This is a genomic window from Microcoleus sp. Z1_A1, from assembly GCF_036700305.1.
Lineage (GTDB): Bacteria > Cyanobacteriota > Cyanobacteriia > Cyanobacteriales > Microcoleaceae > Microcoleus.
In genome coordinates this window covers 82,771-126,433 of sequence record NZ_JAUBOR010000009.1, presented here as the reverse complement: position 1 = coordinate 126,433, position 43,663 = coordinate 82,771, and the positions used below count along the sequence as shown (strand labels likewise).

Sequence of the window (43,663 nt, the reverse complement as noted above, 5' to 3'; positions counted from 1 at the left end):
CCGGGGCGGGTTTATTTTACCTGTTTGTTTGTCTCAAATATTGTTGGTGAACCCGCCCCTACAGGATTAATGGCAATATTATTGTCGATGATATCATGCAGTTTATTGTCTTTGCATTTGCCCAATCAAATCTAATGCTTTTTGAGCATCTGCATTCATTCCTTGAGTCCTAAATAAACGAGCCGCTTGCTGCAAATCTGCGATCGCCCCTTGTCTATCTCCCATTCTCACCAGCGTAATTCCTCGGTTAGCAAAAGCCTTTGCATAATTGGGATTGAGTTGAATTGCTTGAGTGTAATCAGCTAATGCAGAGCGATCATTATTGATGCGAAACAGCGCTAATCCTCTGTTAAAATAAGTGTTAGCGCGACCGGGATTGATTTGCAGGGCTTGATTGAAATCGTCGATCGCTCCTTTTTGATCGCCCAAGTCCGAAAGCGCTAATCCTCGGTTGTTGTAAGCCGCTGCAAAGTTTCGATCCAAGCGGATGACTTGAGTATAATCTGCGATCGCCCCCGGTTTATCTCCCATTGCTGACAAAACCAGCCCCCGATTGTAGTAAGCGTCAACATAACCGGCATTTAGGGCGATCGCCTTGCTATAATCAGCGATACTCTTGGGCATTTGTCTCAAATCGGAATAAGCGAGGGCTCGATAGAAATAAGCTTCCGCGTAATCAGATTGAGTTTGAATTGCTTGGTTAAAATCGGCAACAGCCCCTGACAAATCTCCCTTGTCAAACCGAGTTAAACCTCGAACATAATAAGTTTTAGCATCTTGCGGATTGTTCAGTTTCAGAGGTGCAGTAGCCGTTGGAGAGGTATTAATTAAAAGTGCCGATCGATTTAAACCTGCTTCGGATAATTGAGCTATAAAAGTGTTGATAGGAATCGCTGAATTAAATCCTGTTTTAATATCGGCTAAACCTGTAATAACTTTTCCGTCAATGACAGGATCGTAATCCCGATCGCCCTCTCCATGAACTCCAACTACCCGCCCTTCTCCATCAAATACAGGCCCTCCACTCATTCCCCCTTTCGTGACAGCATTGTAGCGCAAATTATACCCTTGGGGATGACTTGAAATTCTGCTTGTAACGAAGCCCGGCACAAACTCGAAATTGCGCTCTTTTTGGTGCTGGTTTCTGCTAGCCGGAATACCTGGATAGCCAAACACAAAAATTTGTGTAGCAACTGTCGCTTGTTCGGAATCGCCGAAAGTGACAACAGGATAAGAATCTGCACTGTTAAATGTTACCACTGCTAAATCGGGAGCATTCTGACCTTTCTGTAATAGTACACGACGGGTTACTGGATAGTTTTTTCCCGTATGACTGCGAATTGTATAGGTAAGTTTATCATCATCAACTACATGGTTAGCTGTCAGGAGAGTGTAGGTTGTACCTTGTTTTGCAATAATAAATCCCGTTCCACCACGCTTATCCGATCTGTTAATTTGAACGGTGACAGATTCAGCGAATTTGGCAATTTCTTGGGGAGTTTTTGCGAAAACAGGTGCTGCTGCAAAGACGACTATTCCTGCTACTGTTACTGTTCCTGCGAGGATGCTGGCGAGGGAATCAAACCGCGAATAATCCCTATTCATAGATATTTGCTGAAGAGTAAGATTTTTTATACTTATGACTTACGCATGGGAGTCCAGAAACCGGGTTTTTTGCCCCGAAGACCCGTTATTACCACAGATTCGGTAAAAAACCCGGTTTCTTTGGTCGAAATGCGTCAGCCCTAATACTCCGAATAGTATAGATTAAAATAAAATTTCTGAAAACCAGAAACCCTGGATGTTTTCAGATGATTGCGATTTTTATGACATTTCGTACATTTCGTATATTTCCGCCCTTGCCGGCCTTACTAGGCCATATTTTATTTGTATATCTTCTAGGTTAACCAGCTCGCACTGCATTCCGAAACACTTTCAAAGCTTCTTTTTCTTCGGACATTTGCAGGCATCTCCCCAGCAATTCTAGATCCAAATCCGGCAACAGCATACTCCCAGAAACGCGATCGTAACCTTCCGAGTTCAGTTGGTAAATCGAAAATACACCGTCTTCCCAAAACCAAACTTCGGCTACGTTAAATCTGCGGTAGAATTCCAGTTTATTAATAGTTCCGCTAGTAAAAACAACTTCGATCGCCAAATCGGGTGTTTCTCGCTGCCGCCGGTCTTCGCCAAAGTAGTAAGATAAATCTGGTTCCTTGCTGCTGCCTTTTGTTTCCCCTTGGAGTGTAGCACTGCCCGTCGGTCTAAAACTAATATCTTTTTCTAAAAAAAACTGACCTAGCAGCAATGCCAGCAGGCATTTAATGGTTTCATGTTCCGGCGAAAGTGTCATAATTTCCACATATCCGTCGAGGTAAGACAAGCGAACACTGCGAGTGTACTCTAGCAAGGAATCCAGAGCTTTGAACTGTTCCCAAGTCATTGATAGCGGCAAAATCAACCGCTGTTCCGGGAGTGCAGTTAATTTGGGGTGAGTGGCAATGGTCATATATACTTTCCCCGATTTTTAGTTTCTACTTTTAGATTAGCATAATAATATATAAAGGGAGAAATTGGGGACTTCGAGCGCTCTTGTTCCCCCCTTGTTAAGGGGGGTTATGGGGGATTTTGCCAGTCTAATTCCCTACAAATAACTAAGCCAAAAACTGGAATTGAGAACCGTTAACTGCCAAAGCAAACGGACTTGCCTGTTCAAATGCACCGATAAGTTCAAAGTTGTCCGTGTTTAAAACTATCCCCACAATCTGTCCGGTAAATATGTTTTCAATCACCATGTCGTTGATGATTCCGTCGTTATCGTAAGCAATCAAATTGTCGTTTTCAAAGAAAAGGTCTAGTTCTGTTAAACCGTCCGTCAAACCGATGCGATCGCCCTCGTCGAAGTTAAAATCGGTAATGACATCTGCTCCATCTATACCAAATGCTTCATCGTTGCTTCTGAGGACGAATATGTCACCACCGAGGCCTCCCGTGAGCACGTCAACTCCCCGATCGCCTGCTAAGAAATCGTCGCCCTCATTGCCCTCTAAATCGTCGTCTCCTTGCCCTCCCCGCAGGATATCGTTCCCGAACCCTCCGAAGATCAGGTCATTTCCGGCGTCGCCCCTAACTACGTCGTTGCCATCATTTCCATCCAGGCGATCGTCCTCTTTCCCGCCGTAAATTATGTCATTTCCGCCACCACCACCGATAATATCATTGCCGTTATTTCCTAACAGCCGTTCGTTAGAATCCGACGAACCTCCTATAGTATCGTTGCCATCGAGTCCCCAAACTCCCCAGGGAAAAGACGCCAAATTTCCATTCCCTACGTTAATCTCATCGGGTGTAGCGAATGCCAAAAGACGTGGCCCGCCCCCAGCAAATACAGGAAATCCCGTCACATCGCCAATAAGATTGTTAACCGTTAAAGCCATAACTATGTCCTTTCAAAAATCCTCTTAGCTGTATTATACATTTTAATTATTCTATTGCCAAATAGCAAGAATTTGGATTTGGGCTGCAATTTTTAGTTTCTCAATTAATGACAAGCAACCTGTTGAGCTATAGTCAATTACAATTATCAATACTTCGGTTACGCGATCGTATCAGTTACCAATTCCCAATTCCCAATTACCAGGGCTGTGCTTCATTCAACCCAAACCTGCTATATATCTCGCCTTTTAGTCAAATAGCATTAGTTGCTGACCACGAATTTCTTCATGTGGTACCCGCCACGTGATTTATCGGTGGAATCAATTCTTTAATCGAAAATCGAAAATCAGAAGAGCCCCCGCATTTATCCCTAGGGTCAATTCTTTAATCTAAAATAGAAAATCTAAAATCGATTGACACTATCCGCTACTGTCTACCGCTTATAATGGGTGTTACCCCCCAGGCAGTAAACACGTTAATATCACCTATAACGTCGAGACTGAGAGGTTGTTTGTGAATAAAAGTAAAAGTCCCTGGGCCCATCCTCCGAGAAAAAACCCAGTTTCCGATATCCATACACAAACTTTACAAACAGGATATAAGCTCTTTACAAAGCCATAATCGCCGATCGCTGACATTTTTTGGCAAAATCCACTGCTTTCAGGTGTTTTACTCATGTCTACTCCTAAATCGTCTTCCCATCAAAACAACAACTCCGTAAAATCACTGCCAGCGACAGATATCGTCCCAACAAAGCCAGACAGTAACAATCTGCCCAGCGAACCAAGTATAGAACAGCTACTCGAAGCTTTGGCGGGCCAAGTACCCAGTCAATCTTCAGAAATTGAACCCTTGAAAACGTGGAAACAAGATTTACAGCGATTGTTTCAATTTCTCGGCGATCGCCGCGTTTTAATCGCAGTAATGCAACCGGGAACTTTTGCCCTGCGTTACGCTAACGCGGCATTTTGTCGCTTGGCAGGTTGGGAGGAAACGTCCTTGGCAACTCAATCTACCAACGGTTTGTTTGCAGAAACCGACATCACTCTGCTGCAACTATTCGAGGATGGGGACGGCAAAACAGCAGAACAATTGTACCGCCGCCACCTTTTGCACTGGGTATTTAAGCAATATTATCAAATTGACATCGACGGTTTACGGGTGCTAGAAGAACCTGTCATGGCGAGTGTAAAAAATCCCAAACACAGAGAACCTAGATTTATAGAATTTTGGCTGGGTTCGGAACAGTTGAAAATTACTCGAATTGACTCAAAAATAGATGAATTTGCGGATATTTCTTTAAGATTAATGCCTGTAGCGGAACGGGAAGCTTGGCTGATGCAGCCGAATCAACTGGAGAATTTAGCCGATCGATTGCAGTTGGATAATTATCGCGTAGAAGGCTTGCTGTTGCTAGAAGGTTTTGATGTCACCGTGCAGGAGCAAATTCGGCGGCTGACTCAGTTATTGATCGATCAAGATTCGATGCTGCGGCCAGAGAAATTTGAGAGAATCGATCGGTGTTTGCGATCCCTCTTCCATGCTGACGGCACTTTGCTGCTGCGCCCCGACGGCGAACAGGTACAGCTATTAGTTGCAAAAGACGGCCAACATTTGCAGCCGATTCTTTATTCAATGCACTCCCTAGAAGCTTCTCACTTTTTGAAGGCCACAGCAGCAAATCAAGTTTGGAATGTGCCAGACTTGCGTAGGGAGTGCGAAACCGAGTGCGATCGAACTTTGCGGAGAATGGGAACTCGATCGATGCTGCTGGTGCCCCTCGTAGTCAAATCCGTCACCCGCGAGGGGTGCGGGCAGCGGATTTTGGGAGTTGTGGGGCTGTTGTGCGATCGGCCAAATCACTTCAACGGCATTGACGCTCAACACGCCCAAGAACTCATTCCCGCCTTCATTGCAGCCCTGCGGCAAGCCATACAGGAGCGGTTTACCCACATTCACAACATCCATCCCGCAGTCGAGTGGCGGTTCGCCCAAGAAGCAGAAAGGCGAAGTTGGGGACTACCTCCCGAAACAATCGTATTTGCTGATGTTCATCCGCTATACGGAATTTCGGACATTCGCGGTTCTAGCGACGAAAGAAACCGAGCCATTCAAACTGATTTGCTCGAACAATTTCGCTTAGGTTTAGTCATAGCTGATGCTGTTTGCGAAACACAAACTACCCACCTCGGCGAGCAACTGCGACTCGACTTGCTCGACTACATCCAGCATTTAAAACAAAAAGTAACAGTCGATATGGAGGTGCGAGCAGCCGAATATTTAAACGAGCGTTTAGAAGTATATTTTGACTATTTTGTGCAGTGCGGGCCCAAGGTTCAGGCAGCAGTTAAAGCTTACCAAGCAGCCTGTGAAAATGAGCACAACTGCGTTTACAGCGATCGCAACCGCTACGACCAAATGTTGAACCTAATCAGCACCAAACTTCAAGAAACCTGGGCTCGCTGGCAAGAAAAAATGCAGCAAATTTTGCCCCACTACTGCGATATCGAATGCACCGACGGCATCGATCACATGATTTATGCAGGAAAATCGATCGACCCCACATTCAGCCAGTTTCACCTACACAGTTTACGGTACGAACAACTGCGAGCTATTTGCGATTGCGGTCGCACAGTTTTTCGCCTGCAAGCCGAGTCTCAAATCAACATGGAACTCGCACATTTAGTCTTAGTGCAGAATACCACGATCGACATTTTTCACAACGAAAACACCGAAAAAATGTTTGATGTCAAAGGCACTCGCGACATCCGCTACGAACTTGTCAAAAAGCGGATCGAGAAAGCCGTTGACAAAGACGCACAAGAGCGAATTACTCAGCCAGGAATGTTAACGGTAGTTTATTCAACCGAAGACGAATGGGAAGAGTACCAACAATACTTGCGCTACTTGTCTCGCGAAGGTTGGGTCGAGCCAAAAGTTCAGACCGGCATGGTAGAATCACTGCAAGGAGTCAGCGGTTTAAAATTCGCCCGCGTGCGTATTTTACCTGAACCGGAATCTATTTCTACTATCTGTGAAGTTACGGTAGTCAGCGATTGATAACCCGTTCAATCGCCCGTTTGAGGCCTGCGTGCGATCGCTCCCATCTCCTCCTGTTTGAGGCCTGCGTGCGATCGCTCCCATCCCCCTGAAAAACGGTGCCGCGAAAACATCCGGGACTCACACACAAGACCAATATTACATTTAAGATGTTTGTTGACACCAACGACCAAGCCCACATTGTCACTTCTTGTATATTCCGTGTGATGGGAAATCGCCAAATACACGATCGGAATCACACCAAATCTAGATTAAGTAGTGTTAATCTAATCCCAATTATGTCCTGTAATTTATAACTTAAGTGATGTTAACCTTATCAGAATACCAAATAATTTCTACTCTGCACGAAGGCGTTGAAACAATAATCTATCGCGGACAAAAACCGACAGACTCGCCCCCAGTAATTCTGAAAGTCCTCAAAGCCGAATATCCCACCCTCGAAGCCATTACCAGGCTCAAACACGAATATCAAATCAGCCAAAATTTAGACAGCGAACAAATCGTCAAAGCCATCAGGATCGAAACATTTGACCACCGATTAGGAATCGTTTTAGAAGACTTTGGCGGCGAATCCCTCGCCCAACTGCTGGAAATAGAAACCTTGAGTCTGCAAGCAAAATTAAACATCGCCCTCCAAATAGTCAAAGCCTTACAATACCTGCATTTTCACCACATTATTCACAAAGACATCAAACCCAGCAACATCATAATTAACTCGCAAACAAAACAAGTAAAACTAACCGACTTCGGCATTGCTACACAACTCAACAAAGAAAACCCGCAATTTAACAACCCCAACTCAGTCGAAGGCACCTTAGCCTATATGTCACCCGAACAAACCGGGAGAATGAACCGCACCCTCGACTACCGCACAGACTTTTATTCCCTTGGTATCACATTCTATGAAATGCTGACTGGGAAATTGCCTTTCGGCAGCAACGACCCCTTAGAAATAGTTTACAGCCACATCGCCGTTCAACCAATATATCCCCATCAAATCAATTCACAAATACCTGTCGCCCTTTCAGAGATAGTGATGAAATTGATAGCCAAAAATGCCGAAGATAGATATCAAAGTGCGACCGGATTGTTAGCAGACTTAGAAATTTCTTTGCATCAGTTAGAAGCCACCGGACAAATTACCGAATTCATCCCCGGACGCTTAGATATTCTCAGCCAGTTGTTGATCCCCCAAAAATTGTACGGTAGAGAACAACAAGTCAACGAACTATTAGCAGCATTTGAACGTGTAGGGTCGGGATCACCCAAATCTTTGCCACCCAACCTAAATACAGAAAAACCCGCCCGCCCCAATGCAGAAACTCTTTCAGCCCCATCTTTTCCACCAAACCAAAATACAGAAAAATTCGCCCATTGCCAAAGCGAATTAATGCTAGTATCAGGATACTCAGGCATCGGTAAATCCGCCGTAGTCAACGAAATTAGCAAACCAATTACCAGGTCAAAAGGTTACTTCATCAGCGGCAAATTTGACCAATTAAAACGCAACATTCCTTATGCCTCATTAATCCAAGCATTTAACTCCTTGCTGCGGCAATTGCTAACCGAAAGTGCACTTTCATTAGAAATATGGCGCACTAAAATTTTAACAGCAGTGGGAACAGAGGGCCAAGTAATTGCCGACGTAATTCCCAAAGTTGAATTAATCATCGGCAAACAGCCAGAAGTCCCAGAACTCGCCCCTATAGAATCCCAAAATCGATTCAATCGGGTATTCAAAGAATTTATTCGCGTTTTCGCCCAAAAAGAACACCCCCTAGTTATCTTTTTAGACGATTTGCAGTGGGCAGATTCAGCAACATTAAAGTTGATGCAAATACTAATAACTGACCCTGACCAGGAATATTTGCTGCTAATCGGTGCCTATCGAGACAATGAAGTTAGTCCGACCCACCCCTTAATTCAGACCGTAGAAGAACTTGAAAAAACTGGTACAATAGTCAACAATATCGTGTTGCAACCGCTTGATTTAGCAAATGTGACGGAATTAGTCACTGAAACACTTAACACTTGCACAGAAAAAGTAACAAATATAGCCGATTTAATCTGGAATAAAACGGGTGGCAATCCTTTTTTCTTGACCCAATTACTCCAAGCACTTTATCAAGACTCTCTTTTAAGATTTGAATTTAATCAGATTACAAATGAGGGAAGTCAAACGGGCTGGTATTGGAGTATCGATGAAATCCAAGCCATTGGAATCACCGATAAAAGTGTAGTGGAACTGGTAGCTTCTCGCATTAAAAAGCTACCCGAACCCACGCAAGAAGTGTTGAAGCTAGCAGCTTGCGTGGGAGATAAATTTGCTCTAGATGTGCTGTCACTTGTTAGCGAAAAGTCAGCTAATACTACAGCAACTGAACTTTATTCAGCTTTACAATCCGGGTTAATTCTGCCATTGAGTGATGCCTATCGCATTCCTTTAGTTTTCGATCGAGCCGAATCAATCAACCTCAAGTTAGACACTTCGCGGGTTAGTTACAAATTTTTGCACGATCGCGTTCAGCAAGCCGCATATTCGCTCATTCCCGAAGACCAAAAGCAATTAACCCATTTAAAAATCGGTCAACTACTGTTACAGAATACTCCACCAGACAAGCTAGAAGAAAACATCTTTGATATTGTCAATCAATTGAATGTTGGAATTGACACGATTAGCCAACAATCAGAAAAAACTCAGTTGGCACAATTAAATTTAACTGCTGGACGCAAAGCCAAAGCGGCGGCTGCCTATGAAGCGGCTGTTAGGTATTTGCGGGTTGCTATGGAATTATTGCCGGCAGATTCTTGGCAATGTCACTATGACTTAACGTTAGAAATCTACGAGTCAACAGCCGAAGCTGAATACTTAAATGTCCACTATGAAGATTCAAAAAAGCTGGTTGATATTGTACTGCAAAAAGCTAAAATATTACTGGACAAAGTGAATGTTTATGAACTTCAAATCCAGTCTTATAACGCTCAAAATAGAGTGGTAGAAGCACTAAATACAGGACTGGAAGTGCTGAAACTATTAGGCATTTCTTTTCCTCAAAATCCCCACGCGCTACATATTATGGCGGGACTGAGTAATACCAAACTGAGCTTGGGATTGAAACGAATTGAGGATTTAGCTAACTTGCCAGAAATGATCGATCCCGAAAAACAAGCAGCCATGCGGATTTTATCAGGGATTCTCAGCAGTGCTATTCAGGCAAAACCCCCACTGATACCGCTGCTGGCATTTAGGATGGTCAAGCTGTGTATTAAATACGGTAATTCGCCTTATGCAAGTATTGCCTACGTTTATTATGGCGTAGTTATGTGCAAGCTAGGGGACATTAGTTTGGCATACCAATTCGGTCAACTAGCAATTAGGCTGTTAGACAAATTTCCCTCCCGTTCAATCAAAAGTAGAGTTTATGCAACATTTGGTTCTTTTATTCACCACTGGAAAGCCACTCTCAAGTCAGGATTAGGCGATCTAAAAGAAGGTTTTAAAAATGGGATGGAAACTGGAGATTTGGAATTTGCTGGTTATGCTATAGGTGCATATTGCTTAAACCAACTGTCGATAGGAGAGCCTCTTGATTTGGTGGAGCAGGAAACTGGTAAATATATGAAACTAATGCAGCAATCTCAACTTGAAATGGCTGTACAGTATATAAGTATAGGCAGGCAGACAGCGCTCAATTTGCGCGGTCAAGCTGTCGAGCCCTGTCATTTAGTCGGTGAGAGATTTAATGAAGTCAAAACGCTCCCCATTTTAATAGAATCTAAAAACTTTTTTTTAGTGGGTTTGGTTTATCATGCCAAAACTCAGCTTAATTTTATATTCAAAAACTACGCTCAAGCTTTAGAAAATTCAAGGTTATTTGAGAAACATGAGGAGTCTGTAGCCGGATTCGATGTGGTTGCTCTGAATAATTTTTACTCATCTCTCAGTATGATAGCTTTGTATCCAGCAACTGGCAAAGAGGAACAAAAGCAATATTTGGCAAAAGTGTTGCAAAACCAAAAGAAAATGAAAAAATGGGCAGTTCATGCTCCGATGAATTATCAACACAAATACGACTTGGTTGCAGCGGAAAAAGCGCGAGTGTTGGGGCAAAATACTGAAGCAATGGATTTGTACGATCGCGCAATTGAGGGAGCCGCAAAAAACGGTTACATTCAAGAGGAAGCATTAGCCTATGAATTAGCAGGAGAATTTTATCAATCTTTGGGTAAAGAGATAGTTTCTCAAGCATATCTGACTAAAGCCTATTATGGATATATCCATTGGGGAGCCATCGCTAAAGTTAAACACTTAGAATCAACACATCCTTTCTTAGCAGCACAGACGCGCACAATTCCAACCCCAACCCTCGATGTCACCCGCACTACCACGGGAAATACTACCAGTAGTAGTTTAGGCGATTTATTAGACTTAGCTACTTTTATTAAGTCGGCGCAAGCCATTAATGGTGAAATTGTTCTAGAAAAATTGTTGACCAAATTAATCAAAATTATTTTAGAAAATGCAGCGGCTCAAAAAGTAGTGCTGCTGCTGGTGAAAAACGAGAACCTCTGCATAGAAGCTACTGGAAGTTTCGCGGAGGATAAAGTGACACTCTTACCCTCTATTCCCGTAGAAAATAGTCAAGATGTTCCCCTGTCTGTGATTAATTACGTACACCGCAGTCAAAAGCATCTAGTTTTAGACAATGCGACTGTCGCGGAACCTTTTAACGTAGATGCCTACATTCAGAAATATCAACCCAAATCAATTCTCTGTTTGCCGATTATTTATCAATCTCAGCGGCGCGGAATCATTTATTTAGAAAATGCTTTGACAGTAGGAGCTTTTACAGCAGAGAGAGTTGAAGTATTCAAAGTGTTAATTTCTCAAGTTGCTATTGCTGTAGAAAATGCTGGTTTGTACGCGCGGGAGAAAGAAAAATCTCAACAGTTAGAAAAATCTTTCAATGAATTGCAACAGGCGCAACTGCAACTGATTCAAAGCGAAAAAATGTCTGCTCTAGGCAACTTAATTGCAGGGGTTGCTCACGAAATTAACAATCCGCTTGGTTTTATTGCGGGCAATCTTGATGCTGCTGCTGAGGCTAGCTTAGATTTGATTGATTGCTTACAACTTTACCAAGAAAAATTTCCTAATCCTGGAGATGAATTACAGGATAAAGCATCAGAGATTGATTTAGAATATTTGATTGAAGATTTGCCGAAAATGCTTTTATCTATGAAATCAGGTACAGAGCGCATCCGCAATATTAGCAAGTCTTTGCGGACTTTTTCTCGCGCTGACAGTGCGAATAAAGTGTCAGCAAATATTCATGAGGGGATCGACAGCACTTTGATGATTTTACAGTATCGTCTGAAAGCTAAAGATACTCGCCCCGCGATTAAAATTATCAAAGAATACGGAGATATCCCGTCAGTTAAATGTTATTTTGGGCAACTGAATCAGGTATTTATGAATTTGCTGGCAAATGCGATCGAGTGTTTTGACGAATTCAATCAGGGTCGCACTTACGCTGAAATTGAAGCTTTACCGAATACGATCGCCATTATCACTCATCTCTCGGAGGATAACAACAGCGTGGTGATTAAAATCAAAGATAACGGTAAAGGGATGTCATCGGAGATCAAGTCGAAAATATTTGACCATTTATTTACTACCAAAGGAGTAGGAAAAGGTACGGGTTTGGGGTTGTCTATCAGCAGGCAAATTGTCGAAGAAACCCACGGCGGTAAACTAACTTGCGAATCGGTGCTGGGAGAAGGTTCGGAATTTGCGATCGCCCTTCCTTTGAATTAAAATCATGGAACTATGGCGTGTTTTAAAACCCGGATATCCCCCCTAACCCCCCTTAATAAGGGGAGGATAAGAGCCTGCTCAAAGTCCCCTTTTTAAGGGGGATTTAGGGGGAGCGAGACTCGGCTAAAAACGGAATAACACATATATGAAAATTTGTCAATGCCTAATTATTTCTGAAAAAGTCCGCTGTTGGCAGTCTACATTCGGCAGTATGCAGTTACATTATTAGCTAAATGTAATAACTATATTTGATAGGAGTTTTTCGAGTGAACGCTGCCGAACAAGCCAAAAATATAGAAGTTGCCAGCAAAATTGCTGCGGTTGTTAATTTATTCAAGTCGGAATTCCCGGATGCAAAAGTTGATTTGAAACCTTGGATGAATGACGAGGATACCAGAGAACTTGTAGATCCAGATTCGATCGACATTGGCTTCCATTTTCCCGGTAGAAGTCGCTTGTTGCAAAGCCGCAGCATTTTGATTCAAATCCGATTTTACCAAGATCCGGTGGAAGGATATCGGCGGGCGATCGGAGTTGAGGCCGCCGGTTACGATCATAGCGGTCAGCAGTGGCACTTTTCTACTGTGGAAAATTGGAATTTTCTCGGCCTAACCGAACCTGCGGTGGAGTCGGCGCAAAAACTCAAACACTTTTGCCAGCAGATTTTTGATTTGTTTAATCAATCAATCAATCGATTTTAGATTTTAGATTTTAGATTTTAGATTTTAGATTGAAGGTCAATCGGCGATTGAAATCGGGCAACCACGGGGGGATTGCCCCTACGGAAACGAAGGTGGATTTGGTATTAGTCCCGATTGTCGCAATTGCCGATCGACTTACAGCCAACTGGATAAACAGATTTGTAAGTAGTCGATCGCTTGCCAAACAAAGTATAGCGGTGATCGCGGACTTGTTCGTACACGCGATCGCCCATCCACTTCATCCCCGGCATTGCCCGATAAGCAGCCACAAAAACCTCGCCAGCAGGCAATATCCGTCCGATTTCCTCCGCCGCATCGCTGCCCTGCCAGCGTCGTTCGGGGGTGTTGCTATCTATCAAAATCATCCCCATTTCGCAGTCTTCAGACGTAATCCCAAAGCGATTTAATTGCTCTAAATCTTGCATAAAAATATACTCAAAGTTCTGGCCTTTATCTAAATTTTCTAGTAACTGCACCAAGGTAACGCAGAGATTGCAATTGCCGTCGTAAATTACGTTATATTTCATTAGTTGACTGTTGACTGTTGACTGTTGACTACTGACTACTGACTACTGACTATTCCCTACAGGAATCTCGATCGCAAATTCCGTACCTTGACCCGGTGCAGAATCGCAATGAAGCTGCCCGCCGTGCTTTTCCACTACAATTTGATAGCTAATAGACAGCCCCAAACCAGTACCTTTACCGGGTTCTTTCGTAGTAAAAAACGGATCGAACAGCCTTTCGTGAACATCTATCGGAATCCCCGGGCCGTTGTCAGCAATCCTAATCACAATATGAGAAGGATGCCGAATCGAAGTATCAGAAACAGCAGAATCGGGTGGCATCAAAGCATCCTGTTCATATTTTACCTCCGTACAAATCCGCAGCGTCGGCGAAGGACAATAAGGAATAAGCGCCTGTTCCCCCTGCGCCCACTGTCCAGTCTCCATTGCCTCTTCCAAAGCATCAATTGCATTGCCGATAATATTCATAAATACCTGATTCAACTGTCCTGCATAACACTGTACGCGGGGCAAATTCCCGAACTCTTTGATCAGTACAATTTTAGGATGCCCTGCCGTTTCTTTCAACCTGTGTTGCAAAATCAACAAAGTGCTTTCAATCCCTTCGTGAATATCCACCTGCTTTTGTTCGGCTTCATCTAATCGCGAAAAATTCTTCAGTGACAGCACAATTTGACGAATTCGCTCTGCTCCCATTTTCATCGAATTTAAGAGGTTCGGCAAATCTTTGAGCAGAAAATTTAAATCAACATCATTTATTTCTTGTTGAATTGCCGATGTTGGTTGCGGGTATTCCTGCTGGTAAAGTTGCAGCATTTTTAGCAAGTCTTTAAAGTAATCGTCAGCGTGCATGACGTTGCCGTAAATAAAGCTAACTGGATTGTTGATTTCGTGAGCAACGCCAGCGACTAATTGCCCCAAACTTACCATTTTTTCATTTTGAACCATCATGCTTTGAGTTTTATGCACATCCCGCAGGGCTTTTGCCAATTCTTGATTTTTAGCCCTCAATTGACTTTCGGAAAGTCGCACCGCTTCTTCTGCGTGTTTGCGATCGGTAATATCTTTACGAATTGCTACATATTGATGGGGTTCGCCGTTGGTATTTAAGAAAGGTACAATGGTAGTATCCAACCAGAATAATGTGCCATCTTTAGCTTGATTTTTCATTTCTCCTCGCCAAACCTTTCCCTGGCGGATGGTTGACCAAAGCTCCTTGAAAAAATCGGCTGAGTGATAGCCAGAATTGACAAGTCTGTGGGTTTTGCCAATCAGTTCTTCTCGGGAATATTTAAAGAGTTCGCAAAATTGATCGTTGACATAGGTAATGGCTCCGAATTCGTCGGTATTCGAGACAATTGCCGATTGATCCAAAGCAAATTTTTCAAATTCCAACTCTTGGAGAGTTTGGCGCAATTCTGCTTCGGCTTGTTTGCGATCGCTAATATCGGTAATCATCCGCAACACCCCGGAAAATTCGCCCTCATCGTCGAACATCGGCGTCGCCGAGACGATCGCCCACAAGTGAGATCCGTCTTTGCGAGTAAACTTAAAATCGTGGCGTTCGCGAATGCCTTGCCGCCGGCGCTGGACGTAACTTTCTGCTATTTTCCTAGACTCGCAGTCGATAAACTCAAATAGCGATCGCCCCAGCATTTCCTCCACAGTATACCCCAGCATTTCGGCCATCATGCTGTTAGCAAAAGTCGTGATACTTTCGCTGTCAAACATCCAAACGCCCTCCGAAGCCGTCTCGACAATGCAGCGGTAATAATTCTCCCTCTCCCTGACTGTTGCCTCTGCTTGCTTGCGATCCGTAATATCAGTTTGTACCGCAATAAAACCTTCTAGTTCGCCATTTTCTTGATAAATTGGGGCGATCGAAAGCGCCACCCAATAACCCTTTCCATCCTTGCTGTAATTGTAGATTTCCTGATTAAACGGCAGGCCCGCAGCCAAAGCAGATCGCAGTTGAGCAATAGTTACCGGGTCTGTTTGAGCGCCTTGCAGTACATCACCCGGTTTTTTGCCCTGCATTTCTGCCAGCACATAACCACTAATCCGAGTAAATCCTTCATTCACCCATTCAATGCAGCCTTGAGCATCAGTAATAATCACACCATTTTGCGTTTTTTGAGCCACAATGGCCAAGCGCAACAATTCTGTTTCAGTTTTTTTGCTTTCCGTAATATCTTCAGCAATACCCAAAATGTACTTAGGCGCGCCCGATTCGTCAAACAAAGGAACTTTTTTTGTGTGCAAAATCCGCTTGCCTCGGTGCGGAAGTTCGATAGTTTGTTCGGGCAAATCTACGCCTTTTCTAGTTTCCAGCACTTCTAAATCTTGTGCTTGCAAGTAATTGGCCTGAACTGACTCCAACAAGTCAGCAGCATTGTTTAAAATCACTTCATCCCTGGAATAGCCAAACAATTCTTCGCTAGCAGTATTCCAATAAATAAATTTTTGCTCTACAGCATCTTTAATAAAGACGCTAATTGGTAGATTTTGCAGTACCGCATTCAGAAAATCTTGAGTGTTTCGCAGGTTTTCCTCAGCTCGCTTTCGTTCCGTAATATCCAAAATTACTCCGTCGAGATAAACAACCCGACACTGAGAATTTGCGATCGGCGAAACCGGCGAAACCACAGCCGACAAAAAACCCTCAATTTCCCCTTGTTCCTCTTGTTTTCCTCTATCCTCTTCCGCCTCGCAGCAAACAGCTTTGCCTTTTTCGTAAACCCAGCTAATAGCGCCGTCAGCCCGGAAAATCCGGTATTCAAGGATGTACGGAGTTCTGGTTTCTACACTTTTTTTGACAGTAGCATCCACATTTTTGCGGTCTTGAGGATGGATAATGCTGGCAAAAGAACGGACGCGATCGTTGATAAAATCCGAAGAAGGATAGCCTGATATTTCTTGAACAGCCTCGCTCAAAAACGCCATTGTGCGTGTTAATTCCTCCTCGTCCGTATACTCGCAGGTACAGCGGTAGACAGCACCAGGAATATTAGCTACTAAATTTTTATATTTTTCTTCGCTTTTTAACAAAGATGAGCCGTCTTCCTTATTGCGATCGCCGTTCTTAAATTTAGAAGAATTAGAGGAAATTTGCATGATTTTTTCACTTGTGAGTGCGGGGGCAAGTGTTAGAGTAGATTACCCTATAAAAAGTAAATTAAATTGGCGAAATAATTCGTTATAAACTAATATAGTACAAAATTAGTTCTGCGAACATTCAGAAAATTTGAGGGTGGCTAATAGGTAGAGCTAATCAAGGCTAGAGATGTAGAAAAGAGTTCGGAAACGCATTATCTAACGGATTGAACGCATTTAACGGATGGATGTTGAGGTTCGAGGGAAACAGGGAAGATTTTCCCCTTTCTCGTTTTCCCACTCCCCCTCTCTCCCCCTCTCCCCATCTCTTCCACTCCCACTCCCCCAATCTCCCCCTTCCCCACTCCCTCACTCTCGTTAGAATAAGATAAGTTTCCTTGCTACCGACCAGCCCCTCAAACAAAACACCATGACTCAACAACAACCCCGGATTTGCATTCTCGGCGGAGGCTTCGGCGGACTCTACACAGCCCTGCGCTTGAGTCAGTTACCCTTCTCCAAAACCGAAAAACCCGAAATAGTCCTAGTTGACCGCCGCGATCGATTTTTGTTCGTTCCCCTGCTGTACGAACTCCTGACCGGCGAACTCCAAACCTGGGAAATTGCCCCCCCGTTTGCCGAACTATTGGAAAACACAGGCGTGCGCTTTTGTCAAGGTACTGTCTCCGGCATCGATGTGGAGCAAAAGCGAGTGCAGTTACACGACGGGCCAGAAATTCCGTGCGATCGCCTGGTTTTAGCTTTAGGCGGCAAAACCCCTCTAGATATGGTCAAGGGTGCGGTTGAATATGCTTACTCGTTTCGCACTCTCGACGACGCCTACCGCTTAGAAGAAAGACTGCGGTTTTTAGAAGCCAGCAACACCGACAAAATTCGGGTGGCGATCGTCGGCGCCGGTTATTCGGGAGTAGAATTAGCTTGTAAATTAGCCGATCGACTCGGAGAAAAAGGTCGCGTGCGGTTAGTTGAGCAAAGCGACATGATTCTGCGGACATCACCGGAGTTTAACCGCCAAGCCGCCACCCAAGCTTTAGAAAAACGGAAAGTGTGGATCGACTTAGAAACAGCAGTAGAGGCGATCGAAGCAGACACAATATCCTTACTTTACAAAGGACAATTAGATGTTCTCCCCGTAGACATAGTGCTGTGGACAGTAGGAACTCAAGTTAGTCAAGCAGTGCGATCGCTACCCCTCAAACAAAACCAGCGCGGTCAATTAATAGTCAATCCGCAAATGCAAATTATCGACCATCCAGATATATTCGCCTTGGGAGACTTAGCTGAATGTCACGATGCAAATGGTCAAAAAGTCCCCGGAACAGCCCAAACAGCCTTCCAGCAAGCTGACTACACCGCATGGAACATTTGGGCCTCCCTGACCGGCCGCCCATTACTTCCTTTCCGCTATCAGCCCCTAGGAGAAATGATGACATTAGGAAATGACAACGCCACCCTAGCCGGTTTAGGAATTAAACTCGACGGACAACTAGCCCACATTGCTCGCCGCCTAGCCTATCTCTATCGGATGCCAACATTTGACCATCAGCTAAAAGTTGGTTTCAATTGGATTAGCAAGCCGATTCAGGATTTGCTGAAAAGTTAGTTAACTGTTAACGGTTAACTGTATTTCTTAGTCCGCGCAGGCGGACTTTGTTTGTATAGTAGCGGTTTAAACCACCCAAAAACCTGATAAATAACAAATAAGAAATAACAAATAACAAATGACCAAAGTAATTTTTTTAGACGCCGCAGGTACACTATTTGATGTTCGCGGTAGCGTCGGCGAAGTCTACGGAAAACTAGCCAAGAGTTTTGGAGTAACAGTTAAAAGCGAAGAGTTAAATGCAGCCTTTTTCCAAAGCTTTGCCTCAGCAAGCCCGATGGCATTTCCAGGGAGAGAAACGGCAAAAATTCCCCAATTAGAATTTGAGTGGTGGCAAACTGTTTCCGCAAAAGCATTCCAAATAGCAGGCATTTTCCAGCAATTTTCTGACTTTCCCAAATTCTTTGTCGAACTCTACGCTCATTTTGCCACCGCCGAACCTTGGTTCGTCTATCCCGACGTATTGCCAGCATTAAATAAGTGGCAGCAACAAGGAATAGAATTAGCAGTAGTCTCGAATTTCGATTCCAGAATTTATGCAGTATTAAAAGCACTAAATTTAGCTGAATATTTCACATCAGTGACAATTTCCACCGAAGTTGGCGCAGCCAAACCCGATTCTCAAATTTTTACCGCCGCTTTGCAAAAGCACAACTGCATTGCGGAGAATGTGTTGCATATCGGCGACAGCTTCAAAGCTGATTATTGTGGTGCTAAAAATGCGGGATTAAACGCAATTTGGTTGAATCGCCAACAGGAAAAAATCAATTCAGGCAAATTGCCTTTAAGTGAAACAAAAATAGAAGTGTGCAGCAGTCTTGATTTTATAATCGAGGTTCTTAAATAGAGGACTTAGCGATAATGTTTAGGGTGCGTCGCTGTCAGAGATTCAATAAAAATTGGAGAGTATAGATGGCGACGCACCTTACCATAGCTTTTACATAAATTTTATGAGGTTAAGGTTAGGATTTTTATGAATTGACTTTGAGAGCTGTTTATTGAATAATATGAGTAATTTAACCGCAGAGAGCGCAGAGGGCGCAGAGGAAGAGAAGAGAAATGTGATGTGATTTTTATATCTAATTTTTACTGGGAAGGAACTCTATGGAACCTCGACTCACTCAAACTCAGTTAGCACAGGTAGTCGCTGAAATCGACAAGTTATCGCAGCAGCGCGAGTTAGAATTGGAACCCGATCGGGTAAGAGAAATTTTACGGGAGTTGAATCTGCCTGATGAGCTTTTAGAAGATGCGATCGCCCAAATGCGCCGCCGCGAAGTCCTAGAAAAACAGCAGCGACGCAACCGCTGGATCGCGATCGCCTCGACAGCCGTTGTCATATCTGCGATCGGTATAGGTGTACTGTTCGGGCAAAATCAGCAACAAAAAACTGCTCGAGTTGTCGCAGGAGAAGACCGAATTTCCCTATCTCAAAAGGGCGGTGACAGCCTCACTCAAGTCAATCGTCAAATTAATCCCCGCATCTACTATCAGGTGACGTTGCAAAATGCTCCGATCGGCAATGAGTTGTCTCTGCAATGCGATTGGATTAATCCTAGCGGTCAAACTGTGCATCAGGCTAGGTATCAAACTCGCACGATCGATACTGCGGTTTGGAATACCCACTGCTTTTACGATCTCGGATCTGCTGCAGCCCCAGGCAAATGGGAAGTTCGGATGTCCCTGGATGGGCGCGCGATCGGCAGTGAACCTTTCACGGTGAAATAGATGGGTGCGATCGGCAAACCTTCACATTTCATAGGCTATTGGGGACTGGGCGATCGCACAAAAACGCTCAGCCGTTTAGCCCCAGACTACTTCATCCGACAGGGCAAATTATCAGAATGGGCGATCGCCTCTGCATCTGTACTCACGGGCGATCGAGTGACGCTGAATGCTTGCGGGCGCGATCGGGCGACGGATTTTCCGGGAGATGCTTGGGCGGCGGTAGAAGCCCAACAGCTAAGGCTGGGGCGCGATCCGTTTGGGCGAGTGCCGCTTTATTGGATGCAGTTGCGAGAAACGATTTGGTTTTCGACGCAAATGCAACTGCTGCTACCGCTGATTGCTTCCTCTCAAATTAGCCCGATCGCCCTACACACTTATGCTTGCTTTTCCTACGTGCCCACGCCGTTAACGCCGATCGAGCAAATTGCCTCCGTAGCAGCCGGAAGCGAGATGATTTGGGAAATTGCCGATATTAAGGATCTGCCGAAAGTGCGATCGCTGCCTTCAGCTTGGCAAGAAGCGCCCCAATTACTGCGGAGTGAAGACGAGGCGATCGCACAATTGCAAAGGCTGTTGCAACAGGCGATCGATCGACAAGTGGCCGATTTGCCGATCGACGAACCCGTAGGCGTTTTACTCTCCGGTGGCATCGATTCTTCCCTGGTGACGGCGCTGCTAGTGAAAGCAGGCTTGCAGGTGCGCGCCTATGCCCTCGATTTTGGTGTCGAAGCCTATTCCGAACTGCCCTACGCCCAACAGGTGGCGGACTTTTTCCAGATTCCGCTGATTCGGGTGGCGGCGACGGGTGATGCAGTGTTGCGCGCGATCGGGCCAACCGCCAAAGCCCTCGATTTACCCTATGGAGATGGTACGACGGCTGCGCTGTTTTTGCTCAAACAGGCGGCGGCGCAAGATGTGCGAGTTGTATTCAATGGCGAGAATGGCGATCAGCTATTTGCCGGATGGACAAACAAGCCTTTGATTGCCAACGGAGTTTACACAGCAGAACATCCCGCCGGAAAAGAAACCTTTGAACAGCAGTATTTGCGGACGTTTCAGCGATTTTATGGTTATGAAAAACAGATTTTTTCGCCCGAAATGCTCGATCGCATCCAGTCTCACGATTTGAGCGTTTATCTGCAAGACGCGATCGATCCCGGTTGTTTGTCGAAGAGGTGTCCTTCCCTGCTAGCGAGGCTACGGCGCGCTTCGCTGATGCTCAAAGGTGCCCAAAATATTCAGCCGAGGGCAACGGCATTGGCGTTTGCTTGCGGTTTGTGGGTGCGATCGCCCTTCTGCGACCCCGACCTCACGGACTGGACGTTTCAACTCCCTGGCGAGCTGCTACTGCAAGGTGCGTGCGAAAAATACATCCTCAAAAAAGCGTCCGAACGTTGGCTGCCGCCGGAAATTGTCTGGCGGGAAAAGCGCGGGATGGGTGTGCCGTTGAAGGTTTGGTATTACCGGGAGTTTTGGGCTGCGATCGGCGATCGGCTAAATCCGAATCTGTTGCGATCGCAAAATTGCTGGCAGCCCCATTTGGCTGACTCGATGTTATCGGGACAACTCGGAGTTGCAATGCGCGATCGCTATATTGGCAATAATCTCTGGTTGCTGCTGATGTGGCAGGCATGGCGAACCGAGGTTTTAGGCGAAATTCCGGTTAAGCGATCGCTGGATCATGTGTTTTGGTTGCCACCGGCGATCGGACAACGCATTTGGAAATATCGAAGGAGGTTGACAGTTGACTGTTGACTGTTGACTGTTGACTGTTGATATGGGCGGGGCGGGTTTATAAATTTGTTGGCTTTGAAGTTGAGAATACTGGTGAACCCGCCCCTACAAGATATGGAATTATATCAGACAGATCCCTCGGACTTGATATAACCCGTTACATCCGTTAAATCCCGTACATTCCTCGTTGCCGAACTTATTCCTTATGACTGAATCTTTGCTACAGAATGAAACCAAAATACATTCGCCGCCGTTCTCGGAAGCATTAGCCAAGCGACTTTTGTCAACTTATGGTTCGCCCTTATATGTGTATCAGGCCGATATCCTCCGTCAGACTCTTGAGCATATTACGCGATCGATCGACTATCCGCACGTTCAGTTTCATTTTGCTAGCGTCACCAACGGCAATATTGCTCTGTTGCAATTGATTCAGCAAGCTGGTTGGGGGCTACACGCGAATACACCGGGGGATGTTTTTTTGGGGCTGAAAGCGGGTTTTACGAGCGATCGCATTGTCTACACCGGCAGTAACCTCAACAGGGCGGATATTCAGCAATTGATCGAGTGGAAGATCGAGCGATTTAACTTCGATAGTCTGTCGCAACTCCAAGATTTTTGCGAATATTCCGGGAGTCAACCGCGATCGATCCGTGCCGAAATTGGACTGCGCCTCAACTTACCGGAATTGACGGGAGACAGCCGAATTGGAGTGCGTCCCGCTGAATTTGAAAAAGCCTGCGAAATCGCGCAGCAGCAAGGTTTAAGGATTACTGGATTGCATTTTTATCGGGGGACTGGAACTAACGCCACGGGTGCTTTTACGCAGGCAATCGATCGCCTAATTGCGATCGCCCAACTGTTGCCCCATTGGCGAACCCTCGATTTTGGCGGTGGTTTTGGCTATCCCTATCGAGGCGGTGCGGTGTTTGACTGGCGGGAGTTTGGTGCGGCGATAACTGAACGATTGAGTGCGCTATCTCGCCCGATCGAGTTGGTGATTGAACCGGGACGATCGGCGATTGCAGGTTGTGGCGTTTTGCTTGCGAAAGTTGTGTCGGTGAAGTGGTTGGGCGATAGGCAAATTGTCGGCGTGGATACGACTGTATCAAATCTATCGGTGCCTGCGGTGCACGGCGGCTATCGGGCGATCGCGACTTGGGAAACCGACGATGTATCGCGACATGAAACCGATATTTGCGGCAACACGACTTATTCGCGGGATTATTTAGGGCGCAACTGTTGGCTACCGAAACTCAAAATTGGAGATGCGATCGCGATTTTGGATAGCGGGGCTTACGGCTATGCGATGTCGTCGCATTTTCTGCACCGCCCCCGCCCTGCTGAAGTGTTGATTGATGCCAAGGGCGATCGATTAATTCGACAGCGAGAAGACTATTCTATCTTGTTAAACGGGCAAGTATTTTAAACCTGAGATGTTACACCATTCTTAAGAACAGGCAAGATGCCTGTTCCACAATAAATAAATTGTCTTGTGGAACAGGCATCTTGCCTGTTGCTGACAATGGTGTAACATCTCGGTTGTAACGAAGTTATCTCTCTTCACTTCCTCTGCGCCCTCTGCGGCCTCTGCGGTAAAATCATTCCAAAACAACCGTCAACGATATAAATCCATTAAATCAATCAGGAGTAACCGAAATGGGAATGAAATGCGTCCAGTGTAATACCGATAACAATTTGCGCGATCGTACAAGCAACTCAGGTCGCTGTAAACAGTGCAACCATCCGTTTGTCTTTGAACCCACTACCGTCACTGATAAAAAGTTGGCTTTCACCGATCCGTTTTTCAAAAAGGCGATCGAGAATATTTCCAGCCAAAATATGTTGTTTTTTACGCACAAACAGTTTTTGTATTTTATTGACCAAAAGCTTAAATCTCGCGCACCCGAAATCAGTTGGATTTTGACCTACTTCTTTTTTAGCGTATTTGCGGGAACCTTCTGCCTTACCTTCGCTATTGCTATTTTTCCCTCACAATTCGCAGTTATTATTACCTTCGCTCTCTACAATTTGATTTGGATATGGCTATTTTTTCACGACAGTAAATCTCCTGATCAAGGTATTCGCGGCAGAAGAAATAATGCTAAAAACCTCCAGATTTTAGGGGGAATTATTTTAGTGCTGGGCATTTCAGGAAGCCTAATATTTGATTATTCTTCAGGATACATCGTAGCGATTACACTAGGGCTATTTTCCTACTGGCTCGGCATTTCACAAAAAAAACGCCCACAGATAACTGGTGAAGGATTTCTTGTCAATCAAGCGCAGAGTGATAAATGGCTGCGAGACTGGCAAACAGTAAACGGCACATTAGAAAAACTGCTCCCTGCGCCTCGTCAAGAAGCTTTACCCGCCAGCATCGATCGCGAAGTTAGCGCCTACAGTTTCGATCGCGCAATCATCTGTGACAGTGACGAAATAGCTCAATTCCTCATTGCCAACAACGTCCATTTTGAAAACAACTGCGCGATTCTTAGTATTAGTGGCTATCCCCAAAGCATCTTCAGTACCGTGATTGAAATGCTGCGGCGCAATACCGATTTAAAAGTCTATGCACTGCACAATGCGAGCCCTGCTGGAGTTGGCTTGGTACATCAACTGCGAACTAATCCAAACTGGTTTGCGAATCAACAGGTGACAATTTTTGATTTGGGAATTTCTCCCCGTCAAATCTTAGCATCCCGCGATATGTTTGTGCAGCAATCTCAAACAATCGCACAAACAGCCCGTCAATTACCCGACGCTGTAAGGCAAAGTTTAACAGCAGAAGAACTAGCATGGCTGGATGCAGGCAATTTTGTGGAATTGGAATCGTTTACGCCGCAGCGGTTGTTGCGCGTGGTGAATTATGGACTTGCTCAGAGTGGCGATCCGCAGGGTAACGAGGGCTTAATATTAGTGGATGATAATGTTGGATACGGCGGCGGCTATGTGTTTGTCTCCGATAGTTTTGGTTAGGGCGTGTTTTCAAACTTGATATTAGACTTATTAATAATAAGCTTAAAAAGTCTTGAAACTTAGTCTGAATAATATTTTTAGCGCTCTTTTGTTAAACTCCTAAAAAGCTTATCTTGGTAAGGGCTTCAGCGATTTTAAAATGAGGAGCAAAAAAGCTGAGATTAACTCGGTGAGTAAAGGTTTCAGATTTTTTAATTTCCCCCCGTGGGGGGAAGTTGAGTTTAAATTGTGTGAAATTTGCCTTCAACTTTCTCTCGTCTGGTTTTGTTTGTGTAGGCGCGGTTTCTAACCGCCGGGACTTCTAACCGCCCGGACTTATTTAAGTCGTATACTCCGCATTAATCTTCACGTAGTCGTAACTCAAATCGCATCCCCAAGCTTTCGCAAAACCGCTGCCATCCCCCACACTAACCTGAATTAAAACCGTATCAGCCTTCAAATATTCCCCCTCCGCAGCCGCTTTCATATAATTACTTGCTGCAGCGCGATCGAACTCTTTAGGTTGTCCGTTTTCCATCATCAAAAAATCCCCCAATTGAATCCGCAAATTCTCTTGATCGAAAGGTACACCAGCGCGCCCAGCCGCCGCCGCAATTCTGCCCCAATTCGGATCGCGTCCGAAAATAGCAGCTTTCACCAAGGAAGAACCGACAATTGTTTTGGCAATTTTACTCGCAGAAACTTCATCTAGCGCGCCACTAACTTGCACTTCCACCAAACAAGTTGCACCTTCGCCGTCACGGGCGATCGCCTTTGCTAAATGCACGCAAACTTCTGTCAGCATCGCTTCTAATTTTTCAGCATCTGCCCCCATTTCTGTAATTGCGGGCGTGCGGGATTGACCGTTTGCCAAAGCAATTAGCGAGTCGTTGGTACTGGTATCGCCGTCAACAGTAATTTGATTGAAACTTCTGTTAGCCGCCCGACTCACCATTTCTTGCCACAAATGCGATGACACTGCTGCATCGCAAGTTACAAATGCCAGCATTGTTGCCATATTCGGGTGAATCATTCCCGAACCTTTGCAAATGCCGCCGATGCGGACGGGCCGATCGCCAAACATGGTTTCCAGGGCGATCGTTTTCGGCACTAAATCAGTCGTACAAATAGCCTTAGCCGCCGCATCGGAACCAGTTTCCGACGCCTCAGCAACTAATCGGGGAATTGCGGCCCTCAGCGGCTCCATTTTAATCCGCTGTCCGATGACGCCAGTGGAGGCCAAAAGAATTGATTCTGGAGGAATATTCAGCGCTTCTCCCAACAATTTGGCACTTTCGAGGGCATCTGCCAAACCTTGTTCGCCAGTAGCAGCATTAGCTTGTCCCGCATTGCACAAAATTGCTTTCGCGCTGGGTTTAGCTTGCAAACGCTGGCGGCAGTAGTCCACACAAGCGGCCCGGACGGTGGAGGTTGTGAAGACTCCGGCGGCGATCGCATCCACCTCTGACAAAATTAAACTTAAATCCGGCAAGCCTGAAGGCTTCAAGCCCGCTGTAATTCCCGATGCTCTATACCCTCTCGGTGCTGTAACTCCGCCGTCAATTTCTTTCCAGTCCGACATGATGACCTCCCTAGTAGCCTTCAATCTGCTGAAAGGGGATTATACCATTTTAGATTTTAGATTTTAGATTTTAGATTTTAGACTTCGGCGTGAGCGCTCAGTCAAACGATTTTAGATTTTAGATTTTAGATTTTAGATTCTTTTGAACCCAATTTCCCATTCCCCATTCCCAATTCCCAATTCCCAATTCCCCATAAAACTAATCGCGGCTTCCAATCTAGAGTTAGAACTCAAGAAGAAGTCGCGACGGTTTTGTAATGAACATTATTAATTTTTAGCTGGCCAACAACAAACTCGATTCAACTATCTCGCCGTTGAAAAAAGGAGTTATTTGCGATCGATACTCGCTGGAGAACCAGCATCTAAACCAACTTCAGCAGCCACACGGCTCAGCATGGATTCCTGACGGTTTTTGACGACGTGTTGATGGCGCATCATCAGGTTGCGGGCTTGTTCTTGAGTGGACATAACTGATTTCTCCAAATTATAGGTAATAACTTCGTAGACAATTGTCGAAATTGAGTTTGCCCTAGCTCATAGTGGCGTTGCTGCGATCGTAACTGGCTTGAAAGCTGGGCTGCGGTTTGCCTTGAATGTGACCCCAGTAGTGCGTATCTTCCATCCCGACTTCGGTGGCGGTGCGGTTGAGCATGGATTGCTGGCGGTTCTTCACCAGTTGGTGGTGGCGCATCATCAGAGAGCGAGCTTGATTTTCAGTAGACATATGCGGTTCCTCCGTATTCTTTAGATTAATGTTGGGCTTGTTTTTTCTTCTCTTCTATCACTATAACAGACAATTCTGTATCTAAAGCTACCAAATTAAAATTGTCACAAAACTTTACAATTGGGCTATGGGGCGAGAATCTCGATCGAGGTTGCAGGGAGTGCGATCGGGCTTTAGCTCGTGGATTCAGGCCCAACCTCAAGCAGCAGTTGGCAAAATTTGACAATATTCCTGTTCTAAGAGCCATATTTTAGCGGCTACCTAATTGCCAAGGGCAAAAATAACTTTATAGTTTGGTTCAAAGTTATAGATGCAGAATTTTGTCTCTCAAGAAAGTAGAATTTGCCTTAGTTAACAGTAAATTTAATAAGTAGCGAATCACAATTAGATTTACAATGATTAAGCAGTTATGCTCAAGTCTAGTCAAGTTTTTTGTAGTCAACTAGATAATAGAGTTGGGCTAAGTGAATCGCCCTCGCCATCCTCAAAAAGCGAGCTTTGTTTGTTGATAAAAATAGATTAAGTCCCAGCAGTCTCTCCACAAAAAAGAGCGATCGTCCTCCCCTAGAAAAACAATCGCCCATTCACCTATAATTTCAATTAACATCAAGTCCCGCCCTTCAGAAACTATGCTGTACCCATAATTCCAGAGCTCCCCCTAGCCTCTTTTTCAGGAGGATGCCAGGGGGAGCGAAAGGCTCTGACGTTAGTTTTTCAAGTTGTGTGTACACGGTAGCCCTTAAGAAAGGCGTGCCGGGGAATAAGCGGCCCTAATCGTCAAACAGTAGACTGGTACTACATAAGACGTTAAGTTGACACGATCGCTACTCGGCGACTTCAGCTTCAGCTTCCGCTTCCGGTGCATCTGGCACATCTTGCTTGATTGTCAAATAGCGAATCACTTCTTCGCTCAGACGCATCGCGCGCTCCAGGGTAAAAATTGCAGCGCCCGGAGCTGTATAGTTCATTTGAACGTATACTCCGTCCCGGTGCTTGCCGATTTCGTAAGCCAAACGGCGCTTGCCGCGGTGCTGAGTTTCGATGTTTTCAGCACCTTGATCGCGCAAAATAGTTTGATATTTAGCGATCGCCTGGTCTGTCATTTCTTCACCCAAATCAGGGCGCAGAATGTACATAGTTTCGTAAATAAACGGTTTCATGGCAATAATCCCCTTATGGACAACAAGGCTTCTCACGAAGCAAGGACTTATTATCATATCCCAACCATGAACAATCTCAAAACTAAAAAACCAAATTCCCCAAACAACACTCCCTCGCCGTGGAGCACCCTGTGGACGTACAGCCTCATGAGCGCGATCGCACTTTTAATGCTATTTCCCTTGCTGTGGCTGCTCAGTACCTCCCTCAAATCCCCCAACGAAAACATCTTTCAATTTCCCCCGCAACTGTGGCCACAACAGCCAACCCTCGAAAACTTCATCAAAGTTTGGCAAACCAACCCCTTCGGCCGCTACCTGTTCAACAGCACCCTAATTGCTGGCCTCACGGTTAGCATCAACGTCCTCTTTTGCGCCCTCGCCGCTTACCCCTTAGCCCGACTCAACTTTCGCGGCCGCGAAGCCATCTTAATCACGATCGTTTCCACAATCATGATTCCCTTCCAAATAGTCATGATTCCCCTATACATATTGACTGTACAACTCGGACTAAAAAATAGTTATTTAGGCGTAATCTTTCCCGGACTAGCCTCAGCCTTCGGCATATTTTTATTACGACAAGCATTTCTAGCAGTTCCCAAAGAACTAGAAGAAGCCGCCCGCATCGACGGCTGCAGCGAATTAGGCATTTGGTGGCACGTCATGATTCCGGCAATTAAGCCAGCTTTAGTCACCCTAGGAATTTTCGTATTTATCGGTTCTTGGAGCGACTTTCTGTGGCCACTGCTAGTTTTAGACAGGCCGGAATATTACACTTTACCTTTAGGTGTAGCCAATTTAGCCGGGACATTTTCCTTAGATTGGCGTTTAGTTGCGGCGGGTTCGATTATTTCTATTGTTCCAGTTTTAGGACTATTTTTGCTTTTGCAAAAATACATTGTGCCAACAGAAACTGCTGCTGGAGTCAAGGGATAGAATCAAGATAAACAATCGGCATTTATCCGCGTTCATTTGCGGTTGAAAATTAAAATCTTTTGAACTCACAACTCACAAAAATTACCGCATATTCGGTGGTTCATGAAGTACACGATCGGCTATATTATGTGGTGTTAGTCCGTAGGGTGCGGATCTGCTTCATATTTGATAAAGATTGCAGATTGACGGGTGTATCCGCACCTTACTCGCGTCTCTCTTCTTGTGTGTACCACATATACATGGAATATGCTGTATTTGTGATGTAGGAACAGCCAGCAATCTGCTGGATTGTTTACTACGCTGGGGTTGTAGATACTATCATCGCTTTTGCAAATGCGATCGATGCCGAAGACTGGCAAAAATTGCGATCGCACCTAGCCGGCGAAAGAGATATCGACTCTTCGGAATTTTGAGGAATCAAACAAACTATGGTAATTGTCAGCGACAATCCTGAAGTGCATGGCGATTTGCCCCGCAAACCGCAATAAAATCTCATTCACAACTGAAATGCGAACTGATTTTTCCTAACTAAAAATTTTCGCCTACCTGGGAGTAAAAACTGCACTAGGGTAAGCAATCCGCTTGTGATTGAACTGTTCCCAAACTCGCACAAAAATCTCCGCAATTAGAGACATATCCTCCCGCGTTAAATCCGAATCAATCAACTGATTATCCTGCCAGCGAGCCCTCAAAATCTTATTAACCATATTCAAAGCCTCTTCATGAGTAGCATCCTTGAGCGATCGCAAAGCAGCCTCGCAAGAATCCGCCAGCATCAAAATCCCGGTTTCCCGCGACTGCGGAATCGGCCCATCGTAGCGAAAATCCTCCTCCCTCACTTGGCGACTTGCGATTGTTAACTTTGAATTATCCGCATCTGGCAAAACAAGCTTTAAATCTTCTATTTCTTTGGCAGCAATTTGCTGCGCCTGGTGGTAGAAGTAAGCAATTAACATTTTACCTTGGTGTTCGGGAATAAACGCCTGAATTGCCTTCGGCAATCGATGCTTTCGCGCCATCACCAAACCCTCGGTAACGTGCTTTTTAATAATCTCCGCGCTCGCCCAAGGGTCATTAATTTCATCGTGCTTGTTGGCCCCGCCCATTTGATTTTCACAAAATCCCAGCGGGTCGTGCATTTTTCCAATATCGTGGTATAATGTCCCAGTCCTAACCAGCTCAACATTGCAGCCGAGTTCTCGGGCCGCAGCCTCTGCCAAACTCGCCACAAACAGCGTGTGCTGAAAAGTCCCAGGAGCCTCGGCAGCCAACCTCTTCAACAGCGGGCGGTTGGGATTGGCAAGTTCCGCCAGCCGGATCGGCGTAATCAAGTCAAAAACGTGTTCCAAATAAGGGCTGATGCCGATCGCCACAACGCTCCAAGCCAAACCGGCCAAACTTTGCGCGCCCACCGTACCGAGTACGACGTACCAAATTGCACCGGCAGCCGCGCTGGCAATCAAAGTCCCCACCAGATAAACGCTGCCCTGAGCCAAGCCGACAGCTACGCCCAAAAGAGCCAATTCCTCGCGCGATCGCAGCCGCCCGGCCATAAAAGCGCCCAGCAATCCGCCCGCCCCGCTAGCCACCAAATGAATCAAGTCCACATTTAAGCCAATGGGCAGCAGCGCCGACAGCAGCCCCACCACAGTGACTCCCACCGCCGAACCGTAGAAGCCGCCCGCTAAAATCCCGATCGCGGGCAAACTCGTCCAAGGCAGCCCCAAACTCACCAGCACTGGCGCGCTCAAAGTCAGCAGCAGCAATAGCAAATGATCTCTGCGGCGCAAGCGGTAGTGCCTTTCCACCAGCAGTACGATCGCAATTGCCCCCGCGACTAAACAAACAAAACCCGTCAGCCCCAGCCAATTCACCCCCCGCCGGCTCAAACCAAAATAGTCCAGCAACACGAAATCTTGCTGCGATATCTCTTGTCCTTGTGCAACAATTATCTCGCCCCGATCTACTGCGATCATCACCGGTTTCACCTTTTGCGCCGCTAATTCAGCTAGCTGTTTGGTTTCCTCCCGATCTCTCACCAGATTTGGCTGCAAAATCGCTGTTAAACCCTCCACCGCCAAACCTTGGGACTCTAACGGCACTTCATCAGCCACTTGCAGGTTCACGGCTTCTTGTAAAATCTCTTTGGGCAACCCCTGCGGGATACCTTGAGCCACCATTCTTTTTGCCGCCCGACTCATACCGGTTTGGGTTTTCTGCCAAGCTGCTTCGGACAAATCAAACAGCGAAGTATCGTAAATCTGGGGCAGCCCCAAAACCGACGGTTTTCCCAGCGCCTCCACAGCATTGAGATAGCGCTCGCGAGCAGAGGAAATACTGTCTGTCAGGCTTTGAAATTCTGCTGCCCGGACCGATCGGCTGTAAGCTTGCAGTTGAGCGATAGCATCTTGCTGAGACTTGTTATCTGTTGCCGCAGCAATTGCCGGGGAATCCAAACTCAATCGCTCGGAAGTTGCACTTTTGTCACCCGCTTGCGCCAAAATCCAGCGCCACTCCCACTCAGGACAGCTCCGCAAGTAAACCTGAACAGCAAGTGAGAGGGCCGAGGTACTCGCAAACGGAAACGGGCCTACCGCCTCCCGTAGATCGCTCCCATGCTGCAAAAATTGTTGCAATTCTTGATAAATTTGTCGATCGACCGCCGAATCCAGCATTAATATAGCTACAGCCCCTATCCGCGCTGCTTTCCGCTGTTCTTCAGTAGTTTTGTAATCCGGGACGCTAGCAGTAGCAGGAGCCTTAATCGTCTGAGGAGCTTTCGTCCCCACATCCAGTTTCGGCTGGTTGTAGAAGCGGTGGCCCAGAGTGCTGCTTAGGGAAACTACCGCTATCAGCGCCAACATAGGGGAACGAGCTTGATTTTTGAGGCTTGATTTGGAGGTTTTACTTGTAAATTTAGTAGTAAAAGTCTCGGGAAGAAGCCATTTCTGGCGCGACAAACGGCTCAGGAGAGGCCCGCCAGCGCGTGAGGTATCTGCTTTGCTGCCATTTTGCACTTTAGCAATGTGTTGGCGCAGTGAGCGCGCAGCCCCTAGCTGCTCAATCTGTCGCATCAATGAGGAGAGCGTATTCATTTGTGTCGAAGATATATCACTGTTATCCAGCAGCTTTGTCAGAATTTCTGACTATGCATCTTGATTGATTTTATCCGAACTACCCATATTCTCGTTGAAACCCGGTTTTGTGGGGCAGGCGCGTCCGATTTAATTTTTCACTTTTTAATCTTTAATTGGCGCTCTCCTTCCACTTTGGCTTTTGACTTGTTAGTTGCTGGTTTCCCCTTACTGTTAAAAGCTTTAACCTTTATATTTTACGAGGTCTAATGACATAAGGTGCAGCCACCGATCGGGCTAGCACAGCAGAATCGACTCCGGCATCGGGCCTGTAAACGCCTGCCCAAACAGCAAACAGGTTATTTGCTAACTCTACAATTTTTACATCGCTGCCAGTTCCCCAGAGCAAAGGTTCTCGGCCCTCGGCTAGCTGCTGCGAATTAACCTGAGCCGAAGATACCTGTCGCCATTCTACAGGAATCGCAGCAACGCCGTTATACGCTCCAGACAAAGCTCCCGTCAAAGCGCAGGTTATTTGTCCGGCTATACCACAGCGGGCAGCACGCACCACTGACAAGCGCAAGTCTTCTGGGGTGTTCAAAAAGCAGTAGAAAGCTAAGGCAATGGGAATGAAATTTCCTGGGTTGACAATTGACTCGGTTTGTAATTTTTTTTCACCTTCGCCCTGTCTTTCTCGCAAAGCTGTGGCGCTTTTGCACAGATAAGTGGCGGCTGTTTCTAAATCGGCTCCCTTTTCTAGTAGTATTTGCACTTGCAGCAGCAGCTCTGTTAAGGCATTCTCTGTTTTCAGGTAGGCAAGTGTTTGCTCGATCGCCGTCGCGGGGTCAAGTCTTTCTTTGAGAGAGCGGGCGATCGTATATGCTACTGCTAAAATTGCTGTTTCCCATTCTGGCGGGTTTTCGTTGTGCCAAACCTCTATCGCCAGCATGATTTTTTCTCGCAATTTGGCTTTATTTTCGTGAAAAAACATCGCCGATGGCAGCGCAGCAAGGGCAGCTTCACCAGGGTTAAGTAAGGTTGGAAACTCACTGTTGCGGGGATGGTAGATTTCCGACTTGGCAAATGCTTCCCAAGTATCGCGCCAATCTTTTAAATTTAAACCCCTACACCGAATTAAACTTTGAGCACACGCTACCGCAAGTGTCCCGGATGCGGATGAGTCTTTGCCACTTGGGATTTTACTGTTGACAGAATTCAACGCCAATGTTGCGCCACTTACGGTCAATTGTTGGTGTTTCGTCAGTTGTAAAATCGGCTGCAAGTCTTCTGTTTGGGGGGGAATACCGACGAGTTGCCTCTGGTATTGCAGGCCTAGAGAGTCTCCTAAAACTGCCCCCAGGATGGTTCCTTGAAACTTGCTCAACAGGGAATGCCGCATTTGAATTTAACTCAAGTTGTTATTGACATACTCCCCGGCTTAAAAGCGCGGGGATTCTTAACACTTCATTGACCGATACTACCGAAGTAGTTTTACGAGCGTCTCCATGTTCATTTAGAGTCGTGGCAATGCCCTATCCCGACTTTATTTATATTTTTGGCGGCGTTCTCATCTCTGTCTTGGTTAGTACCGCAATTGAGGCAGAGTATATAACGCACAGAGAGGTCTATTTTCCCCCACTTAAACCCGCAATCTGAGCAAACTTGGCTGGTAGGTTCCCAGCGACTAATTACTTTGAACTCTCTGCCATACTTCCCACATTTTCCATCGCACAAAGCCCTAAACTCACCCCAACCTTGCTGACTAATTGCCCTTGATAGCTTCCTATTTTTTACCATTCCTGCTACATTCAAATCTTCTAAAATGACAAGTTGATTATCCTTAGCCAAGTTAGTTGATAGTTTGTGCAAAAAATCTTTTCTAGTGTCAGCAATTCGGTTGTGCAGTCTAGCTATTTGCAGTCGGGTTTTATTCCGCCGTTTAGAGTCGAGTTTTTGACGGGAAAGTTTACGCTGTAATCTGCGAATTTTGCGATCTAACACTTTGTAGTCAGGGCTTACAGCTTTAGTCCCGTCACTCATTACAGCGAAGGTTTTAATGCCCAAATCAATGCCGACGCTGTGGTTCTTAGCTTCGACTTCTTCGGGGTCATCCTCTACTACAAAGCTGATGAAATACCGATCTGCACAATCCTTGATTATAGTTAAAGAGCTTGGATGGTCTGGCAATTCCCTAGACCAAATCAGCTTAACTCTGCCAATCTTTGCAAGGTAAACATAATCATCCCTCAACGAAAAACCGTTTTTGGTTAGTTTGGCGGATTGGCTGTTTGTCTTTTTTTTGAACTTTGGATAGCCGACTTTTTTTCCGTTACGTTTTCCTTTACAAGAATCCAAGAAATTCTTAAAAGCTGTTTCCAAATCAGAGACAGATTGTTGGAGGCAAATCGCCGACACTTCTCCCAACCATGCTCTCTCCTCAGTCTTTTTTGCCTGAGTTATTACAATTTTTTGCAGGTCTGCACAGCTAGGTTTTTTGGCAGAGTTTTTGCAAATTCTTAGGGCATCATTCCAGACTACTCTAGTACAACCAAACAATTTAGCTAAGCTAATTTTTTGTTCCGTACTAGGAGATAATCTGTATCGATACCGCGCTTTCATGCCTCTCTCTCCTGTGTTATTCTTATTATACTATACCACAACATCTGAGAAAATTAGGACAATTAAGAAATTAAAACCGTCCTATAAGGACGGGGCTTTAAACCCCGTTCTTTGGTAATTGGTAATTGGTAATTGGTAATTTAGAGTTCTTCCTGGTTTGCTTCTTTGCCTAACTCTTGTGATTAATTTGAATTCAACCCAAACATATAAGGGCTGGTTTTCCATCTAAAACCTGCCCTCATCCGATCGCTACCATCGGTAATTTTTTAATTTTTAATCAGGTAACTAACTAGAGCTTGCAGCCCCAGCCGATAACTTTCTGGGCCAAAACCGCTGATTTGTCCGATCGCCACCGCTGCGATAAAGGAGTGGTGCCGAAAAGCTTCCCGCCGGTAAATATTGCTCAGATGAACTTCTACCGCCGGGATATTCACCGCGGCGATCGCGTCTCTAATTGCCACACTCGTATGAGTATAAGCTCCAGCATTAATCAATAAGCCTTGGTGCTGCCCTAACATCGAGTGAATTGCATCCACCAATACCCCTTCATGATTCGACTGCTGAATTGAGACTTGCACCTGGAGGGCTTGCGCTTCTCGTTCTAGCAACTTGTTGATATCATTTAAAGTCGCAGAACCATAAACTCCAGGTTCTCGCTGACCCAATAGATTCAGATTAGGGCCGTGAAGTACCAGGATATTTAACAATTTTAAAATTTCCCGCGCAACAAAATTTAAGAGAGTTTTGACATGGTATTTAAAACCAGTCAACCACCTCAAAGGTCAAACCTTAAACATCAAACTTCTAATTCAGTCCCGACTACCTGCGATTCCTCGGTTGGTTGACAGGAATACGAATCGGTTCTAGTTCCGGTTGAGCTTCAGGATTCAGCAATCCTTCTATCAGCTTGCGAACCCATTCTTTAATTTGTTCCAGCACCTTTTCAATGTCTTCCATTGAACGGATAGCTCCTTTTTTTATAGTCTAGATTGCTAAACCGACGGCTAAATATCTGAAAATAAGCAAGCACGACTTTGAAACCAAAGGTCAAACTTGCTTTCTCGCTTGCTGGTTATTTTCAGCAATGGAGAGATTCAGTATCTTGGCCAATCAGTCCTATCTTATTATCATAACGAATCTTTACAGATAATCAAGAGGCAAAAGGAAAATTGCCGAATTATATCGGAGTAGAGAGTGTTAAATAAAGCTTAAGCTTACGGTTGACTGTTGACAATTGACCAATCGTAGGATTTTTTCTACACTTTTGCCAACAATAATGTACGCCGGAGTCGATCGAGCGCCGTACAGCTACTCAAATTCCGAATCCACTCGCGGCCTCTGGCATCGCCAAAACGGTATTCAAAACTTTCTGCGGATCCGTCGGGCCCCGCTAAACCGACATAAACCAGTCCGACAGGTTTACCGTCGGTGCCGCCTCCTGGCCCGGCGATGCCTGTAATGCTCAACCCCCAATTGGTATTGAGGCTGGCGCGAACTCCCGCAGCCATTTGTTTTGCCACTTGGTGGCTGACTGCCCCCAATTCGGCTAAATCTTGGGGATTAACACCTAATAATCCTTCCTTAATCCGATTGTCGTAAGAAATAATCCCGCCTAAAAAGTAGCTCGAACTGCCGGGAACACCTGTCAGCATCGCCCCCAATCCTCCTCCCGTGCAGGATTCAGCCACGCTGAGAGTTTGCCCCGCATCCAGCAACAATTGGCCCACAGTCGAAGCGAGGGTATCGCTATCAGCACCGTAACAGTCTAAGCCGGCAATTTGCCGCAATTGTTGTTCGATCGGCTCAATCAAGTTTTTCGCAGCAACTTTCTCGTTTGCGCGGGCCGAAATCCGCAGTTTGACTTCGCCGTGATTGGCGTAGGGAGCCACAGTAGGATTAGTTAAATTCAAAAAACTATCTACTTTTTCCGCCAATGCTGACTCAGAAATCCCCCAAAATTTCAATGTGCGGCTGTAAATAGTGGCGCTGCACCAGCCGTTATTTTGCAGGTAAGGAACGGCGGTTTCTTGCCACATCAAGTGCATTTCCGCCGGTACGCCGGGAAATGTCATTACTGTCACGTCAGAAACCGGTTGCCAAATAATGCCCGGTGCAGAACCGCTGCGGTTCGGCAGAATATCCGCAGTTTCTGGAATTAAAGCTTGCTTGCGATTGCTGGGACTCATGGTGCGTCCCCGCTGGGCATATTTGTATTCGATATCGGCGATAATTTCCGGCTTTTCTATTAAGGGAACCCCAAAAAAATCGGCGATGGTTTCCACTGTCAGGTCGTCTGGTGTGGGGCCCAGACCGCCGGTGAAGAGCAAAAGCTGCGATCGACTGACGGCGATTTCTAACACTTGTTTGATACGTTCTGGATTGTCCCCCACCACTGTTTGATAGTAGTGAGGTATTCCCAGACTCGCTAATTCTTTGGCTAAAAACTGGGCATTGCTATTAAGAATATCGCCTAACAGCAATTCAGTGCCAACACAAATAATTTCAGCAACCATTATTCGATTTTAGATTTTAGATTTTGGATTTTGGATTGGGGAATTGGGCATTGGGCATTGGGCATGGGGCATTGGATTGGGGAATTGGGCATGGGGAATTGGGCATGGGGCATGGGGCATGGGGCATTGGGCATTGGCCCGCGCAGGGCATTGGGAATTAGGCATTTGGCATTAGAAATTATTTTTCTTCCTTCTTCCTTCTTCCTTCTTCCTTCTTCCTTCACCTAGCGTGTCTCCAAACTTTCCAGCTAGCATATCCCAGCAAACTTGTTGCACCCATAGCGTAAATTACGCCGCTCGGAAGCGAAAAAGCTAGGGCTAAACTTCCCACCCACAGTGTCAGTGAGTAAATAAATAAAACCGCAAATCGATGGGAGAGTCCGGCTTCTAGAAGTCGGTGGTGGAGATGGCGCTTGTCAGCAATAAACGGTGACTTGCCGTTGCGAAGTCGATCGAGAATCACCGCCGACATATCTAAAATCGGTACAGCTAAAATTAAATAGGGCAGCAACACAGAAGTAACAGCCGTAGTTTTAACCAACCCAATTACTCCCACTCCAGCGAGAGTAAACCCGATAAAATAAGCCCCGCCATCTCCCATAAAGATTTGAGCCGGATTGAAGTTGTAGCGCAGAAACCCCAATGTCCCGCCAGCTAAAGCCGCTGCAATCAGGGCCGCCGCTGGTTGCTGCATCGCCAAACTGACAATCAGCATCACAACGGCTGCAATCCCTGAAACTCCGGCTGCTAAACCGTCCAAACCGTCAATCCAGTTGATGGCATTCGCCATGCCGACGAGCCAAATCACGGTAATTGGCAAGCTCAGCCAGCCAATATTAGTCAGTCCCAAGGAGGGAACTGTCAGAAACTCAATCTGTACGCCCGCGTACCAAACGATGCTGGATACGCCAATTTGCATGAGCAAGCGTTTTAAGGCCGAGAGCGAAAATAGGTCGTCTGCTAAACCGATGAGGAAGAATCCGATGCCGCCGAGGGTGACTCCCCAAATTTCGTATTCGTCTTTGGGATTGAGAACTTGTCCGTTAGCATCGAGGAAGCCTCCTGAGATCCAGACAAATAAGAGGGCAGTGATAGTGCCGAGAAAGATGGACACTCCTCCCAAGCGCACCATTGGGCGCTTGTGGACTTTTCGCTCGCCTGGCCGATCGACTCGCCCGCTTTTGAGACCAATTTTTTTGACTATTGGTGTACTCCAGAGGACGACGATCGCAGAAACCAGGAAAGCGAGTATGTGGTACAGATACTGGTACGGCATCTGAAATCAATTTTAAATAGTGCGGGGCAATTAGTCTGTCAGGCAGAGTCTACTACATTTCAGATGGCTTATAACAAGGAAACATCTTGAAGAGCGACTGGGGGTTTGGGAGTCGGAGATTTGCCGCAATGGCAGTTGCAGGAGGACGAATTGTCAGGTTTTTCATTTCTAACTCTCGAATTAACGATTTGAAATATCGACTTTTTCGCGAGCAAAAAAGTCGATATTTGGCGAGCGGGCCCAGTTGAACGGTATCTTTCGCAACCGACAAATACCGTTAGTCAAACCAGCCCCGCCCGACAAATATCTTTACTAAAAACCGTATTGGCGATCGATATTTTTGGTGAAAACCGCTTGTCAATATCGCTACCGGCAACTCTCAATCTTTTCCTGCTCTTTATATCCGCCCCAAAGCGGTTACAAGCCCCCGATACAATCGATGGTCGATCCCAAAATTTAAGATGCTAGTTCAATCCCCCAGATTCAATGCGAGAAGAAATCTAAAATCTAAAATCTAAAATCTAAAATCGACTAACCCTTTTACCCGTACACTTCCAACTACCAATTTCCCGTTGCAGATCAGGAAAATTAAGCTAATGCCGGCACTTTCAAGTACAAGTGGGGATATAAGGGGAAGCGATCGCACAGTGCTGCTACTCGACGCAAGCAGTCGGCTGCAACGCTTTCATCATCGGGATTTAGCAGGCGATCGGCAATAATATTGCCAATCTCGGTAAATTCTGCTGTTCCCATTCCCCTGGTGGTCATCGCCGGCGAACCGAGTCTCAAACCGCTGGTGACAAAGGGAGATGCCGGATCGAAAGGCACGGTATTTTTATTAGCAGTAATATTCACACCGCTGACTAATTGGTCCGCTACCTTGCCTGTCATGTTTACCGATCGCAAATCAACTAGCATTAAGTGATTGTCCGTGCCGCCGGAAACGAGTTTTAAACCCCGCTGCTGCAACTGTGTCGCTAAAGCGCGCGCATTTTCAATTACTTGACCGGAATAAGTTTTAAATTCAGGCTTTAATGCTTCGCCGAAAGCTACTGCTTTGCCCGCAATGACGTGTTCTAATGGCCCACCTTGAGTGCCGGGGAAAACTGCTTTGTCAAACTTTTTACCTAATTCCGGGTCATTGGTCATAATCAAGCCACCACGGGGGCCGCGCAGGGTTTTGTGAGTAGTGGTGGTGACTGCGTGACAGTGGGGGAGGGGGTTGGGGTGGTGTCCTGTGGCGACTAACCCGGCGATGTGAGCGATGTCGGCGAGCAGGTAGGCTCCGATTTCGTCGGCGATCGCTCTAAACTTCTCAAAGTCGATAATTCGCGAATATGCTGAATAGCCGCAAATTAGCAATTTCGGTCGGTTTTCTTTGGCCAGTGCCAAAATTTCGTCGTAGTCGAGCTGTTCTGTTTCTTGGCTGACGCCGTAGTGATAAGCTTTGAACCATTTGCCGGATACGTTGACCGGCGAACCGTGGGTCAAGTGTCCGCCGTGGGACAAATCCATGCCCATTATTCCGTCTCCGGGTTCCAGCAAGCTCAAAAATACTGCAAAGTTGGCTTGAGCGCCGGAGTGGGGCTGGACGTTGGCGTGAGCGGCTCCAAATAGCTGTTTGGCGCGATCGATCGCGATTTGCTCGATGCCGTCAATAAATTCGCAGCCGCCGTAATACCGTTTTGCTGGCAGTCCTTCGGCGTATTTATTGGTCAGCACTGAGCCTTGAGCGGCCATTACTGCTGCGGAGGTAAAGTTTTCGCTGGCGATGAGTTCTAGGTGGTCTCGCTGCCGCTGGAGCTCTTGCCCGATTAAATCGGCAATGAGCGGATCGGTTTTGGAAAGGAATTCTAAGTTAGTGTCCGTCACAATAATCAACCTCTTGACAATTTTGGGATTGGGAATTGGGGATCTTATACCGTACTACGGATTTCGCACCATTGACATAAATATTACGTTGTGTTCAGGTTAAGCGGTTTGTCCCCAACTCCTGACATACAATGAAATTACTGGTGTGAAACCTGCCGGAGGTATCAAATGTTAGTCATTTTAATGGAAAATCAGATGCTTGCCCCTCAGTGTGTTTGCCAAAGTTGTTTGCTGGCCGATCGCACTGGCCAACCGCGCTGGAGTGGTGGAGAGCTTCGCTGTGGACATCCAGTTGCTAAACCTACGGAAAATTTGCCCGATCGGTACGAGTGTCAAATGGGCTTCACGATCGCTAATATTAAATAAAAAAGCCTGCATCTGGTAGTTGGGGCTGCTCCCTGCTGAGTGAAAAGCAAGTTCCGGCAGAGTCGAAACACAAACCCTGCTGCTGCGTTATCCTGAGTTTAATGGAATTAATAGTTCACCGATCGACTCAGGAGAGTTCATTATGACTTGGCGCGGGTCTACAACTGTTACAGACCGGATTTTTGCTTCTTTGCCTTATTTGCTCCCGTTGGTTGACGGGCTGGCCTTTGGCAGGTTTCTGTTTACACAGTTTCCTGTGCTGCAACTGTTGTTGATACCGCTAGCTCCTTTGATGCAAATTTATAGTTTGCCCTTTGCTAGCTTGGTTATTTTCTTTGCTCTGTATTTAGGAGTAGTTAGAAACGAAAACATCAGTCACTTCATTCGTTTTAATGCGATGCAGGCGATTCTTTTAGACATTGTTTTGATGCTGTGCGGTCTGGTTTTGCCGATTTTTTCTAACGGCTTACAAGTCGCATTTATTGCGGAAACTCTTTATAACATGGTGTTTTTGGGCGCTTTTGCTGCATTTGTCTATGCAGTCGTGCAGTCGCTTTTGGGACGCTATGCAGAGATTCCTCCGCTTTCGGATGCTGTTTATATGCAGGTACGATAAATCAGTCATTGGTCATTGGTCATTGGTCATTAGTAGGGAGAGGGCGCGTGCGTGAAATGGTTAACTCTTTCCAGGGCGCAAATCATCGCTAAACACGGCCCTAGAAGCTCCTAAAAGACATTGTTGTTTTTGCACTTACCTAATTAATAACTAATGATATCATGTCCGATCGATTGACGATAATATCCCGGCCGGGCGGGTTTTTGAGATTGTCAATTATTGGCAGATATTGTGGGTGAACCCGCCCCTACCTGATTTGGGGCGAAGCGAAGCGGAGGGAAGCGACCGGACATGATATGACTGATGACTGATGACTAATGACTAACAACTACTGTATTTTCAAGACTGCCGATGCCTTCAATTTCGATGCGGACTCGATCGCCTATTTGTAGCGGCCCTACTCCTTGCGGCGTTCCCGTCAGTATCACATCGCCGGGAATTAGGGTCATTATTTGACTGATGTAGGAGACGAGAAAGTCTGGGGAAAATACCATGCGATCGATCTGGGATGACTGTACCGGTCGCTCGCTGTCATTGACAAAAGTCTGCAATTGTGCAGCAGGACTCAGTTCGCGGACAATCCAAGGCCCCAAGGGACAAAATGTATCGAACCCTTTGGCCCTCGCCCACTGGTTGTCCCGCTTTTGCAAATCTCTGGCTGTTACGTCATTGGCGATGGTATAGCCCCAAATTTTGCTGTGTGCTTGTTCGGGAGTGCAGTTGGTACAATGTTCGCCAATTACCAGGGCCAATTCTCCCTCGTAGTCTACCCTTTCCGACTGCTGCGGATAGCGAATCGCTCCACCTGCGGGGATGACAGCACTTGGAGGCTTGAAAAACAGCAGGGGTTCTTCCGGTACAGGGGTTCCCATCTCGGCGGCGTGATCGACATAATTTTTGCCGACGGCTACAATTTTTGAGGGAGAGCACGGGGCGAGAATTTGGTAAGTATCGGGTGAAAGTTCCAAATCGGTTGGTTGTCCTTTTAACCAGGGCGGTGCATCAAATACTTGAACGCTGTGACTGAGTTGCAGTAAACCGTAATGGATGTGTCCTTGTGTTGTTTTAACTCGAACGTAGCGCTGGGCCATACTATTTTAGATTTTAGATTTTAGATTTTAGATTCTAGATTCTAGATTAAGAGGATATAGGCATAATTGCGGAAAATTAATTTGTTTAGGCCCGTTTAAGATTTTTGGTCTACGATTGTCAAATCGCTTTCCGTGCAAATTCCGTACAGCGGTTTGTCCCAGGAGTCAACTGGTAGCTGGGGGATCGAGGCAAATTCAAAGATAATGCCGATCGTAATTTTTGATTCCCACTCAGCTAAACTGAGCATTCTGTCGTAATAGCCGCCGCCGTAGCCCAAGCGATAGCCGCGAACATCGCAGCCTACTGCAGGTACGAGCATTAAATCTACTTCTGAGTGGTCTATTTTAGGAGCATCCGGCAGGGGTTCGAGTATGCCATAAGCTCCAGTATGTAAAGCATCTCCGGGCTGCCAGATGTGCCAGGATAGCTCTTTGCCGACACAGCGGGGAAATCCCCATTTTTTAGGGGTGGGAATGGCATTTGTGGGACAGGCATCTTGCCTGTCTCCAGAATTGAGCAGGCAAGATGCCTCCTCCACAGAAGATGTAAATAGGGGACTTAAATCTGCTTCTTGGCGACAACTGAAGTAGGCGAGGATTGTTTTTGCTTGGGTGAATAGGGGCGAGTTTTGCAGGTGATTGCAGAGGCTCGTGCTCTTTTGTCTCCATTCTTGTGCTGATAGAGATTTGCGAGTGTTGAGGAGCGATTTTCTTAATTCGGTTTTAGTTAATGCAGATTGAGGAGTATTCATATTTGCGATCGAATCTCTCGTTTGACTTCCAGTCCGACAGGGGTTGAAAACCCCTGTCTCACAGCGAAAGTCCTCTAAAAGAGGACTACCATTAATTGCATTTTCATTACACTCTGTAGTCGGTTTTAACCGACTTTAGCTTTGAGGCAGGGGTCTCAACCCCTGCCGGACTGCCGGACTGTCAAAAAGTATCAACATTCGGTTTTAGTTAATGAAGGTTCAGCAGTATTCATATTTGCGATCGAATCTCTCGTTTGACTTCGAGTCCGACAGGGGTTGAAAACCCCTGTCTCATAGCGAAAGTCCTCTAAAAGAGGACTACAATTAATTGCGTTTTCATTACACTCTGTAGTCGGTTTTAACCGACTTTAGCTTTGAGGCAGGGGTCTCAACCCCTGCCGGACTGCCGG

Annotated in this window: 31 protein-coding genes; 12 read left to right on the top strand and 19 right to left on the bottom strand. The window is 45.9% G+C overall.

Features of this window, described 5'->3' with window-relative positions; all coding sequences use genetic code 11:
• Positions 1-102: 102 nt before the first annotated feature.
• From QT973_RS08410 to QT973_RS08400, 3 genes are all read right to left on the bottom strand, one after another.
• Entirely contained in the window at positions 103-1,605 is a 1,503-nt protein-coding gene (locus QT973_RS08410) for a tetratricopeptide repeat-containing serine protease family protein (protein ID WP_333391161.1), read from the bottom strand.
• Positions 1,606-1,903: 298 nt separating this feature from the next.
• On the bottom strand, positions 1,904-2,509 hold the full coding sequence (locus QT973_RS08405; RefSeq protein ID WP_333391159.1) for a Uma2 family endonuclease: 606 nt from the start codon (positions 2,507-2,509) through the stop codon (positions 1,904-1,906).
• A gap of 145 nt (positions 2,510-2,654) precedes the next feature.
• Positions 2,655-3,437: a calcium-binding protein gene (locus QT973_RS08400; RefSeq protein WP_333053306.1), complete on the bottom strand. Its 783-nt coding sequence runs from the start codon at positions 3,435-3,437 to the stop codon at positions 2,655-2,657.
• A 673-nt stretch (positions 3,438-4,110) separates the two neighbouring features.
• On the opposite strand from QT973_RS08400, the gene QT973_RS08395 reads away from it, so the two are divergent.
• The 3 genes from QT973_RS08395 (at position 4,111) to QT973_RS08385 (ending at position 13,014) form a co-directional block, all read left to right on the top strand.
• Complete coding sequence (locus QT973_RS08395) at positions 4,111-6,495, top strand: GAF domain-containing protein (protein ID WP_333053307.1); 2,385 nt, start codon at positions 4,111-4,113, stop codon at positions 6,493-6,495.
• Positions 6,496-6,799: 304 nt separating this feature from the next.
• Positions 6,800-12,313 (top strand): protein kinase domain-containing protein, encoded by a 5,514-nt coding sequence (locus tag QT973_RS08390; protein WP_333208355.1) that lies wholly within the window; start codon positions 6,800-6,802, stop codon positions 12,311-12,313.
• A gap of 266 nt (positions 12,314-12,579) precedes the next feature.
• A complete protein-coding gene (locus tag QT973_RS08385; protein ID WP_333053309.1) occupies positions 12,580-13,014 on the top strand; it encodes a hypothetical protein in 435 nt (144 codons plus the stop codon).
• A 104-nt stretch (positions 13,015-13,118) separates the two neighbouring features.
• Here QT973_RS08385 and QT973_RS08380 read toward each other — a convergent pair whose 3' ends face one another.
• On the bottom strand, positions 13,119-13,541 hold the full coding sequence (locus QT973_RS08380) for a DCC1-like thiol-disulfide oxidoreductase family protein (RefSeq protein WP_333208356.1): 423 nt from the start codon (positions 13,539-13,541) through the stop codon (positions 13,119-13,121).
• Positions 13,542-13,583: 42 nt separating this feature from the next.
• The gene (locus tag QT973_RS08375) at positions 13,584-16,655 is read right to left on the bottom strand and encodes a PAS domain S-box protein (RefSeq protein ID WP_333053311.1); all 3,072 of its coding nucleotides are present in this window, start codon (positions 16,653-16,655) and stop codon (positions 13,584-13,586) included.
• Positions 16,656-17,064: 409 nt separating this feature from the next.
• On the opposite strand from QT973_RS08375, the gene QT973_RS08370 reads away from it, so the two are divergent.
• The 6 genes from QT973_RS08370 (at position 17,065) to QT973_RS08345 (ending at position 24,696) form a co-directional block, all read left to right on the top strand.
• Entirely contained in the window at positions 17,065-18,258 is a 1,194-nt protein-coding gene (locus QT973_RS08370) for an NAD(P)/FAD-dependent oxidoreductase (RefSeq protein WP_333208357.1), read from the top strand.
• Positions 18,259-18,376: 118 nt separating this feature from the next.
• Entirely contained in the window at positions 18,377-19,105 is a 729-nt protein-coding gene (locus QT973_RS08365) for an HAD-IA family hydrolase (RefSeq protein WP_333262172.1), read from the top strand.
• A gap of 257 nt (positions 19,106-19,362) precedes the next feature.
• The gene (locus QT973_RS08360; protein ID WP_333053314.1) at positions 19,363-19,986 is read left to right on the top strand and encodes a DUF3859 domain-containing protein; all 624 of its coding nucleotides are present in this window, start codon (positions 19,363-19,365) and stop codon (positions 19,984-19,986) included.
• Positions 19,987-21,741, top strand: a complete 1,755-nt coding sequence (locus QT973_RS08355) for an asparagine synthetase B family protein (protein WP_333391155.1) — start codon at positions 19,987-19,989, stop codon at positions 21,739-21,741. It begins immediately after the preceding gene.
• A 184-nt stretch (positions 21,742-21,925) separates the two neighbouring features.
• Complete coding sequence (locus QT973_RS08350; protein ID WP_333391152.1) at positions 21,926-23,146, top strand: decarboxylase; 1,221 nt, start codon at positions 21,926-21,928, stop codon at positions 23,144-23,146.
• A gap of 236 nt (positions 23,147-23,382) precedes the next feature.
• Positions 23,383-24,696: a hypothetical protein gene (locus QT973_RS08345; RefSeq protein WP_333232418.1), complete on the top strand. Its 1,314-nt coding sequence runs from the start codon at positions 23,383-23,385 to the stop codon at positions 24,694-24,696.
• A 319-nt stretch (positions 24,697-25,015) separates the two neighbouring features.
• Here the strand turns inward: QT973_RS08345 and argJ are convergent, their stop codons facing one another.
• The 4 genes from argJ to rpsF form a co-directional block, all read right to left on the bottom strand.
• The gene (gene argJ / locus QT973_RS08340) at positions 25,016-26,257 is read right to left on the bottom strand and encodes a bifunctional ornithine acetyltransferase/N-acetylglutamate synthase (protein WP_333232420.1); all 1,242 of its coding nucleotides are present in this window, start codon (positions 26,255-26,257) and stop codon (positions 25,016-25,018) included.
• Between the two features lie 327 nt (positions 26,258-26,584).
• Positions 26,585-26,725, bottom strand: a complete 141-nt coding sequence (locus QT973_RS08335; RefSeq protein ID WP_015176121.1) for a hypothetical protein — start codon at positions 26,723-26,725, stop codon at positions 26,585-26,587.
• 61 nt (positions 26,726-26,786) lie between these two features.
• Positions 26,787-26,981, bottom strand: a complete 195-nt coding sequence (locus tag QT973_RS08330) for a hypothetical protein (RefSeq protein WP_006631905.1) — start codon at positions 26,979-26,981, stop codon at positions 26,787-26,789.
• An 824-nt stretch (positions 26,982-27,805) separates the two neighbouring features.
• Positions 27,806-28,141: a 30S ribosomal protein S6 gene (gene rpsF, locus QT973_RS08325; RefSeq protein WP_015176119.1), complete on the bottom strand. Its 336-nt coding sequence runs from the start codon at positions 28,139-28,141 to the stop codon at positions 27,806-27,808.
• A 15-nt stretch (positions 28,142-28,156) separates the two neighbouring features.
• Between rpsF and QT973_RS08320 the strand changes: the two genes are divergently transcribed.
• On the top strand, positions 28,157-29,074 hold the full coding sequence (locus QT973_RS08320; RefSeq protein WP_333058656.1) for a carbohydrate ABC transporter permease: 918 nt from the start codon (positions 28,157-28,159) through the stop codon (positions 29,072-29,074).
• A 542-nt stretch (positions 29,075-29,616) separates the two neighbouring features.
• Here the strand turns inward: QT973_RS08320 and QT973_RS08315 are convergent.
• The 8 genes from QT973_RS08315 to glyA all read right to left on the bottom strand — a co-directional run bounded on the left by QT973_RS08315 (position 29,617) and on the right by glyA (position 40,428).
• Positions 29,617-32,169 carry an HDIG domain-containing metalloprotein gene (locus QT973_RS08315; protein ID WP_333054684.1) on the bottom strand — a complete coding sequence of 851 codons (2,553 nt, stop codon included), beginning with the start codon at positions 32,167-32,169 and terminating at the stop codon, positions 29,617-29,619.
• A gap of 229 nt (positions 32,170-32,398) precedes the next feature.
• Positions 32,399-33,547, bottom strand: coding sequence for an ADP-ribosylglycohydrolase family protein (locus tag QT973_RS08310; RefSeq protein WP_333208366.1), 1,149 nt, complete (start codon positions 33,545-33,547; stop codon positions 32,399-32,401).
• Positions 33,548-33,657: 110 nt separating this feature from the next.
• Positions 33,658-34,767, bottom strand: coding sequence for a transposase (locus QT973_RS08305; RefSeq protein WP_333054682.1), 1,110 nt, complete (start codon positions 34,765-34,767; stop codon positions 33,658-33,660).
• Between the two features lie 266 nt (positions 34,768-35,033).
• Positions 35,034-35,474, bottom strand: a complete 441-nt coding sequence (gene aroQ, locus QT973_RS08300) for a type II 3-dehydroquinate dehydratase (RefSeq protein WP_333208377.1) — start codon at positions 35,472-35,474, stop codon at positions 35,034-35,036.
• Positions 35,475-35,586: 112 nt separating this feature from the next.
• Positions 35,587-35,724 (bottom strand): hypothetical protein, encoded by a 138-nt coding sequence (locus tag QT973_RS08295; RefSeq protein WP_333054680.1) that lies wholly within the window; start codon positions 35,722-35,724, stop codon positions 35,587-35,589.
• A 299-nt stretch (positions 35,725-36,023) separates the two neighbouring features.
• Entirely contained in the window at positions 36,024-37,280 is a 1,257-nt protein-coding gene (locus tag QT973_RS08290; RefSeq protein WP_333054679.1) for a competence/damage-inducible protein A, read from the bottom strand.
• A 220-nt stretch (positions 37,281-37,500) separates the two neighbouring features.
• Positions 37,501-38,556, bottom strand: a complete 1,056-nt coding sequence (locus tag QT973_RS08285) for an MraY family glycosyltransferase (RefSeq protein WP_333054678.1) — start codon at positions 38,554-38,556, stop codon at positions 37,501-37,503.
• Between the two features lie 588 nt (positions 38,557-39,144).
• On the bottom strand, positions 39,145-40,428 hold the full coding sequence (gene glyA / locus QT973_RS08280) for a serine hydroxymethyltransferase (RefSeq protein WP_333054677.1): 1,284 nt from the start codon (positions 40,426-40,428) through the stop codon (positions 39,145-39,147).
• Between the two features lie 168 nt (positions 40,429-40,596).
• On the opposite strand from glyA, the gene QT973_RS08275 reads away from it, so the two are divergent.
• Positions 40,597-40,794, top strand: coding sequence for a hypothetical protein (locus QT973_RS08275; protein WP_190739976.1), 198 nt, complete (start codon positions 40,597-40,599; stop codon positions 40,792-40,794).
• Between the two features lie 142 nt (positions 40,795-40,936).
• Positions 40,937-41,410 (top strand): Tic20 family protein, encoded by a 474-nt coding sequence (locus QT973_RS08270; RefSeq protein ID WP_333054676.1) that lies wholly within the window; start codon positions 40,937-40,939, stop codon positions 41,408-41,410.
• A gap of 314 nt (positions 41,411-41,724) precedes the next feature.
• Here the strand turns inward: QT973_RS08270 and QT973_RS08265 are convergent, their stop codons facing one another.
• Entirely contained in the window at positions 41,725-42,501 is a 777-nt protein-coding gene (locus tag QT973_RS08265; RefSeq protein WP_333373612.1) for a fumarylacetoacetate hydrolase family protein, read from the bottom strand.
• Between the two features lie 95 nt (positions 42,502-42,596).
• The gene (locus tag QT973_RS08260) at positions 42,597-43,253 is read right to left on the bottom strand and encodes a 5-formyltetrahydrofolate cyclo-ligase (RefSeq protein ID WP_333054673.1); all 657 of its coding nucleotides are present in this window, start codon (positions 43,251-43,253) and stop codon (positions 42,597-42,599) included.
• Between the last annotated feature and the right edge of the window lie 410 nt (positions 43,254-43,663).

Excerpts from the sequence above, each read along its gene's own strand:
- QT973_RS08410 (WP_333391161.1), bottom strand. The coding sequence starts at position 1,605 with ATGAATAGGGATTATTCGCGGTTTGATTCCCTCGCCAGCATCCTCGCA.
- QT973_RS08405 (WP_333391159.1), bottom strand. The coding sequence starts at position 2,509 with ATGACCATTGCCACTCACCCCAAATTAACTGCACTCCCGGAACAGCGG.
- QT973_RS08400 (WP_333053306.1), bottom strand. The coding sequence starts at position 3,437 with ATGGCTTTAACGGTTAACAATCTTATTGGCGATGTGACGGGATTTCCT.
- QT973_RS08395 (WP_333053307.1), top strand. The coding sequence starts at position 4,111 with ATGTCTACTCCTAAATCGTCTTCCCATCAAAACAACAACTCCGTAAAA.
- QT973_RS08390 (WP_333208355.1), top strand. The coding sequence starts at position 6,800 with ATGTTAACCTTATCAGAATACCAAATAATTTCTACTCTGCACGAAGGC.
- QT973_RS08380 (WP_333208356.1), bottom strand. The coding sequence starts at position 13,541 with ATGAAATATAACGTAATTTACGACGGCAATTGCAATCTCTGCGTTACC.
- QT973_RS08375 (WP_333053311.1), bottom strand. The coding sequence starts at position 16,655 with ATGCAAATTTCCTCTAATTCTTCTAAATTTAAGAACGGCGATCGCAAT.
- QT973_RS08370 (WP_333208357.1), top strand. The coding sequence starts at position 17,065 with ATGACTCAACAACAACCCCGGATTTGCATTCTCGGCGGAGGCTTCGGC.
- QT973_RS08365 (WP_333262172.1), top strand. The coding sequence starts at position 18,377 with ATGACCAAAGTAATTTTTTTAGACGCCGCAGGTACACTATTTGATGTT.
- QT973_RS08360 (WP_333053314.1), top strand. The coding sequence starts at position 19,363 with ATGGAACCTCGACTCACTCAAACTCAGTTAGCACAGGTAGTCGCTGAA.
- QT973_RS08355 (WP_333391155.1), top strand. The coding sequence starts at position 19,987 with ATGGGTGCGATCGGCAAACCTTCACATTTCATAGGCTATTGGGGACTG.
- QT973_RS08350 (WP_333391152.1), top strand. The coding sequence starts at position 21,926 with ATGACTGAATCTTTGCTACAGAATGAAACCAAAATACATTCGCCGCCG.
- QT973_RS08345 (WP_333232418.1), top strand. The coding sequence starts at position 23,383 with ATGAAATGCGTCCAGTGTAATACCGATAACAATTTGCGCGATCGTACA.
- argJ (WP_333232420.1), bottom strand. The coding sequence starts at position 26,257 with ATGTCGGACTGGAAAGAAATTGACGGCGGAGTTACAGCACCGAGAGGG.
- QT973_RS08335 (WP_015176121.1), bottom strand. The coding sequence starts at position 26,725 with ATGTCCACTCAAGAACAAGCCCGCAACCTGATGATGCGCCATCAACAC.
- QT973_RS08330 (WP_006631905.1), bottom strand. The coding sequence starts at position 26,981 with ATGTCTACTGAAAATCAAGCTCGCTCTCTGATGATGCGCCACCACCAA.
- rpsF (WP_015176119.1), bottom strand. The coding sequence starts at position 28,141 with ATGAAACCGTTTATTTACGAAACTATGTACATTCTGCGCCCTGATTTG.
- QT973_RS08320 (WP_333058656.1), top strand. The coding sequence starts at position 28,157 with ATGGACAACAAGGCTTCTCACGAAGCAAGGACTTATTATCATATCCCA.
- QT973_RS08315 (WP_333054684.1), bottom strand. The coding sequence starts at position 32,169 with ATGAATACGCTCTCCTCATTGATGCGACAGATTGAGCAGCTAGGGGCT.
- QT973_RS08310 (WP_333208366.1), bottom strand. The coding sequence starts at position 33,547 with ATGCGGCATTCCCTGTTGAGCAAGTTTCAAGGAACCATCCTGGGGGCA.
- QT973_RS08305 (WP_333054682.1), bottom strand. The coding sequence starts at position 34,767 with ATGAAAGCGCGGTATCGATACAGATTATCTCCTAGTACGGAACAAAAA.
- QT973_RS08295 (WP_333054680.1), bottom strand. The coding sequence starts at position 35,724 with ATGGAAGACATTGAAAAGGTGCTGGAACAAATTAAAGAATGGGTTCGC.
- QT973_RS08290 (WP_333054679.1), bottom strand. The coding sequence starts at position 37,280 with ATGGTTGCTGAAATTATTTGTGTTGGCACTGAATTGCTGTTAGGCGAT.
- QT973_RS08285 (WP_333054678.1), bottom strand. The coding sequence starts at position 38,556 with ATGCCGTACCAGTATCTGTACCACATACTCGCTTTCCTGGTTTCTGCG.
- QT973_RS08275 (WP_190739976.1), top strand. The coding sequence starts at position 40,597 with ATGTTAGTCATTTTAATGGAAAATCAGATGCTTGCCCCTCAGTGTGTT.
- QT973_RS08270 (WP_333054676.1), top strand. The coding sequence starts at position 40,937 with ATGACTTGGCGCGGGTCTACAACTGTTACAGACCGGATTTTTGCTTCT.
- QT973_RS08265 (WP_333373612.1), bottom strand. The coding sequence starts at position 42,501 with ATGGCCCAGCGCTACGTTCGAGTTAAAACAACACAAGGACACATCCAT.
- QT973_RS08260 (WP_333054673.1), bottom strand. The coding sequence starts at position 43,253 with ATGAATACTCCTCAATCTGCATTAACTAAAACCGAATTAAGAAAATCG.